The organism is Sphaerisporangium flaviroseum (genome assembly GCF_039537005.1).
Classification (GTDB): Bacteria; Actinomycetota; Actinomycetes; order Streptosporangiales; family Streptosporangiaceae; genus Sphaerisporangium; species Sphaerisporangium flaviroseum.
Genome location: NZ_BAAAZR010000007.1, coordinates 1 through 56,784, shown reverse-complemented (window position 1 = coordinate 56,784; position 56,784 = coordinate 1). Strand labels below are relative to the sequence as shown.

Below are 56,784 nucleotides of genomic sequence, written 5' to 3'. Positions count from 1 at the left end.
CAGCTTGATCAGGTCCTCGACGATGACGACGAGCTCGTCAGGCTTCTTGCGCTTGCCCTTGGGCTTCACCGTCTTGGCGAGCGTCGGCGGCTGCTCCAGCACGCGGACCGAAAGCGCCTGCTGGCCACGGCGGCCCTCGGCCACGCCGAACTCGAGCTTCTGACCCGGCTTGAGCGCTTCGACGCCCTTGGGGAGCGCTGAGGAATGCACGAATACCTCACCGCCGTCGTCGCGGGTGAGGAAACCGAAGCCCTTGTCAGCGTCGTACCACTTGACCTTGCCAGTAGGCACAGGGGTGACCTCGTTCAGACTGTCATGAATGGTAATGGATGTAGGTTATGCCCACACGGGGCATTACATGACCGTCGAAACGGTCCCGATTTCCGAGATCCGCCAGGCGTCGAACCACCCCGCGAACGCCGTGAGATCCGGCAGGACGACGTCGGCTCCGTGATCGCGGAGGGCTTCCGCGGTGTACGGGCCCGTCGCCACGCCGACGCTCATCGCGCGCCCCGCTCTGGCCGCCTCGATGTCGCCTACATGATCTCCGACATAGACGGCCGCGCCGAAGTCGGAGATGGCCGTCCCCTTCGCCGCCCCGAACACCAAGCCCACCACCTCGTCGACCTCCAGACCGAGGAACTCGACGATCAGCCGTGCCGTGATGGTGTGCTTGGCCGTCACGACGATCACCCGGCCGCCGTGGCGGCGCACCTCGGCCACGGCCTCGGCGGCGCCCGCCATCGGCGTGGTCATCGGGACGGCGATCTCGGGATACAGGGAGCGGTAGAGGTCGGCGACGGCCGGGATCTCTTCGGGCGGCAGCCAGTGGGTCAGCTCCTGTTCCAGCGGCGGGCCGAGCCTGCTGATCACGGCGGTGCTGTCTATGGGCACGCCGATACGGCGCGCCACCTCGTCGAACACCGCCGCGATTCCCGCACGTGTGTCCGCAAGCGTCAAATCAAGATCAAAACCCACTGAATGCACCCTTGAAGGATGCCAAACCCCGGGGCACCGCGCGTACCCCTACCGGTTATGGGACCCTTGGCTGGAAGAAAGGGCTTACTTATCGACGGGGCTTGGGTACTCATGACCAGATCGACACGCGAGCGGATCATCGACGAGTCCCTGAGGCTGTTCGCCGAACGGGGCTATTCGGCCACGTCGGTCGCCGAGATCGAGGCCGCCGCAGGGCTGTCCCCCGGGGCAGGCGGGCTGTACCGGCACTTCAAGTCGAAGTACGAGGTCCTCGCCGCCGCGATGAACGAGCACGCCACGCGCACGCGGTCGCAGATCGCCGAAGCGCTCGCCGAGGTGGGCGCCATCGGCACGTCGGTCCCGATCGAGGAGCGGCTCGCCCACCTGTGCAAGGCCGGCCTGGCGAAGGTCCGTGAGGAGAGCGAGCTGACGCGGGTCTTCTTCCGCGACCTCAGCCAGTTCCCCGAGTTGGTGGCCACCGTCCGTGAAGGGCTGCTCCAGCCCATGTTCGACGCGATCACGACGTGGTTCCGCGCCCAGCCGGAGTACGCCGACGCCGACCTCGACTGGCCCGCGATCGGCGCGGTGCTGGGCGGCGCGGTGGTGCACTACCGGTTGTTCCAGGACACCGTCGGAGAGCCGCCCGGCCGGGTGGAACGCGACCGGTTCGTGGCCTCGTGGGTGCGCCTGTCGATGGGCCTGCTCAGCGCACCGTCCCCAGCGGCTGCCGCCGGGGTGGCGGAGGTGGCGGGTTGAACAGGCGGTAGGCCAGCCATGCCACCCCTCCTGCCGCTCCCAGCATGAACATCAGCCCGCTGACGTGCCAGAACGAGGCGATGAACGCCTGCAGCCCCTCACCGGGCTCCTCTTGGGCGCGCAGGGCGCCGAGCACCACGCCTCCGATGACGTAGGCGGCGACCGGCGACGCGAGCCCGGTCAGCCGGTCCTTGAAGACCCAGCCTTCGCAGGCCAGCACCGTCAGCGCGGCGACCGCCCACACCAGCACGGGCACCGGGAAGATCGCGATGTACGGCAGGGGGAACGGGATCAGCAACCCGGCGGCGAAGAGCAGGGCCATCGCCAGCACCTCGCGCCGATCGTTGAGCAGGATCGTTCGCGCGTCGCGCCCGTCGGTGGCCATCGGATTGGCGCCGGCCATCGCGGCCTGCCGCAGACGGGCCACCAGCGGCGCGGGCCGCCCGGGCGAGGCTCCCCGGGGCGCTCCGGCCGTGCCACGCGGCAGGGGCGGCCGTACCACCCTCGACGGCCGGTCGCCGGGGGAGTCGTCGACAACAGCGGGGAAGACCTCGGTCGCGGACTCGCCGAAGTCGTCGCTCACCTGAGGCGGGCGGGCAGGCGGCGAGGTCACGCCGAAACGGCCTCGCGGCGAGGGGGATCCCCGGAACGTCGGGGAGGACGAGCGGGACGAGCGAGAGACACCGCGCGTAGGAGTGGCGCCGGACGCGGGAGCCGGACCGGCGGCTCGGCGTGCGGCCTCCTGCTCGACGGCGGCCAGCCGCTGAAGCTCTCGCTGGAGCAGGGCGCTCGGGTCGCCGAACCTGGCGATCACCTTGCGGACGGTCGCGAGATCTTCGCTGCCGCGTCGCTCCTCCTCGATGCGGGCACGCAGCCGCCCCACGAAATCGAGGCGCTGGTCGGTGCGGAGCACGCCGTGGGCGGCGTCCGCCACCTTGCTGACGTACTCCAGGACGAGCTGGTCGGCGCGCTCGATCACCCTCGCCATACTGCCCCAGCCCATCGCCTGCTGCACCCTTTCGAAGAAATGACTATCCCCGCCGACCAGGAGAGGTGACGCTCGCATGTCGTGACAGTGAGGTGACGCTCTGTCTTGCCGGCTCCAGGTCGTTCGTACGAAAAGTGCCGGTGATCAGCCAACTGGCGTGCGATGGCCTGTGGGCTCCTACGATGGAGGGACGGCGCCGCGGCATACGACGGGCGTGCGGTGACGGTGGACAGGGGGTTCGGTGGAGCGTGATGAACACCGACTTCACTAAGTGGCTGCGCGGCCTGCCCGACGATCGGCTGCGCGCCCTGGTGGCGGCCCGTCCTGAGCTCATCACCCCCGTTCCCGCGCACCTCGAAGGCCTCGTGCTGCGGGCGACCAGCCCTTCGGCGACCGGCAGGGCACTCGACCGTCTCAACCGCTTCGCCCTCGCCGTCGTCGAAACGCTTCTCGTCATGACCGTGGACGACCAGGCCGGCCTGACCTACGCCGGCCTCCACGAGGCCGTCGCCAGGTCCATGCCCCCCGGGGACGCCTCGGAGCTCGACGGACCGCTGAGGGAGGCCGTCGACCGGCTCCGCATGCTCGCCCTGGTGTACGGCTCCGACAAGGCGCTGCGCCTGGCGCCGGGCGTTCGCGACGTGTCCGAGGCCCCGGCCGGGCTCGGGCCGCCGGCCGCCGAGGTGTTCCGGCACCACCCGCCTGAGCGCGTCGAGGAGCTGATCCAGGCCATCCGCCGCGGCCGGGCCGGTCGCGAGGAGGCGGTGGCCGAGCGCCTCGCCGGCCTGCTGGCCGAGGGCAGCGTCGTCGAACGCCTGCTCGGCGACATCGGCCCGCAGGCACGGGCCGCCCTCGACGAGCTCGCGTGGGGGCCACCCACCGGCCGCCTGCCCAACGCCCGGCGCGAGGTCAGCGTGGCCACCGCCCAGTCGCCCATCGAGCAGCTCCTCGCCCGCGGGCTGCTCGCCGCCACGGGCGAGGAGAGCGTGGTGCTGCCACGCGAGGTGGCGCTGGTGCTGCGAGGCGGCCGCGTCCATCGTGACCTGCGTCCCTGGGCTCCGCCGCTCGACGGGGCCGAGCGTGACCAGGACCTCGCCGACCGTACGGCCGCGAGCCAGGCGTTCTCGTTCGTGCGCACCGTCGAGGAGCTCTGCGAGCACTGGAGCGTCGACCCGCCGGGCACGCTACGCACGGGCGGGCTGGCCGTGCGCGACCTGAAGAAGACCACGCAGGTGCTCGACGTGCCCGAGTGGATCACCGCCCTGGTGATCGAGGTGGCCCAGGCGGCGGGCCTGATCGCCTCGACCGCGCCCGTGGACGGCGAATGGCTGCCCACGACGGCCTACGACGGCTGGCGCGTGAAGGCGACCGAAGACCGGTGGGAGGTGCTCGCGACGGCCTGGCTCGCCAGCGATCGCGTTCCCGGCCTCGTGGGCGAGCGCGACGACCGCGACCGCCTGCTGAACGTCCTGCATCCCGAGCTGCGCAGGCCGGCCGCGGCCGAGGTACGCCTGCGGACGCTCCGCGTGCTCGTCTCGGCGGAGCCCGGCCTCGCGCCCTCACCCGAGTCGGTGCGCGAGCGGCTGGCGTTCGAGCAGCCGCGCCGCCGGAGCGGCTACCGCGACCAGCTCGTCGAATTCACCCTGCGGGAGGCCGAGCAGCTCGGACTCACCGGGCTCGGGGTGATGTCGGTGTTCGGCCGCAGGCTGCTGCCCGGCTCCGTGCGGGCGGCCGAGAGGCCGTCCCCGGCCCGGGGCAGGGTGATCCCGCCGAGCACACCCGCCGAGCTTCTGGCGCCGCTGCTGCCGGAGCCCGTCGATCATGTGGTGCTCCAGGCCGACCTGACCGCGGTCGCCCCCGGCCCGCTGACCAGCGAGCTGGGACGGTGGCTGGCGCTGGCCGCCGACATCGAGTCCAAGGGCGGTGCCACCGTCTACCGGTTCGGCGAGAGCTCGATCCGCCGCGCCCTGGACGCTGGGTCCAGCGCGGACGACCTGGTGGCGATGCTGGAGCGGCATTCCACCACGCCGGTCCCCCAGCCGCTGCACTACCTGGTCACCGATGTGGCCCGCCGGCACGGGCGTATCCGGGTGGGCAGCGCCGGCGCCTACGTGCGCTGCGACGATCCGTCGGTGCTCGACGAGATGATGGCCGACAAGCGCGCCACGCCCCTGCGCCTGCGCCGGCTGGCGCCCACCGTCATCGCCTCTCGAAGCTCCCGGGTGGTGGTGGTCGACTCGCTGCGCGCGATCGGCTACTCCCCCGTCGCCGAGTCGTCGGAGGGAGACGTGCTGGTGACCCGCACCGACTCCAAGCGCACGGAGCGGCCGTCGGCCACCCGCCCTGGCCTCGGCGTCTCCGGCCCGGACGCCGACCTGGTGGCCGCGGCCGTACGGGCCATCCGGGCCGGCGACGAGGCGCACCTGGCACGCAGGCACCCGGTGCCGGCACCCGACGGGCAGGTGCCGCGGACGCCCTCGACGGGCACGATCGTGGCCCTGCAGGAGGCGATCCGGCAGGGGTCGCGCGTCTGGATCGGGTACCTCGACTCCCAGGGCCATGCGACCAGCCGCATCCTGGAGCCCGCTCGCATGGAGGGCGGCTATCTCACCGCGTACGACGAGACCCGGGCGGCCGTCCACCGCTTCGCGCTTCACCGCATCACCGGCATCGCCGACGTCAACTGAACGCCGGGGTGACCGCGATCCGCATGCACAAGGGTTGACGACCCTCACCGACCCCGTCAGGTTGGCGTGCAGTGAATCCCCTGGAAGAAGGTAGGCGTGATGGGCTCGGAGCGGACACTCGGCCGGTTGGCGGAACAATCGTGGGACAGGCTCGGTGACTTCGACGCGCTCTACTACGAGGGGTTCTGGCATCGTGGCCTTCACCTGGCGGAACGCACCAGGCACGTGACGGGCGGGCTGAAGGGGTTCGGGGTGGAGCCCGGCGACCGCGTCGTCGTGATGTTGGTGAACTGCCCGGAAGCGCAGATCGCCTACCAGGCGCTGTGGGCGGCCGGCGCGGTCGTGACCCCCGTGGTGTTCCTCGTGGCGGCCGAGGAGCTCCGGCACATCGTCATCGACAGCGAGCCCCGTGCTTTGATCGTCTCCGCCGAGCTGATGCCGACCGTGCTGGCCGCCACGGAGGGCCTGGACATCCCGGTGATCGTGGTCGGCGAGGTCCGGGCGGCCGACGCGGAGGGCGCCGGGCCGCGGATCAGCGGCTTCGCCGACCTTGAGGAGGCGGCCGAGGCGGGAGCGGTGAGCCGTGACGAGGACGACCTCGCGGCCCTGATGTACACCGGGGGCACGACGGGCCGCGCCAAAGGCGTCATGCTGAGCCACGCGGGCCTGTGGCACGTCTCCAGGGCCGCGCACGACCTCACCTACCAGCCCGAGGTCAACCGGGCCATCGTGCCGGTGCCGCTCACGCACTCGTACGGCCTGATCATCTCCATCACCGGGATGCACGCTCTGGAGCCCCTGCACACGGTGCTCATGCGGTGGTTCACGCCCAAGGCGTTCCTGCAGCTCGCCACCGAGCACCGCACACAGTACGGCGCGGTCGTGCCCACCATGCTGCGGGAACTGCTGGCCGAGCCGCTGGAGACCACTCCGCTGCCGGATCTGCTCTACCTGACGTGCGGCGCGGCGCCGCTCGCGCGCGAGGTGCTCGTGGAGTTCGAGCGGCGCATGTCCGGGGTGCGGATCGTCGAGGGGTACGGCCTGACGGAGACGAGCGCGGTGACGACGGTCAACCCGCTGGACCGCAGGAAGGTCGGCAGTGCCGGGCTGCCGCTCCCGGGTTACACCCTCACGATCAGGGACGACGACGGCGAGCCCGTGGAGCCCGGCGACATCGGAGAGATCTGCGTGCGGGGAGAGTCGATCATGCGGGGCTACTGGCGCTCGCCCAACACCAGCGACCACGCCGTGGTGAACGGCGAACTGCGCACCGGGGACATCGGATGCATGGACGACGACGGCTACCTCTACGTCGTCGACCGCAAGAAGGATCTGATCATCAGGGGCGGCTTCAACGTCTTCCCGCGTGATGTCGAGGACGCTCTGAACAAGCATCCTGACGTGGCGCTATCCGCCGTGGTGGGCCGCCAGGACCCGCGGCTCGGGGAGGAGGTCGTCGCCTTCGTCCAGTTGGAGCCTGGTGGCACGGTGTCGGCCGAGCGCCTGATCGAGTGGGCCAGAGAGCGCCTCGGCAGGGTGAGGTACCCGCGCGAGGTGCGGTTCGTGGAGTCCATTCCGGTGACCAGTGTCATGAAAATCGACAGGAAAGTCCTGCGTTCCGAGTTGACCTGATAGGCACGGCAGCCGGGCTTAACGTGGTAAATGTTTGATCTGCCTGGAAAACCAGAGAATTGAGACAAACGTGAGCAGCGGCACTCCCGGGCCCTCCGACCAGAGCCCGAGGGACTGGCAAAGTCCCTACGGATCGCAAGGCGGGCAGGACGCCCACGGCGGCCCGTCATCGCACGACCCGTACGACAACCCCGCCCAGTCACCGTACGACCAGCAAGGCCGGCAGTACGGGCAGGGAGCGTACGGCCAGCCGGGCCCGCAGCAGTACGACCAGGGCTACGGCACGGCCGCCCAGAGCCCTTACAACCAGCAGGAGTACGGCCAGCCCGGGTACGGCCAGCCCACGTACGGCCAGCCGGAGTACGGCCAGCCCACGTACGGCCAGCCCGGGTACGGCCAGCCGGGATATGGCTACAACCCCTACCAGCAGAACCCTTACGGATACCCGCAGAAGGCGGCGAGCGACGGCACGCGCACGCATGCGATCGTCGCCCTGGTCATCAGCATCGTGTTGGCCATGAGCTGCTACGTCACGCTGGGCGGCATCGCCGGGGCCATCCTGTCCGGCATCGCGCTGGGCAAGGTCGAGACCCAGCCGCAGCAGGCGCGATCGCTGCTGAAGTGGTGCTGGATCAGCATCGGGATCAACTTCGTCCTGCTCATCGTCGGCATCGGCATCGCCATCGTCGTCGCCGCCAATTCCTGACGCATGACACGGGGCCGCGCGTCAAGCTGCGGGAAAGCGGGACTGATCCGGCTCGCTCTCTTGTTGGATAAGCGGACGGGACCGCCGGCACGGTGGCCGTTACGCAAAACGGGGAGAAAAGATCGTGTCTGATGGCCCGCTGATCGTCCAGTCGGACAAGACGCTGCTGCTCGAGGTCGAGCACGAGAGAGCCGACGAGTGCCGCAAAGTGATCGCGCCTTTCGCGGAGCTGGAGCGGGCTCCCGAGCATGTCCACACCTACCGCGTGACCCCGCTGGCCCTGTGGAACGCCCGGGCCGCCGGCCACGACGCCGAGCAGGTGGTCGACGCGCTGATCGGCTTCAGCCGGTACCCGGTGCCGCATGCCCTGCTCGTCGACATCGCCGAGACGATGTCCAGGTACGGCAGGCTCCGGCTGGAGAAGAGCGACCAACACGGCCTGACGCTGACCAGCACGGACAAGGCCGTGCTCGAAGAGGTGCTGCGCGCCAGGAAGATCCAGCCCATGCTGGGGGAGCGCATCGGCGAGGACGCCGTGGCCGTGCACCCGAGCGAGCGGGGCAACATCAAGCAGGCGCTGCTGAAGCTGGGCTGGCCGGCGGAGGACCTCGCGGGGTACGTCGACGGCGAGCACCATCCGATCACGCTGGCCGAGGACGGCTGGACTCTGCGGCCGTACCAGCGGGACGCGGCGGATGCGTTCTGGCACGGCGGGTCGGGCGTGGTCGTGCTGCCGTGTGGCGCCGGCAAGACGATCGTGGGCGCGGCGGCGATGGCCCACGCCGAGGCGACGACGCTCATTCTGGTCACCAACACGGTCTCCGCCCACCAGTGGAAGCAGGAGCTGCTCAAGCGCACCTCGCTGACCGAGGACGAGATCGGCGAGTACACCGGCACCAAGAAGGAGATCCGCCCGGTCACCATCGCCACGTACCAGGTGATGACCACCCGGCGGCAGGGTGTCTACCGGCATCTCGAGCTCTTCGACGCCCGCGACTGGGGGCTCGTGATCTACGACGAGGTCCACCTGCTGCCCGCGCCGATCTTCCGGATGACCGCCGACCTGCAGGCCCGGCGGCGGGTCGGGCTCACCGCGACGCTGGTCCGCGAGGACGGCCGTGAGGGTGACGTCTTCTCCCTCATCGGCCCGAAGCGGTACGACGCGCCGTGGAAGGAGATGGAGAACCAGGGCTGGATCGCACCCGCCGACTGTGTCGAGGTCCGGGTGACGCTCACCGACCAGGAGCGGCTGGCCTACGCGATGGCCGAGTCCGAGGAGCGCTACCGCTTCTGCGCGACGACGCCTTCCAAGACCCGGGTCACCGAGACCCTCGTCCGACGGCACGCGGGCGAGCAGGTGCTGGTCATCGGGCAGTACATCGACCAGCTCGACGAGCTCGCCGAGCATCTCAACGCCCCGGTCATCAAGGGCGAGACACGGGTGAAGGAGCGCGAGCGACTTTTCCAGGCCTTCCGCGACAAGGAGGTCCAGGTGCTGGTGGTCTCCAAGGTGGCGAACTTCTCGATCGACCTGCCGGAGGCCTCGGTCGCGATCCAGGTTTCCGGGACCTTCGGGTCACGTCAGGAAGAGGCGCAGCGGCTCGGGCGGGTGCTGCGTCCGAAGGCGGACGGCGGCGGAGCGCGATTCTATTCGGTGGTGAGCAGGGACACCGTCGACCAGGATTTCGCGGCGCACCGGCAACGCTTTCTCGCCGAACAGGGCTATGCGTACCAGATCATCGACGCGGACGACGTGCTCGCCAGCGAGTGACTTCGCTGTGCGGCACGCCGTCCCCCCCAAACCTTCTTTCCAGGCAAGCCTTCGCCGGTAGAACGACGATTCAGATCCACGAAATACCCTTAGCGCTGTTCAACCACGTCACCCCCCTCGCCCATTGCCTCCCATGGCGCCAACAGCGGCATACCCCTAAGATCTAGCTAAATCACAAGGATTGTCCCGGTTTTTCGGGATTTTGGTATACGTTAACGCAACGTGTTGGCGAGATCACCGACCGACTAACCCGCCGACGTAAAGCACGCCCAGCGCGATTAGCCAGGAAGCGGTCGCGATCCCCACAAGGACCAAAGACTTTTCCGGGAATCTCCGCATTACGGGTGGTAGCAGACCGGCGGCCGTACAGGTCGCGGCGACGAACGCGAACAGTCCCGACAGGGTGGACACCATGGTCAGCCGGTCCATGCAGGACTCGGGCGACTCCCCGTTTCCGCAGAACGCGGCCAGCCCCCACCCCGCGAAGACCGAGAACGTCCACAGCCCGCCGAGGAGCAGATTCGCCACGGCAGGAATAACTGGAGAGACCGCCACCTGGGCACGCGTCGTCACCCTCACGGCGTACCCAAAGGTCAAGAGTCGGCAAACTCCGGACAAGCAATACATCGTGCCATGGTCCAGCGACTCCTATCCCACGGGTACCTGGCGGACGCCGCGTGAGCATATAAGCTTGTTGGTTCGCTGCCTTTGTCCGCCGTCCCCGTCCCCCGAGGAGTCCTTCAGCATGCCCGGACACCAATTGGCCCCTGACATATCGGACGACAGCTCCAACAGCCCGGACGACGACCCATCTCACGCCCGCGGAACCCTCACGACGGACGCCTCCTCGGTCCTCCAGGCCGAGCGCGCCCATTTGGCCACATCACGCGCCGCGCTGCGGGCCATGCGCGAGCACGCCCAGTCGCTCTCCGCGGACGCCGCGGGTGACTGGGTTTCCCAGCAGGTCCTCCAAGGGCTGCTCGACCAGCGCGTGGCCGCGCTCGCCGACCACCCCGACACCCCGCTGTTCTTCGGCCGTCTCGACCGGGACGACGTCGACGATCTTCCCCTCACCATCCACGTCGGTCGCCGCCATGTGCACGACGAGAACAGCCGCGCCCTGGTGATCGACTGGCGTGCGCCGGTGTCCCGGGCGTTCTACCAGGCCCGTCCCTCCGACCCGATGAGCGTGCGCCGCCGCAGACGCTTCGGGTTCCACGGCGGCGACCTGACGGCGTACGAGGACGAACCGCTCGACCAGGGCGCGCCGCTCCAGGAGTCGAGAATCCTCACGGAGGAGATCGAACGCCCCCGTACGGGCCCGATGCGCGACATCGTGGCCACGATCCAGCCCGACCAGGACGAGATCGTCCGCGCGGACCTCGGACAGACCGTGTGCGTCCAGGGCGCCCCCGGCACGGGGAAGACCGCCGTCGGCCTGCATCGTGCCGCCTACCTGCTCTTCACGCACCGCGAGAAGCTGTCGCGGTCCGGCGTGATGATCGTCGGGCCGAACCGCGCCTTCCTGTCCTACATCTCCTCCGTCCTGCCCGCTCTCGGCGAGGTGAAGGTCGACCAGACCACCGTCGCCGGCATCCTGGGCGACCACTCCGCCCGCGAGGACACGGCCGTGGCCGCGATCAAGGGCGACGCCCGCATGGCCCCCGTCCTGCACCGGGCGCTCTGGATGCACATCAGCAAGCCCGAAGAGGGCCTGCTGATCACCCGGGGGGTCAACCGCTTCAGGGTGCCCGACCACGAGGTCCGCGAGATGGTCGCGTCCCTGCGCGGCACCACCCGCTACGGCCCGGGCCGCGCGGCCCTCGCCCAGCGGCTCGCCCACGCCGTGCTCGTACGGATGGAGCAGCGCGGCGAGTCGCCCGACGACCGGGTGCAGGACGCGGTGGCCCGCTCGAAGCCCGTGAAGCAGCTCGTCGACCAGGTCTGGCCCCGCGTCTCGCCGCAGCAGGTCCTGTTCCGCCTGCTCTCCGACGGCGAATTCCTCGCGCGCGCCGCCAAGGGCGATCTGGCGCCCGAGGAGCGGGAGACCCTGCTGTGGCCCAAGCCTCCACGGTCGTGGAAGTCCGCCAAATGGTCCGCGGCGGACGCGGCACTGCTCGACGAACTGGCCGACCTGATCGAGCGCACGCCCATAATCGGTCACGTGGTCGTCGACGAGGCGCAGGACCTCTCCGCCATGCAGCTCCGGGCACTCGGCCGTCGTTGCCGCACCAACTCGGCCACCGTCCTCGGTGACCTCGCGCAGGGGACGACCCCGTGGTCGGCGCGGTCGTGGGAGGAGGTGCTGCGGCATCTCGGCTTCACCGAGGGCGCAGTCACCGAGCTGACCCTGGGTTTCCGCGTCCCCCGGGAAGTACTCGACTTCGCCGCCCGCCTGCTCTCCTCGGTGGCTCCCACCCTGGCCGCTCCCCGCTCACTGCGACCGGGCGCCGGCTCGCTGTCCGTACGGCGGACGGCCGACCTGCCGCAAGCCCTGCTGACGGCCGTGAGGCAGGCCGTCGGGCACGAGGGTTCCATCGGCGTGATAGCGGCGGACGGCTCCGCCACCACCGTGGTGAACACGCTGACGGCGGAAGGCGTCGCCCACGATCTGCTCGGGCCGGACTCCTCCCCCGAGCAGCGCATCTCGGTCGTTCCCGCCTCGCTCGCCAAGGGCATGGAGTACGACCACGTGGTCGTCGTCGAACCGGCGGACATCGTCGAGGCCGAGGCCCGCGGCCTCGCCAGGCTCTACGTCGTCCTCACCCGGGCCGTCACCTCTCTCACGGTCGTGCACACCCGCGATCTCCCGGCCCAGCTGGCCTGAGCCTCTGTTAGTTTCGCTTCTTATGGCAAAGCTGAGCATGGTCATACGCAACGGCGTGCAGGGTGAGGCCGAGGCCGTACTGGCCTTCTGGCGCGAGGCGGCGGAAGGAACAGACCGGCGCGAATCAGCCGATAGCGTTCGCCGCCTGATCGAGCGCGATCCCGAGGCGCTCCTGATCGCCGAGGTCGACGGCCGGATGGCCGGCACTCTGATCGCCGGGTGGGACGGATGGCGCTGCCATCTCTACCGTCTGGCCGTCGATCCCGCGCACCGCCGCAAGGGCATCGCCCGCGCGCTGCTCGACGCCGCCGAGGAGCGGTTCGTCCGGTACGGCGGGATGCGCGCCGACGCCATGGTGCTGGACGACAACGTGTTGGCCCATCCCGCCTGGACCTCCGCCGGGTACGCACGGCAACCCCAGTGGGGACGCTGGGTCAAGCACCTGCCATCGGCCGGATCGTAGGCAGGCCATGACACGGGTCGCCTCCGTCTCCGTTGATACAGCTTTCAACTATTTCAGGGGAAAGAGGACCTTTCCCCCGACCGTGTGGACGTCGTCGAAGATGTGCCCGGCCAGGTGACCCGGGATGACGGCCGGGCGAGGCGACCGTCACCGTGGTGCCACGGCCCTGTGCTACGCCCCCACGAGGAGGGATTCGCGTGAAGTACATGCTGCTCCTGTTCGATCCCGAGAACTACTGGGATTCGGTGTCCCAGGAGGACATGCAGGACGCCCTCGCCGAGCACCTGGCGTTCGCGCGGTTGCTGAAGGAGCGCGGTGTCGCGTTCTCCGGAGAGGCGGTGCATCCGGCGCAGAACGCCGTGACGCTACGCCCCGCCGGCGACGGCGTCGTGACCGTGGAGGCTCCGTTCGTCGAACGGCGACAGGACTTCGCGGGTTTCTACCTCATCGACTGCGCCGACCTCACCGAGGCCCTGGACATCGCCAGGCACTGCCCGATCGGCGCGGGCATCGAGGTCAGACCGGTCTGGGAAGCCTCTTCCTGACCCCGTTCGCCCCGCCCCCGCCCCCCGCGGTGACGGAGACGGGGGCGAAGGGTGGAGGCGGAGTGGGTCACGGTCTCTTGAAACCCAGGGTGTAGGCGCCGGAGCCGGCCCACGAGGTCACCCTGTAGCGGTAGTAGCCGACGGTACCGGTGTAGGTGATCTTCTCGTCCGGCCCCGCGCTGTCGGAGGTGGCGACGGTCTGCCAGGCGTTGCCACTCCACTTTTGCAGGTACAGGTCGAAGTCGGCGCCGTCAGGACCGTCCAGGCAGCCGGTGTGGACCCCGCCGACGGTGGAGTAGTAGTACAGGTTCTTCGGCTGGTAGACGGACTGGCCGTTGGTCAGGCTACCGGTGAAGGTGTTGGGGTAACCGGTGCAGGTGCCCGTGGCCGGTGGCGGGGGATTGCCGGCGGTGGTCCTCAGCGACAGCCCGTAGGCGGTGAGGATCTCACCGATCGGCTGGAAGTAGGTGGTGCCGCCGGTGCTGCAGTCGCCCGAGCCGCCCGATGTGACCCCCTGGGCTTGGTCGATGGAGATGAAGGAGCCGCCGGAGTCACCGGGTTCGGCGCAGACGTTGGTGCGGGTCAGTCCGAAGACGGTTCCCTGGGGGTAGGTGACGCTGGCGTCGCGCTGCTGGATGACGCCGCAGTGCCAGTCGGTGGTGGAGCCGGACCGGCAGACCGAGGCGCCTTCGATGGCGACCCTGGCGCCGGCGACGGGCACGGTGCCGTTCTCGCCGTTGTCCACCGTCGGCGTGGGCGTCCAGTTGGCATTGACGGCGACCCAGGAGTAGTCGTTGTTCGGGAAGCTCGACCCCTGGAAGACGCCCTGGGCGACGCGGTTGAAGCCGGTGGTGGTGGCGCCGGTCGTGCCGCAGTGGCCGGCGCTGACGAATCCATTCTGGGCGCCCTTGACCACGGGAAACCCGATGGAACAGCGACTGGTGGTGCCGATGAAGTAGGCGTTGCCGCCCACCAGGTCGTACAGGGGATGGGGGGCCTCCGTGGAGGGCAGCACGAGCACCGCGCCGGTGTCCACGCCGGCGCTCAGGACGGCGCCCACGGCGTCGTCGACTTTCGGCGACAGGACGACCACCTTGTTGCGCTTGACGTCGACGTAGCGAGCGCCCGACACCAGTGGCTTGCCGATCATTGCCTGGTCGATCTTCTCCTTGACCTTGGCGAGTTCCGTCAGCGACCTGGTGACGATCTCGGCCTGGGCACCCGCGCCGATGATCTCGGGGATGTCGGCGGCGCTGGTGGTGGCCACCACCAGGGTGTGCGCACTATTTCCCCGCAGCCAGACGCCACCGAAGCGGCTGCCGAGCTTCTTGCTCAGCTGCCCCGCGATCGGGGTCAGTCGGGCCTCATTCAACAGGCGGGCCTGGGCTTGTGAACTGCTGAGATGGAGGTCGCGCTGGAGTGCCTCCAGCATACCCGGCGGGGGTTTACGCGCGGACGGCCTGGTCATGGCGGTGCCTGCCGCCCGGCTTTCGGCATCGGCCGGTACGGCCGCCAGGGTGAGTGCGACGATCGTCAGGGTGCATCCCGTCACAAGGGCAGGTCTGTGCGACATAGATTCTCTCCTCGACCTCGGCTAGGCATGAGGGGGGAGATCGCCCATAACGCAAAATGATCATGCGCGACGGGCAACGTCACCCTAGCTCAGCGGTCAGCCGCGAAGACGCACGCCACGCGGACGAAAACGCCGGTGAACACGTCGACCGATGTCGAGTGGACAGGTGGGGGATCGGCGACCGCACAGTGAAGCGAGGTCCGCTCACCAAGAATGCGATACGGCGGATGTCCAAGGATCGATGGCGATCTCAACGAGTGACCGAGTCGCCACGCACATGCCAAAGGGCCACCCCCGGAGTACCGGAGGTGGCCCTTTCGGTGACGCTTGTGAGCCGGGGCTCAGAAGTCCATGTCGCCGCCGCCGGGCATGGCGGGAGCGGCAGGGGTCTTCTCGGGCTTCTCGGCGATGACGGCCTCGGTGGTGAGGAACAGCGCCGCGATGGAGGCGGCGTTCTGCAGCGCCGAGCGGGTGACCTTGGCGGGGTCGATGATGCCCGCTTCGAGCATGTTGACATACTCACCGGTCGCGGCGTTGAGGCCGACGCCCAGCTCGAGGTTGCGGACACGCTCGACCACGACGCCGCCTTCGAGGCCGGCGTTGACGGCGATCTGCTTCAGCGGCTCCTCGAGCGCCTTGCGGACGATCGCGGCACCGGTGGCCTCGTCGTTGAACAGCTCCAGCTTGTCGAACGCCTTGGCGCCGGCCTGCAGCAGAGCCACGCCACCGCCGGGGACGATGCCCTCCTCGACGGCCGCCTTCGCGTTGCGAACGGCGTCCTCGATGCGGTGCTTGCGCTCCTTGAGCTCGACCTCGGTGGCCGCGCCGGCCTTGATGACGGCGACGCCACCGGCCAGCTTGGCGAGGCGCTCCTGGAGCTTCTCGCGGTCGTAGTCGGAGTCGGTGTTCTCGATCTCGTTGCGGATCTGGTTGACCCGGCCGGAGATCTGCTCGGGGTCACCGGCGCCGTCGACGATGGTGGTCTCGTCCTTGGTGACGATGACCTGGCGCGCGCGGCCCAGCAGGTCGAGCGTGGCGCTCTCGAGCTTGAGGCCCACGTCCTCGCTGATGACCTGGCCACCGGTGAGGGTGGCGATGTCGCCCAGCATCGCCTTGCGGCGGTCGCCGAAGCCGGGGGCCTTGACGGCCACGGACTTGAACAGGCCGCGGATCTTGTTGACCACCAGGGTCGCCAGGGCCTCGCCCTCGACGTCCTCGGCGATGATCATCAGCGGCTTGCCGGCCTGCACGACCTTGTCGAGCAGGGGAAGCAGGTCCTTGTTGGCCGAGACCTTGGAGTTGACGATCAGGATGTAGGGGTCGTCGAGGACGGCCTCCATCCGCTCCGGGTCGGTCACGAAGTAACCGGAGATGTAGCCCTTGTCGAAGCGCATACCCTCGGTGAGCTCGAGCTCCAGCCCGAAGGCGTTGCTCTCCTCGACCGTGATGACGCCTTCCTTGCCGACCTTGTCCATCGCCTCGGCGATCATCTCGCCGATCTGCGTGTCGCCGGCGGAGATGGAGGCGGTGGAGGCGATCTGCTCCTTGGTCTCCACATCCTTGGCGATCTTCGAGAGCTCCTCGCTGACGCGCTCGACGGCGGCCTCGATGCCCTTCTTCAAGGACATCGGGTTGGCGCCGGCGGCCACGTTGCGCAGGCCCTCGCGTACCAGCGCCTGAGCGAGCACGGTGGCGGTGGTGGTGCCGTCACCCGCGACGTCGTCGGTCTTCTTCGCGACCTCCTTGACCAGCTCGGCCCCGATCTTCTCCCACGGGTCCTCGAGCTCGATCTCCTTGGCGATCGAGACACCGTCGTTGGTGATCGTGGGAGCGCCCCACTTCTTCTCCAGCACGACGTTGCGCCCCTTGGGACCAAGGGTCACCTTGACGGCGTCGGCGAGCTGGTTCATACCCCGCTCGAGACCGCGCCGGGCGTCCTCGTTAAACGCGATCATCTTGGCTGCCATACGGCTAGACCTCCCAGACACAGGGTGGCTTGCAGCGGATCGAGCCGACGCCCGCGACGGCATGTAGACCCGCGCTCTCACGACACCTGTCGCCGTGGACCGCGAAGCCCCATCGCCTCGATCCAGATTTGTCACTCTCGACAGGAGAGTGCCAACGAACTGTTTAGCACTCTACCCCGTCGAGTGCAAGCCACAACCCCTATGACCTGGGCGGCACAAGGATTTCTCTGACCGTATGCCCAATATTGGGCATGTCTCCGCAACCAGGGAAGCACGGACATGACGGAAGGCTCGGCCTGTCTTGGTGCATGACAGACCGAACCTTCCAGCTACTGACTAAGAGAGACCAGTGGATCTCCGTCGACGACCGGACAGCGCCGGCCGCGTCACACAGTCCGGACGGACTCCGCCTGTGGACCCTTCTGGCCCTGTGTGATCTCGAACTCCACCCGCTGACCTTGCTCAAGGGACCGATATCCCTCGGACATGATCGCTGAGTAGTGGACAAACACGTCCTTACCACCGTCTACCGCGATGAAGCCGTAGCCCTTGTCCGCGTTAAACCATTTGACGGTGCCCTGCGCCACTTTCCGACTCCTCTTGCTGGGCTCCGGACCCCGCCCACTCCTCCGCGAGGTCCGTGACCTTCCGAGCCGAGACGCATGCGAACTCCTCGGCTTCGTCGATCGTTCTCGACCATACCTGTGGCAAGGCTTGGCGCAACAGAGTCAATCACGAAACTACTTCTTGACGTTCGCTCTAAGCGGTACGTGACTATTTTTCGCTCGCGTTTAGTTAGTTGATAATTACACTACACAGCGGGCCCAGTAAGAACTTCTATAAGGGCAGCCAGCTCTGCCGTCCCCAGACAGGCCAACGCCCACGCATCCTTCGGACGCGTGGGCGTTGCGGGGACCGAGGCTCAGCCTCCTGCGACCGCCGGGATCACGGAGATCTGCGCGCCTTCCGGCGTGACGGTGTCAAGGCCGTCCACGAAACGGACATCCTCTTCTCCGACATAGACGTTGACAAAACGACGAATCTTGCCCGTTTCGTCCAGAATGCGGGCGCCGATTCCAGGGAAGTCGGTGTCGAGCTTCTGCAACACCTCGCGAAGCGTCGCCCCTTCCCCGTTCACCTCCGACACACCATCGGTGTACGTACGGAGAATCGTCGGAATCCGCACAGAAACGCTCATTTATCGCGACCTTTCAGGAGTTATCGGCGACAGCCGTACGGAATGCGTCGAGTGAGGGCCTTATGACGGCGGTGGGCCGCGCCTCGGCCGAGACCGCGTCGAGGGTCTTCAGGCCGTCCCCGGTGTTGAGCACCACCGTCTCGGCCTCCGGGTCCACAAGTCCGTTCTCGACCAGCTTGCGAAGCACTCCGACGGTGACGCCCCCCGCGGTCTCGGCGAAGATGCCCTCGGTGCGGGCCAGCAACTGGATGGCCTTCACCACCTCCGCGTCGGTGACGTCCTCGACCGCTCCCCCCGTGCGGCGGGCGATGTCGAGCACGTACGGCCCGTCGGCCGGGTTGCCGATGGCCAGCGACTTGGCGATGGTGTCCGGCTTGACGGGCTGCACGATGTCGAGACCGGCCTTGTAGGCCGCGGAGACCGGCGAGCATCCCTCGGCCTGCGCGCCGAAGATCTTGTACGGCTTGTCGTCGACGAGCCCTAGCTTGATCAGCTCCTTGAAGCCCTTGTCGATCTTCGTGAGCTGCGAGCCGGACGCCACCGGCACGATGATCTGGTCGGGGATCCGCCAGCCCAGTTGCTCGGCGATCTCGTAGGCGAGGGTCTTGGAGCCCTCCCCGTAGTACGGCCGGAGATTGACGTTGACGAACCCCCACTTGTCGCCCAGGGGGTCCCCTATGAGCTCCGAGCAGAAGCGGTTCACCTCGTCGTAGGTGCCCTCGATGCCGACCAGCCGGCCGCCGTACACCGACGCCATCGTGATCTTGGCTTCTTCGAGGTTGGACGGGATGAACACGCAGGAGTCCAGCCCGGCGCGCGCCGCGGCGGCGCCGACGGCCCCCGCGAGGTTGCCCGTGGACGAGCACGAAAGGGTGTGGAAGCCGAAGTTGCGCGCCGCCTCGAGGGCGATCGCGACGACCCTGTCCTTGAAGGAATGGGTCGGGTTTCCGGAGTCGTCCTTGACGTGCAGGCTACGGATTCCCAGCTCACGGGCCAGATTGTCGGCCTTGACGAGCTTGGTCCAGCCGGGGGCGAGGTTGGGCTTGGAGGCGACGTCCACGGGCACCGGGAGAAGCCCTCGGTATCGCCAGATGTTGGTGGGGCCGGACGCGATCTGTTCCCGGGTCACCGGCGAGGTGCGGCCGGCGTCGGGGCCGTCCCAGGTGTAGGCCACTTCGAGTGGCCCGAAACACTCGATACAGGCGAAGGTCGGTCCGAGGTCGTAGCGAGTGCCGCATTCGCGGCACGAGAGTGCGACGGCGGGGCCGAAGTCGAGTGTGGTCGTAGTCTCAGCTGTTGCGAGCGCCATGAAGCGAGGCCTTTCCCCTCATCTTCGCCCGGACCACCTTGGTCACGGGCCGGAATTGGCACCTGTCCCGGCCGGTCTCACTGGTCTTGTTGCCACGCCGTTCGGAGACGCGTATGACCACAGCCGGGAGGGTTGCCGGGGCTTCGCAGGGCCGGTCCCTCCACCCCTCTGGATGAGCAATATGAAGTTGTGATCCCGCCGACATTACAAGCAGGTCTAAAGAACTGTACCCCGCCCATCAGGAGCCTTGGCCGCCCGTCTCACGATATGAGACGGTGCGGGCCGCCGTGTAGCGATGAAAGCGCCTTTGCCAAGGCCGGAGGCGGGAGGGTCGCATACTTGCCGGGCAGGGTCAGGATTTCCAGCCGTAGGCGTCACCCAGGGCCGCCTGGACGAACTTACGGGCCTGGTGGATGCGCGACTTCGCCGTGCCGAGCGGGATGCCGAGCTGGTCGGCGACCTCGTTGTAGTCGAGCTGGCAGATGTCGCGCAGCACGAGCGCCTGGGCGAGGTCGGGCTTGTCGGCCTCCAGGGCCTCCATCGCGTCGAGCAGATCGAGGCGAGATCCGGCGATCACGCTCACCCTTCGCGGGTCGGCCCGCATGTCGGGTAATTCTTCGGAGGACTGCTCGGCGCCCCGGCGCTTCAAGGTGCGGTAGGTGGTGCGGGCACAGTTGGCGGTGACGATGTGCAACCAGGTGGAAAAACGTGCCCTTCCCTCGAAGCGCCCGATGTTGCGGGCGACGGCCAGCAACGTATCCTGGCAAGCCTCCTCCGCGTCCTGGTGGTAGGGCAGGAGCCTCGCGCAGTGGCGGAGCACGTCAGGCTCGATGCGACGGAGTAGCTCTCCGAGGGAGCGGTGATCACCTTGGGCGGCGGCGACGGCCAGCTCTTCGGTCGTCTCATCAAGCGCCATGAAGGAGCTCCCCTCGACCTCGCGCACATTGCCTCGACCTCACCACCAGCCCATCTTATTGGGAGCGTTAAATTTATTTAATCTGCGGCCAAGTGCGCATCACAGCGGAGAAGAACGGCGAGGGACGACCGCCGTGTGGCGGACGAGGAGTGGTGATGGGCAGATGAACACTATTCTGCTGGCCTCCAACCGGGGCCCCGTGTCGTTCACGCTTGCCGACGACGGCACGCTGTCGATGCGCCGAGGCGGTGGCGGCATGGTCTCCGGCCTGTCGGAGGTGGTCAAGGACTCCGACGTGCTGTGGGTGTGCGCCGCGCTCTCCGACGGCGACCGCCGCGCCATACGGCTGGCGCCGAGCGGGCGCCTCGACCAGGCGGGATACGAAACCGGCCCGGTCCGCATGCTGGACATCCCGCCCGCGACCTTTCACCGCGCCTACAACGCCGTGGCGAACTCCACGCTGTGGTTCGTCAACCACCTGCTCTACGACATCCCCAACTCACCGCAGTTCGACATGCGGTTCCGCAGGGAGTGGGAGTCGTACCAGGACTACAACGCGGCGTTCGCGCTCGCGCTGGCCGAGGAGGCCGCGCACGGGGCCCGCGTGATGATCCAGGACTACCACCTGACCCTGGCCCCCGCGATGCTCCGGGTGGAGCGCCCCGACCTGCGCATCTCCCACTTCTCCCACACGCCGTGGGCTCCGCCGGAGTACTTCTCGCTGCTGCCCGACGACATCTCCGCCGAGCTGCTGTCGGGCATCCTCGGCGCCGACCACGCCGGCTTCCTCACCACGCGCTGGGCCTCGGCCTTCATGGACTGCTGCGAGACGCTGCTCGGCGCCAAGACCGACCGCGCCGAACGCACGGTCACCTACGAGGACAGGACGACGCGCATCGGCGTGCACGCCCTGGGCGTCGACGGTGACGCCCTCTGGACCCGCGCCCTGGAGCCCGACGTCGAGTCGCACATGACCGCCCTCCGCGAGCGCGTGGGCGACCGCAAGCTGATCGTGCGCATCGACAGGACCGAGCTGTCGAAGAACATCGTCCGGGGACTGTCGGCCTACAAGCAGTTCCTGACCGACCATCCCGAGTGGCACGGCAAGGTGGTGCACCTTGCCTTCGCCTATCCCTCGCGCCACGACCTGCCCGAGTACCGCGAGTACACCGCGGCCGTCCAGCGCTGCGCGGCGGAGATCGAGGACGAGTTCGGCGGCGAGGACTGGGACCCTCTGATACTCAACGTGGACGACGACTACGCCCGGTCGCTCGCCGCCTATCGCATGGCCGACGTGCTGCTGGTGAACCCGATCCGCGACGGCATGAACCTCGTGGCCAAGGAGGGCCCGATCCTCGCGCCGCACTGCGCGCTCGTGCTGTCCAGGGAGGCGGGGGCCGCGGCCGAGCTCGGCCAGGACTCCCTCCTGGTCAATCCGTACGACGTCTCCGGTACGGCGAACGCCCTGTATGAGGCGCTGATGCTTCCGGAGGAGGAGCGCGCCAAGCGGGGCATCCGGCTGCGCGCCGCCGCCACGGCCCTCCCCCCGAGCCGGTGGTTCGCCGACCAGCTCACCGCCCTCGAGCGCTGATCTTTTATACAGCGGTGATACCTTTCTGACCGTTGGAGCGCTCCGAGGCACGGGGGATCAGTGAGCTCGACCACGACCGTCCGATCGCGCGCCCGGCTCACACGAGACCGCCCGACCTGGCTTATCTACCTGCAGCTCGCGATCTTCGCCACCTACCTCTACGGGCTGTCCGCCGCGCTTCCGCTGCTCCGTATCGAGCAAGGGGTCTCCCAGGCCGTCGCGGGGCTGCACGGCACCGCCATGGCCGTGGGCGGGGTCCTCAGCGGCATCGCGATGGCGCGGGTCACGGCCAAGATCGGCAGGCGCCGCGCGACCTGGCTGGGCCTGATCACGGTGTCGCTCGGCGTCGTGCTGGTCACGGTGACCACGACGCTGCCCGTCACCCTGCTCGGTTTCGGGCTGGCCAGCGCGGGCGGGTCGTTCACGCTGTACATGGGCATGTCCACCCTGAGCGACCACCACGGAGCGGCCGGGCCCGCGGCCATCAACGAGGCCAACGCCGTCGGCGTCACGGTCGGCATCGGGGTGTCCTACCTCATCAGCGTGCTCGCCGACACGCCGCTCGGATGGCGGACCGGCATCCTGCTCACGCCGGTCACGACGTTCCTCCTGCTCGTGCTCATGGGGCGCGTGTGGGTGCCGGCCGTCCCGCCGGTGACCGATCACCCCGAGCCCGGCCCCGCCACCGCGGCCAGGGTGCCGTACGGCTGGCGCTTCCACGTCGCCTGCGTGGTGCTGTTCTGCCTGGTGGCCATGGAGTTCCTCTTCAACCTCTGGGCCGCCAAGCTGCTGGCGGACCAGACGGACATGAGCCCGGCGGCGGCCGCCACCGGGCTCACGGCGTTCACCGCCGGCATCGCGGTGGGCAGGTTCACCGGAGGGCGGCTGGCCCTGCGGATGGACCCGGCTCCCCTTCTGACCGGCGCCCTTGCGGTGACCCTGGCCGGCTGGGCGGTCTTCTGGCTCAGCACCCAGCCGGTGGTCTCCTACGCGGGCCTGGCCCTGTGCGGGCTGGGCGTCGCCGTGCAGTTCCCGCTCGGGCTATCGAGGGTCATCGCCATGGCGGGCGGACGGCCGGACCAGGCGGGGGCGACGGCTGCCGTCTGGGCGAGCCTCGCCGTCGGCATCGGGCCGTTCACGCTCGGCGCCCTCGCCGACGGCTTCGGCACCCGCACGGCCTTCCTGATGGTCCCGCTGCTGATCGTCTGCGCGTTCACGGGTATAGCGCTCACGGCCCGCTTAGAGCGCCGGCCAGGGCCGACAGCAGCGCCGCCACTCCGGCCGGACCGTCGACGATGAGGTCGGCGCGCTGAGCGAGCGCCGCGACCTCCAGGGAGGCGCTGCAGACCGTCACACCCGGCAGCCCAGACAGGCGCACCGCCTCGAAGGCCGCGAGGTCTCCCAGGTCGTCCCCGGCGAACAGCACGGACCTCGCGCCGCGTTCGGCGAGGAACGCGCTGAGCGCGTGGCCCTTGTCCATCCCGGCGGGGCGCAACTCCAGCACCAGCCGTCCCGGCTCGACCTGCATGCCGCTTTCGGCGGCCAGCTTCGCCAGCGGCTCGCGCAGGGCCCGCAGGGCCGCCTCCGGGTCCGCGGCCCTGCGGGTGTGGACGGCGAGGGCCCTCCCCTTGTCCTCAATGGTCACTCCCGGTTCCTCGCCGCCGGTGAGGGTGAGGCCGAGGGCCGCCAGCAGGCCGGGCAGCTCGGCGCGCACGCGGTCGACGCCCGGTGGCGGCGGCGGGGACGTCACCTGGCCGGCCTCCCAGCGCTCCAGGCCGTACTGGCCGAGCACCACCAGGCCGGGCACGTCCGCGAGACCGGGCCCGCCCGGCACCGCACCGTAGGCGATGGCCGTGGCGGCCGGGCGGCCGGTGACGAGCACCACGGCGCCCACCAGGCCGCCGAGGCGCACCAGGGCCGACGCGGCGTGCGGGTCGACGCGGGCGTCGGCGGGGTCGGGGACGATCGGCGCCAGCGTTCCGTCGAAGTCGAGGCCGATCACCGCGCCCGCGGGATCGGCCTTGATGGCCGCCAAACCGGCTATATCCGGCAATACATCATGAGTCACGCGTTGACCAGTACCCCAGGGATCAGGGGCGCATGCCCAGACGGCGCGCCGCGCGCTCCCGCTGGCGTGCGGCCCGCAGCCGCCGCAGCCGCTTCACCGTCATGGGGTCGTGGGCCATGGCCTCGGCGCGGTCGATGAGCTGGCCGAGGAGCTGGTAGTAACGGGTCGCCGAGATGTCGAAGGTCTCGCGGATCGCCTGCTCCTTCGCACCGGCGTAACGCCACCACTGGCGCTCGAAGGCGAGCAGCTCACGCTCCCGGACGGTGAGCTCGCCGGGAGTGTGGGGGGTGGATGGTTCCTCCGGATCGCTGTCACCGTGATCGGGTGCGGTGTCCATGCTGTCCTCCTCGGTGGGGCATGCGGGGAGACGTCGACGGCCATCGGGGCAGGGGAGAGCAGGAGACGAGCGAACGAGCGCCCGGGCGAGCGCGACCCTGAGCCACGACGCGCGCATGCGGCCCGTGGCAATCGTAGTCGGGAATTCGCGGCTGTTCATGACAGTTCGGGAGACGTAAAGTCTCACGAAGCGCCCGAGGGACTTCCGAGGGACATGCAGGTCAAGGAACCGAGCCGGGCTCATATGGGGCGCCACATCGGCCTCGTGATACCGCGCTGATACTTCCGATCCGTGGAGCAGGGTGTTTCAGGTCTCCGCGACCAGGGCGGCAAACTTCTCCGCAGCGGTGCGCTGGTTGCCGGGCATGACGTCTGCGTAGTAGGTGAGGGTGACGGTCACGCTCGCATGCCCTAGGCGCTCGCTGACCACCTTGATCGGCTCACCCCGGGCGAGCAGGAGTGTGGGGTGCGTATGCCGAAGGTCATGCAGCCGAATCTTGGGCAGGTCTACGCCGCTGGCCTCGAGGTGCCGCCGGCACTCCACGAGCGCCTCGCGGAACAACCGCGAGAACCAATCGGGGTCCTTCCACTTCCCCTCGAGCGTCGCGAAGACCAGGGCGTCATCGCGCGCCAGCTTCAGCGCCAGACTCCCCCGCTCCCGCTTGTACGCCTTCAGCAACGCCACGGTCGTCTCGTCGACGTCGACCACGTGCGGCTTGGCGTTCTTGATGTCCCCCTCCCTCAGGCACGACTTCCGCGAGCTCGCCGAGGAAATGAGCTACATCAGCCGTCGCCGGTAGAGACGCCGGGATGGGGTTCGTCAGCTGCGAGTACTGAGCGACCGAGAAGTCACTCCGGCTAGATGTGCGCTGAAGACCTTCGCGGCGTCGGGATTGCGTGACCGCAGTGCGACCATGGCAGTGAGGATGACGTCGCACAGCTCGGCGTCAACGTCCTCCCAGGTGTGAGTGAATCCCTTACGCGGGTTCTGGCCGAAAGCGCCGACCACGGCTTCGGCTACCTCGCCGGCCTCCTCGGAAACCTTGAGGATCCGCAGCAACAGCTCGATATCCGTCGCCTGCTTGCTCTCGCCGTCGAGCCAGGTCACGACCTGGTCGACGTTCTGCCAGATGTCGACGTCCATGACCGGTGAGATTATCGGGCCCCGCTGTGACGTGGGGGGCGGATCAGAACAGCGTGTCGGGCCCGGACTGTGACTGCGCCATAGGGTCGCTGACGGCCAGCCGCCCCGGAGCCGGGTGTGCGAGCTGGAGCGCCATACCGGAGTGGTCGGTGAAAGCCTCTGGCCCTGTCCGGCACGCGTGCACGTACACGCAGCTGGTGACGTGACGGGCCAGCGCAGTGCATACCAGTGCGTGATCGTAGCGGTAGCCATCGCCAGTCTTCCCGACCCATGAGTACTCGTCGACGCTCGGGTGGAGGTGCCGGAACGCGTCAACCAGACCGCCGTCGACCAGGCCCCGGTAGGCGTCGTACTCGAACGGCCGGAAGAACCCATACCGGGGCCGGTGGTCGGGCTCGAGGATGTTGAGGTCTCCGAGGAGTACCAGCGGCATCTCGGCGGCGGCCTTGCCCGCGGCGACAACGAAGGTGTCCAGGAAGCGCTGCTTGCGCTCGATCTTGCCCGGGCTGGCGTCGCGCGAGGGCACGTAGACTCCGGCGATACGCAGTGGTCCCGCCGGGGTGGACACGATGATGGACGCCACCCGTTCCGGCAGGTAGGTGATCGCATCCGTCAAGGTGTCAACCTCGACAGGCAGCCGAGACAAGATCATCGCGCCGTAGCCACCGCCCACGGGGACCGCGCCGGTCACGTGGTAGCCAGCGCGGGTGAACGCCTCACGCAGCAACTCGCACCCGGCGCTGGCCTTGGTTTCGGTGAGCACCAGCACATCGACGTCCTGGCGCGCCAGCCAGACCAATTGCCGGCGGGCCCGCGCGACGGAGGGGTTGCCGATGTTGACGGTCAGCGCTCGGATCCCCACGGACTCTCCCTCAGCGTTCGGGTCACCGGCGCTGCCACAGCGCGGTGATTTGCACCGCGAGCTCGGCCGTCAGTTCCGCCGGAGACACGGTGGAAGTATCGACGTGCAGGAGATATACACCGTCCTCACGCAGCAGGCGCGCCGTTTCGGCGTACAGCTCATGCTCACGGCGACAGGAACTCAGATCGCGCTCATACCGCGAATGCGTCCCCCGCTCGTCGAGTCGCTGGCGCAGAAGCCCGGGGTCAGCGGTGAGGATGATCTGCATGTCCGGAGGGGGGACATGTGCTGCCAGATGCCGCAGGAACTCCAGCGGCACGCCGTCGAGGCGCTGCAGGACCAGGCTGGAGGCGATGTACCGGTCGCACAACACCAGCCGACCCGCCTGCAGTGCGGGGGTGATCTCGCTGTCCAAGTGGTGGTAGCGGTCAGCGGCGATCAGACATGCGTACGCCAATCCGCGGTAGGTGTCGGTGCCATGGCGGGCCAATTCGCCTAGCTCGGTACGAGAGGGCTCGGTGGTCGCCAGCACGGGCAGACCGGCGCCGGTCAGCGCGTCGAACAACTGCCGGGTCATGGAGGACTTGCCGGCGCCGCCAGGCCCGTCCAGCGCGACCAGGACGCCGCTCATGGCACCACCGGCAGCAGCCGCCCCGCTGGCACCCGCCCGGCGGTGACAGGGCACTGCTCGGCGTCGAGGTCACCGATTCGTCCACCGACCGCGACGACCGCCGCAGGACAACCCTTGCCGCACCTCTGCTCCATGGAGCAGGCCGAGCAGGTCGAGTTTGCGCCGACCCGGTAACGGTCGTGCAAGTTGTAGGCGTCGAGCCGCTGGCCGATGTCGGGATCGGTGTAGATGTTGCCGACGATGAACTCACCAGGGTCGTGCCGTGAGACGGCGGTGCGAGCCGCAAACACCAGGTAAGGGCAGGCGGTGACCTCGCCCGAGGTGAACACGTAGATGATCCGCCCGGCCTCGCAGCCCGCGAGCGGCAGCCCGGCCTCGTTGGGGAAGCGGATGTTCACCAGTTCGAGCTGCCCGGCGAACGGGGCGGTGCGGGCGGCGATGTCGCTCATCACCGCGTCGGCAGTCGCGAGCGCCTTCTTGGCCTTGGCACCGCGCCCCATCGACGACAGCGGGTTCATCAGCACGTATTGCGCGCCGCACTCGACGGCGAACGCGCACAACTGCTCGTACTCGGTGACCTCGGCCAGCCGGTTCGGCGTGCACAGCAGGCCCTGCAAAAGTCCGGCGGCGGCGAAACGGCGCACCGTATCCACCGTGATGGCGAAACTCGCGCGGTCGCCGCGGAACTTGCCGTGGGAGTCGGCGGCGAACCCGTCGAGGGACACGTTTACGTGCACTCCAGGCATCGCGGCCAGGGCCTCGATGTGCTTGTCGCTGGTGAGAGTGGCGTTGGTACAGACGCCAACGCTCATACCCGCGGTCTGGAAGAGCTGGATGACGCCGAGCGGGTCGGGATGGGCGAACGGCTCGCCGCCAGTGAGAGTGACTCGGGTGACACCAGCCACGGCGAGCCGCGGGACGACCTTGTCCTCCAGGTCGTTCATGGTCATCGTGTCGCCGTATTGAGTGGCGGAGACGAAACAGTGTGCGCACCGCAGGTTGCACTTCTCGGTGATCTGCACGAGTGCTTTGCGCTGCCCATCGGGAACCGTCGTCCGGAAGTAGCACGAGGATGCGTGGCTGGCGCCGGCGATCGGACGGGACGTAATGGCGTCCCCTTGGGTCTGCCGCGTTCTGCTGGTGCGCATGGCTGCCTCCCTGTGTCGGGGGTTCATCGTCATGCTGAGCCGACCGCGGGCCGATGCCAAGGGGAGCGTTTTGGCCAATGCGATTGGCCAAACTGGCCAATCGCAGAAAGCAGCGGGGATCAGCCGCCGAGCTTGAGCACCATCACATCAGCGACATCGGCATCCGGCGCCGGCTGATTGGTCCCCGCGACGTGCCACCCCAGATGCTCGTACATGTCGTGCGCCGGGGCCGCTGGCAGACTCAGCAGCATGGCCCACGGCTCCGGCCGGGCGCCGAGAAGCTCCTCCAGCAACCGCCGCCCGTACCCCTTGCCCCGCTCCTTGAGGATCACGTTGAGCTCGATGACAGCGAACTTCTCCGCCTGCAACACCTCGTCCGGTGCGGGCGTGTTGTCCCCGCCCCACCACCGGCCAGCGGCGAACGGAAGTCCGAACGTCCACCCGATCAGCCGCCCGCCCTCGTCGCCGGCTGACACCAGGTGAAACCCGGGGTTGTCGACCTGACGGCGGGTCCGCTCCAGGTACCGTTCCCGGGACGCGTTCGGGTTGGAGTTGTACGGCGGCTCCGCCTGAATCTCCAGGTAGGGGACCACGTACTCGTCGGCCAGGACCTCAGCGGCGTCACCGCCGTACTTGTGCTCGAACACGATGCCCATCAAGTTCCTCCGGCCGGTAGCGCAAGCTGTTCGCGGTATTCGATCACGGACGCCCGCGCCCGCTCTACCGCCGGCACTACGTCGGCTACCCCGACCGCCAAGTGGTGAACGAACTTGGTGACGTTGTCCCGGCCGAGCCCAGCTAGGACCTGCCGGGCGTGGTCGAGCCCTCCCTCGATGTGGCCGCGCTTGACCTCGGAGTAAGCGCGGTGCAGCTCCACCTGGCCACGCTGCCGAGGCCGCCCGGCCGGGTAGGACGCGAGCGCCTCCCGTTGCGCGCTGTCAGCGCCCGGGTGCCCAGCCAGGGTGTACACCAAGGACCGGCTGTAGAGCAGCCGGAACGCCGGCCATCCCTCGGTCGACAGCAGATCCGAGGTCACCTCGTCGGAAAGCTGCTCGAACACCTGCGCCTGCTCATCCAGGGCGGCGTAGGCCTGACCGACGTCGCCCAGCAGGATCAGCGCGTGTGATCGGGCGCCGAGGGCCTCCACCGTCGCCACGCAGGGCTGCCTCTGAGTGAGCTCCAACGCCTTGTCCGCGCGCGCCAACACCAGCGCCACCGGCCGGTCCTCGTGCAGCGCCTGCACCGCCTCTGAGGCGTACGCAAACCCCTGCACGAACGGGTCGCCGGTCTGTTCGGCAGCTCGCCGGGCCACGCTCCACCAGTGCAGCGACTCGCGGGCGAACCCGGTCGACCCCAGCGTGTGGGCGAGCAGGTTGCTCATGCGCGCGTTGACGCGTAACCAACGGGCGGCCTCCCTGGCAGGGACCGATGTCATGGCCCGTTGGAGAGCGAGCACATCAGCCGCCAGGTTACCGAGCACCTCCCGTTGCGGGCGCGACACGATCGCGTGGGAGTACTCCCACGCCAGTTCCTCGTAATCCTCGATGCCCGGGGTACCAACGTTGCGATCAACGACGAAGCGCAGCCGCTCCAGCCCGTCCTGGAACGGAGCGGAAGCGGCGGTTCCCGCCGCAGCGATACCGCCGAGTAGGAGTTGGCGGCGCAGTGGGTCCATGGCGTCAGCATCCCACCGCTCCGCGGCCTGGGGTGATGGCTGCGGCGTCTCGTTGGCCAACGCGAAACCGTGCATCGTTACCAGAATGCCACCGGCACCTAGCGCCCGATCGAGTCGCTCCACAGCGTCCTCGGGCGGCCGGCGAGTTCCTCGCTCCCACTTGGCCAGCACGGACAGGTCGATCGGAACCATCGGCGCCAGCTCTTGAAGCGTCAGGCCACGCATTTCCCGCCACTGCCGCAGGGCAGCGCCGAGTAAGTGCCAAGGCGAGCGGGTCCCATCGACTGCGTCAGGGCCACGTGGCATGCCGGCTCCTCATTTTGGACACCGTTGGCCAAACCAAATTGGCCAAATCGCTGCCCTTGGAATCGCGCCTGATCGCTACCAGCATGGCACAGGGGAACACACGCCGCGCTGCGTTGATAGCGCAGAGTCACCTCAAAGGCGGAGCCCGCCAAGGGTGAGGCATCACCGGCGGGCCCCTTGATCGGACGTGGAGGTCCGACCCATGCACGAGCCTAAAGCCACTTTCACCTGCCAGGCGGTCCCAACCGGATGGCGGGTTTTCCGCAGCACCGAAGACCGGCTGTGGGCAACGCGTGAACGCCCCTACGACGAAGCCGAAGAGCAGGCCGGCGCCTGGCGCACCGTTGACGGTGATAACGAGCTCGAGCTGTGCCGTGCGATCGCCGAGCAAGAGAGCCGCGCCGAGCTGGCGTCCTCCTCGTGACCCGGTCCGATGCCGCGTCGAAACGCGTGGTGCCCCTGCTCCGGAGCCGCGGATGACCCGCCTGGACGACGCAGCGCTTGCGAGGTGGCCTGCTCGCGATCCGGGAGGAGCGTTTCGGCGTTCCAGCCAGAGACGCGGGAGCCATGCGGGTCGTCCTCGGCAGTGACCTCCTCGCGGTGTGCAAGGCGATCGCCATCGAGGAGAGCATCGCCGATCTGTGCGCGGGGCCGTCGTGAGCAGTCCTGACGAGCGGATCGCCGCACTGAGCCAGGACTACCCGGCGTGGCAGATCCGGCATGTCGTTGTGCCCGGCCCTCAGTGGTGGGCCACGCGGCGCCGTCCATTGACCCGGGGGCAACGCGCGGCCGGCCTGGTGCCGAGCATCGCCCGCTGGAACCTGGTAGCCCTGGCGATGGAGCTCGCTGTGCAGGACGAGATCGCCCACCATCGCGGGTACGCGACCGGCGAGCCGGCGCCGGGCGCCGTACGCGTTGCAGACCCAACCCCTCGAGCTGGCGGGTGATCCCCGCCGACCGGCCCGGGTCGCTGCGTCCCGGGCCGGTCACCAGATGTCCGGCCGGGGCACCGCTCACCTCAAATCCTGATGAGGCAGAGCGCCCGGCCGGGCAGCCGACCATGAGGAGATCGCATGTCACTGACCACGGCGCAGGTGACCCTGTTCGTCACCGTCTGGGTTGTCGTAGGGATCGCCTGGCTCCTGCAACCGGGCCGATTCCCGGGCTGCCTCCCCAAGCGGCTCCGGAGCCGGGTCCAGGACTGGCTCAGCGACCGCCAGGCCCGAGCAATCGTCGATCGAGCGAGATGCGACCACGACGTTCCTCCCGCCCGGGCGCGCGTAGGAGCGTCCCGAAAGTCCTGAACTTACTGACCTGCGCCGCCTGGGTGACCTCGGGGGGCACCGGCTCCTGCCACACGGCGAAGTAGGCCAGTCCTCCGTCTCGGTTACCTGGTCACGATCTGGTCTCTACCTCGATGCTGTAGTAACCCGTCAGGGCGCGTCATCCGTCCACGGAGACGACACAGTCAATCACCCACCGGAGTCGACGATGGCGTACCAGCAAGGCCCAGGCGGACCTCACCCTCAGCAGCTCCCTCATTTCCAACAGCTGCAGCGGCCGCTGAAGAAGGGTTTTAGCGGCTTAATTGTCGCTCTTGCCATGGTGGGCGGGCTTGCGGTGGGCTGCGTCGGCGGTGTCGGTATCGGCTTGGCCGGATCCGCTGGTAAGCCCAGCCCGACCACGGCCAACGCGCCTGCTGCCGGGACCGAGCCTGCTGCCGAAGAGACGAGCGCGGAGCCTGCGGCGGATTACACACCGAAGCCAAGCGACTTCAGCATCAAAATCAAGACCATCAAGCAGGAGTGCTTCGGCAGTGCCGGATGCAACGTCACTTTCCGGATCGACCCCACCTACAACGGTCCGGAATTCGCCTCAGATAAGAGCTTCACCGTCTCGTACAGGGTAACTGGCGGCGAAGATCCCAAGATCAGTTCATTCACGGTCGACGGCGATCAGGTGCACTATGAGTCCGAGGAAATGATCTCCACGTCATCCTCTAGCACGGTACTGAAGGCCAAGGTCACTCAGGTTCTCTGAGAAGACACCCCTAAGTTCGCGTTTGGGCCATCGCCGAAGCACTCGACGCGCCCCCCGCCGTGCCCAGGGACGAAGCTGTGCGCCGCTACTGGCCCGGGCATGGTGTCCTGGCAGCGGTGGCACGCGGAGAACCCGGCGCCTGCGAATGCACCGCCGGCACGCCGAGTTGGTTGCGCCTTCCCAAGAGAGCCAACCAACCCAGCACGAGGAGGATCCTGGCCGCCGGGCCGCGCGAGGCGATGTCAACCATCACTTCGACAATCTCCTCACCCTGCGGCGAGGTCACGTAGTAGTGGGTCTCATCCACCACGGTCGGCTCCACGTCCACCCCGAAGCGGCGGCATAGCTCCGGTGTGAGCTTCGTCGACCCGCCCCCCTCATCGAGCAGGTCGAAGACGTGTTCCATCTGCGCCTGCATCCGCTTCAGGTGGGGGAGCAGCCCGGGCGCGTTACGCTTCTGCGCGGTGTGGGCGATCTTCCGCCACGGCCGGTGGTCCCCGGCGCCCTTGCCGTCCCACAGGTGGATCTTCGAGGTCACCGCGAGGGCAGCCGCGCCGATGATGCCGTCACCGCAGCCGACTTCCCGGCCCGGGGTTCGCCAGCCACCAGGAGGGAAGCGTCGACCAGGCGCAGCGTCTCCGGCCGGCCGCGCCCGTTGACCCCGCCGGGACACCCGCCCAGAAGTCGAGCGGCGTGCCAGCTGATTCTTGGCGTGATACTGCCGCGCATGAATCCTGATGTATCCCTGTTTGATCGAACAGGCCTAAAGGGCAGATCGACACGGTTGCCGATGTCTCCGGATGCGCCCCTATGAGACCGCGTTCCTACGACGTACAGTCACCAGGTGTGACCTCAGTCATCACGCTTCTCACTGACTACGGTTTGGAAGATGGGTTCGTGGCGACGTGCCACGGGGTGATCATCAGTATCGCCCCCGAGGCACGGATCATCGACGTCTGTCATCTTGTTCCTGCCGGGGACATCAGGCGCGGCGCCGCGATACTCGCCCAGACCCTGCCATATCTACCGGCCGGTGTGCACATCGCCGCCGTCGACCCGGCCGCCGCGAGCGCCCGGCGCTCCGTGGCCGTCGAGGCCGGGAACCGGGTGTTCATCGGCCCGGACAACGGCCTGCTCTCCTGGGCCTTACTGGCCGCGGGGGGCGCGCGGGTCGCCTACGAGATCACCAACGCCGACCTGTTCCGCACTCCGGTGTCACCGACGTTCCACGGGCGTGACGTCTACGCGCCGGTCGCGGCGCACCTGTGCGCGGGGCGCAAACCAGCAGATCTCGGTCCGGAGATCCCGCTGGAGCGCCTGCTCTCGCTTCCCGCGCCCACCGCGCGGCTGGCGGAGGGGGCGGCCGAGGGCGAGGTGCTGTCGGTCGACCGCTACGGGAACGTGCAACTCTCCGTGACCGCCGACGACCTTGCCACGCTCGGCATCCACGTCGGGGACACCCTGGCGGTCTCCATGGGGCGACGGCAGATCACGGTGCCGTTCCGCGACACCTACGCCGCCGTGCCGCCGGGGAACCTTGTCGCGTTCACCGACTCGGCCGCGCTGGTCGCGTTCGCGGTCAACTCCGGGGACGCGTCCCAGCGCCTCGGCCTGCCACCGGGCGCCCATGTGCGGCTGGCGCGGGTGGGCATGGCGTGACACGGACGCCGCGGGCGGCGACCGCGGCTCCAACGCGAGACGGTCCTCCGAGCACGGGTGAGGAGAGGCCCGCGGGCGGAACGACGCCCCGCGGGCCCCCTCGTATTTGAGCAAGCGCTTGTGTCATATTGAGCTCATGGCTCCGCTCGCGATCGACGGCTGGTTCACCATCGAGGACGGTGTCACGCACCTGCTCGGCACTCGCTGCGCCGGCTGCGGCACCGTCGCCTTTCCACCCCGGGCCGGGTTCTGCGGCAACCCGCGCTGCGAGGGCGGCTCCCCCGCCCCCGTACGGCTCTCGCGCAAGGGCAGGGTCTGGTCCTACACCAACGCCTGCTACCCGCCACCCGCGCCCTACGTGGCCGCCGAGCCGTACACGCCGGTGACCCTCGCGGCCGTGGAGCTGGCCGACGAGGGGCTCGTGGTGCTCGGCCAGGTCACCGCAGGGCTCACCGTGGACGACCTGAGCGTCGGGATGGAACTGGAGCTGACCAGCGGCCCGCTGGCCGACGGCCCGATCGTGTGGATGTGGGGGCGCCCCGATGAGTGACCGCTCCCCGGCCCGCCGTGGCCGCGCGACCGGGACGGTCGCGCCATGACGCTCGTGGCCGGCGCGGGGATGCACCCGTGGGGCAAGTGGGGCAGGCCCTTCGTCGAGTACGGCGTCGCCGCCGCCCGCGAGGCGCTGCGTGACGCGGGCCTGCACTGGACCGACGTGCAGTTCCTGGTCGGCGCCGACACCATCAGGAACGGCTACCCCGGCTTCGTCTCGGGATCGGCGTTCGCCCAGGCCCTCGGCTGGACGGGCGCGCGCATCGCGTCCTGCTACGCCGCCTGCGCCTCGGGCGCGCACGCGCTGGAGATCGCCCGTACGCGGATCCTCGCCGGCCTGTGCGACGTCGCCCTGGTGATCGGAGCGGACTCCACACCGAAGGGCTTCTTCAAGCCGGTAGGCGGTGATCGCCCCGACGATCCTGACTGGCTGAGATTCCGCCTGCTCGGCGCCACCAATCCCGCCTACTTCGCCCTGTACGCGCGCCGACGGATGGCACTCTACGGTTCCACGATCGAGGACTTCGCGGCAGTAAAGGTGAAGAACGCCCGGGCCGGCTCCCTCAACCCCAACGCGCGCTATCGCAAGACCGTGTCGGCGCAGGAGGTCCTGAACTCGCCGATGGTCGCCGACCCGTTGCGCCTCATGGACATCTGCGCGACCTCGGACGGCGGCGCCGCGCTGGTGCTCGTCTCGGAGTCCTTCGCCCGTCGCCGCGGGCTCTCCGGCGTCCGGATCGCTGCCGTGTCCACCGTGACCCCGGCCTTCCCCAACACCGTGCTGGAGATGCCGAACTTCGCCACCGACTCCTCGGCCGGCACCGCTCCACCGGAACGGCCCTTCCGCTCGTCCATCGCCCACGCCGCCTACGAGGAGGCCGGAGTCGAACCCGGTGACCTCTCCCTGGCCGAGGTGTACGACCTCTCCACGGCGCTGGAGCTCGACTGGTACGAAGACATCGGGCTGTGCGCGCCCGGCGAGGCCGAGAAGCTCGTCCGCGCCGGCGAGACCTCGCTCGGCGGCCGGATCCCGGTCAACCCCTCCGGCGGGCTGGCGTCGTTCGGCGAGGCGATCCCGGCCCAGGCCATCGCCCAGGTGTGCGAACTGATCTGGCAGCTGAGGGGAACGGCCGGGGACCGCCAGGTCGAGGGGGCCTTGGTCGGACTTGCCGTCAACCAAGGACTGTTTGGTCACGGCTCCGCGATCATTGCCACACGTTGACCAAGGGCAGCCCATAATCGCGTTCCGCCATTGGGTATTGTCTTGACCAGTCACACAGAGTGACGATCATCACACGAGAAGTCACGGCTCACTCTGCCGCGACCGCGTTCACAGGGGGAAAACTACATGTTTCGCCGAATTCTGGTCATGACGGCGTTTGCCGCTATGGCAGTCGCCGTGCCCGCGAGCATGGCGTCCGCCGAAGCCGCCAAGCCAGCGGGCGCGGCCAAGGCCTCGTCGTACTGCTGCCCCACGGTCGTCGCGAGCTGCCCGGTGGTCGTGGACTGCCCCACCGTGGTCCAGAGCTGCCCGGTCGTCACGAGCTGTCCGACCACCGTGGTCGCCTCCGGCTGCCCCACCTACTCGAGCTACTCGACCGGTTACGGAACCACCATCCGGACCTCCGCCAGGCGCTTCCACCCCCGTGGCGGCGGCTGGGGCGACGAGTGGAACAACTCGGGTAACGTCGCCTACGGACACCACATCGGACAGGGCATCGGCGGCCTCGTCGGGGTCGGGATCGGAGGGATCGACATCCTCTAACCCCGCCTGCCGGGTAGCAGAGTACGGCGGCGCTTCCATGACGCGTTCTGAGGAAGCGCCGCCTTACTTGCGTCGGCTCCAGGCCCCGGTTCAGGCGTGGATGACGTCGTGCTCCTCCGCGAAGTGGCAGGCGCTCCGGTGCCCGCCCACGCGGATCTCCAGCAGCGGCTCCTGCTCGGCGCAGATGTCCTGCGCCTTCCAGCACCGCGTACGGAACCGGCAGCCCGATGGCGGGTCGGCCGGGGAGGGCGGGTCGCCCTGCAAGATGATCCGCTCGCGGTTCTCGCGGCCCTCGGGGTCCGGCACGGGCACCGCGGACAGCAGAGCCTGCGTGTAGGGGTGGGTCGGCCGCTCGTAGATCGCCTCGTCCTTGCCCAGCTCCACGATCTTGCCCAGGTACATCACCGCGACACGGTCGGAGATGTGCCGGACCACCGACAGGTCGTGGGCGATGAAGATGTACGCGAGGTCGAACTCCTCCTGCAGCCGCTCCAGCAGGTTCATCACCTGGGCCTGGATCGACACGTCGAGCGCGGAGACGGGCTCGTCGCAGATGATGACCTCGGGCTGCAGCGCCAGGCCACGGGCGATGCCGATGCGCTGCCGCTGGCCACCGGAGAACTGGTGCGGGTAGCGGTTGATGTGCTCGGGGTTGAGGCCGACCACCTCCAGCAGTTCCTGCACCTTCCTGCGGCGGTCGCCCTTGGGCGCCACGTCGGAGTGGATCTCGTACGGCTCGCCGACGATGTCGCCGACCGTCATGCGGGGGTTCAGCGAGGTGTACGGGTCCTGCATGACCATCTGGATGTTGCGGCGCATGTGCTTGAGCTCGGCGCCGCGCGCCTTGGCCATGTCGACGCCCTTGATCTTCACCTCCCCCGAGGTGGGTCGTTCGAGCGCCATCAGGAGCTTGGCGAGCGTGGACTTACCACAGCCCGACTCGCCCACGACGCCGAGCGTCTCGCCACGGTGCAGGTCGAAGGAGACCCCGTCCACCGCCTTGATCGCGCCGATCTGGCGCTTCAGGACGATGCCCTGGCTCAGCGGGAAGTGCTTGACCAGGTCACGAACCTCGAGAATCCGCTCACCCGAGGGTGCCATCAAGGACCTCCTGGTAGTAGTGGCAGGCGCTCCCGCGTGTCCCGCTGATCTCGTACAGCGGAGGTACATCGGTCACGCAGTTGTCCCGACGGTACGGGCAGCGGGGGTGGAAGGCACAGCCCGAAGGCATGTTGAGCAGGTTGGGCGGCAATCCCTTGATGGCGTAGAGCTCCTGGCCCTTCTGGTCGACCCGGGGGATCGATTCCAGCAGACCCTTGGAGTAGGGGTGCGCGGGATTGCGGTAGACGTCGTGGACCGGCGCGTTCTCCACGATCCGCCCGGCGTACATGACGGCGATCTTGTCGGCCACGTCGGCCACCACGCCGAGGTCGTGGGTGATCAGGATCAGCCCCATGTTGCTCTCTCGCTGCAGTTCGGCGAGGAGGTCCATGATCTGCGCCTGTACGGTCACGTCGAGCGCGGTGGTCGGCTCGTCGGCGATCAGGACCTCGGGGTCCAGCGCGATCGCCATCGCGATCATGATGCGCTGGCGCATGCCGCCGGAGAACTGGTGCGGGTAGTCGTTCACGCGCTGCTTGGCCGCCGGGATGCGCACCTTGTCCATGAGCTCGATGGCCTTCTTGACGGCCTCGCGCTTGGGCATGCCGCGGTGCACGCGGAACATCTCGCTGATCTGCCAGCCCACGGTGAACACCGGGTTCAGCGCGGACAACGCGTCCTGGAAGATCATCGCGATCCGCTGCCCGCGGATGTTGCCGCGCTCGTGGTCCGAGAGCTTGAGCATGTCGGTGCCGCGGAAGCGGATCTGGCCCTTGGGGATCCGGGCGGGCGGCATGTCGAGAATGCCCATGATCGCCTGTGCGGTCACCGACTTGCCCGAGCCGGACTCACCCAGGACCGCCAGGGACTCGCCGGCGTGCACCGTGTAGCTGACGCCGTTCACGGCCCTGACGAGGCCCTGCCGGGTCACGAACTCCACGTGCAGGTTGTCCACCGCGAGAAGGGGCTCGTGCCCGACTTCGTCCGACAGCGGGTGCGTGTCGATTGACGGGTTCATCACCATCGGTGCCCTCTCCTACCGCAGCTTCGGGTCAAGCGCGTCACGAACCGCGTCACCCAGCATGACGACGCTGAGGATGGTGAGGCTCAGGAACAGCGCGGGGAACAGCAGCGGCAGCGGCGCCTCCAGGAAGCGGTTGCGCGCGTCCGCGATCATCAGACCCCAGGAGATCTGCGGCGACTGGATGCCGACGCCCAGGAAGGACAGGGCCGCCTCCGAGGCGATGAAGGCGCCGAGGTTGATCGTGGAGACCACGATCACCGGCGCGATCGCGTTGGGGAGGATGTGCTTGAGCATGATCCGCCAGGGGCCGGCGCCGAGCGCTCGGGCGGCCATCACGTAGTCCTGGTGCTTGGTCGTGATCACCGCGGCCCTCATGATGCGCAGGATCAGCGGCCAGGCCAGCAGGGACAGGGCCATGACGACGCTGCCGATACCGGCGTTGTCGCGCCCGATCACCGCGAGGATGAGCAGCGCGCCGAGGATCGAGGGGATCGCGAAGAAGATCTCCGCGACCCGCGAGAGGATCACGTCGACCCAGCGTCCGTAGAACCCGGCGAGCAGGCCGAGGACGCCGCCCACGAAACCGGTGACCAGGGCGCTGACGAAGCCCACGACGATCGAGACACGTGCGCCGTGGATGACCCGGCTGTACACGTCACAGCCCAGGTTGTCGGAGGCGAACCAGCGATCGGGGGTAATGCCCTTCCGGGCCTGGGCCAGCGAGCAGGTCGAGGGGTCCACGCCCACGGTGTCGAACAGCCCCGGGAACGCCGAGATGGCGATCAGCAGCGAGATCATGACCCCGCCGATGATGAAGACCGGGTTGCGCCGCAGGTCGTACCACGCGTCGGACCACAGGCTGGCGGGCGGCCTTTCCTTGGCCGGCTTCGCCGGCTGCTCGGGAGCCGGGGCCGGAAGGGTGTCGTTACTCATAGCGGATCCTGGGGTCGAGGACGGCGTACAGCAGGTCGACGACGAGGTTGGCGACGATGTAGACCAACACCAGAACCGTCACGATACCGACCACGACGGGGTTCTCCCGCAGGTACACCGACTGGAAGAGCTGCTGGCCGATACCGGGCAGGTTGAAGATGGTCTCGGTGATGACCGCGCCCCCCATGAAGGTGCCCAGGTCCGTGCCCAGATAGGTCACCATGGGGATCAGCGAGTTCCGTAACGCGTGCCGTCCGAGGACGCGCCGTCTCGGCATGCCCTTGGCGACGGCCGTGCGCACATAGTCCGCGCGGAGCGTCTCCATCAGGCTCGTCCGCGTGAGGCGGGTCATGTAAGCGATCGAGACCGTGGCGAGGACGAAGCCCGGCAGCAGATAGCTGCGCACCCCGTCTTGTACGCCGGCGACCGGGAAGATGTCGAGTCCGGTGATCTGCTTGAGCTTGACGCCCAGCACCAACTGCAGGACGAAGCCGCTGACCAGTGTCGGGACCGACACGAGCAGCAGCGTGAACGCGAGGATGGCCTTGTCCGCCGACTTGCCGCGGCGGAGCGCGGCGAAGAAGCCGAGGCCCACGCCGATGACGGCCTCGAAGAGAAGCGCCATCATGGTCAGCTTGAAGGTGACCTGGAACTTGCCCTCGAAGATGGTGGAAACGGGAAGCCCTCGGAACGTGGTGCCGAAGTTGCCGGACACGATGTCACGAAGGTAGTAGCCGTACCGCACGATCAGCGGTTCGTTGAGGTGGAACTGCTCTCTCATCGCCGCCGCGAACACCGGGTCGACACGCTTCTCACCGGCCAGCGCCTGGAGAGGGTCGCCTGGGAGGGCGTAGACGATGGCGAAGATGAGAAAGGTGGTGCCCAGCAACACAGGGATCGCCTGGAGCAGGCGCCTTAGGACGTAGCGGCCCATTCAGTCTCCCGATCATTACAAAGGGCAGCCCGCCGCAACCACAGGGCTGCCCTCATGGGTGGTCACCCACCCCGGGGGGTTCGAATGTATCGAACCACCCGGAGTGGTTGACGTCAGGCCTTCTCTACGTTGAACAGGTCGATCCGCTCGAACGGGTCAATCTTGACGTTCTTGACATGCTGCGAGTAGGCGCCGTTCGTCTGGTAGAAGTACACCGGGACGTACGGCAGTTCCTTGATCAGAAGATCGTCGGCCTGCTGGTAGAACTTGACGCCCTCTTCGATCGACTTGGCCGCGTCACCCTGGGTGAGCAGGTCGTCGAAGTCCTTGCTCTTGTAGCCCGAGTAGTTCGAGCTGCCGCCGGATCCGAAGATCGGGCGGAGGTAGTTCTCGGGGGACGGGTAGTCCATGATCCAGGCCATGCGGAACGAGCCCGGCCACTTCTTGGCGCCCAGGTCGTCCAGGATGGTGGCGAACTTCTCGACCGGCTTGGGGGTCACCTCGGCACCGAGGTTGGTGCGCAGGTTGTTGGCGACGGCCTCGATCCACTCCTTGTGGCCGCCGTCACCGTTGTAGCCGATCTCGATGGCGCCCATCTTCGGGCCACCGGCCTGCTCGAACAGCGCCTTGGCCTTGGCGGGGTCGTAGGTGCACGCCTCGCCACAGGCGCCCTGGCGGTAACCGGAGACGACCGGGCTGATGAAGTCGTCGGCCGGCACGCGGGTGCCGGAGAAGACCGTCTCGGTGATCGTCTTGCGGTCGATCGCCATGGAGATCGCCTTGCGGACGTCCGCGTTCTTGGCGTAGTCGGCACCGCTCTTGATCGGGAACCCGATGTAGCCGATACCGGAGGACGGCTGCTCGATGTAGCGGTCACCGAACTCGGACTTGGCCGTCGAGATGGCCTCGGCGGGCAGCTGGTCCATGATGTCCAGGTTGCCGGCGCGCAGGTCGTTGAACGCGGTGTTCAGGTCCGTGTAGATCTTGAAGTCGACCGCGTCGATCTTGGCCTTGCCCTCCTTGAACTCCTCGTTGCGGACCGTGGAGATGGTCTGGTCCGTGCCGCGCTTCCACGGCTTGGAGATCTTGAAGGGGCCGTTGCCGATCGGGTTGCCACCGAAGTCGGCCTTCAGCTTGCCCTCGGACTCGAAGGCGGCCTTCGGCAACGGGTAGAACGCCGTGTAGCCCAGCATCGTCGGGAAGCCGGAGAACGGGTTCTTGAGCTCGACCGTGAAGGTCTTGTCGTCGACGACCTTGAGTCCCTCGAGAGTGGTCGCCGTCGGCGTCTTGCCCTCGCCGGGGTTCAGCGCGTCGTATCCGACGATGCTGCCGAAGAAGTAGTTGCCCTCCTGGGCGTTGGCGCCATTGGCCGTGAAGTTCCAGGAGTCGATGAAGTTCTGGGCGACAACGGGCTCACCGTTGTGCCACTTGTAGCCATCCTTGAGCTTGATCGTCCACGTCGTGGAATCGGGCGACTCAATGGACTCGGCAACGCGGTTGAAGGGTTTCTTGTCCGCGTCGTAGTCGACGAGACCGACGAAGAGTGCGTTCAGCACCTCGGCGCCACTGGTCTCGGTGGTGTTGCCCGGAATGAGGTCGTGCTGCGGTTCAGCGATCTCAACCCTGACCGCCCCGGCGTTCCCGGCAGCGGTGGAGCCTGAGCCGGCCGTGTCGCCGCTGCCACCGCACGCCGCAACCGCCAGCGCGAGCAGCGCGGTCCCGGCGACGATCTGTACGCCCTTGGTCACACGCATCGTGGATTAATCCTCCCTCTAAGGTGGGCGTTCACACTGAGCCAGCTCATGTCGTGCGCGCCTCCCAGGGGATCCGACCCTGGAATTCGCGGACACGGTCAAGTCAGCCGACGCCCTGCCAGTCGACCGTGAGCATCCCTCACTACGTCTCACCAGCGAGTCTCTGGCGCATTGCAGTTCGGTCACACGTGTCTCTCTCGGACGTCACACGCATACCAACTAGGCTGTCAATAATGCCCTGTTAAGGCACAAACGCGTCACCAAGGTACACATGCCTCGGGACTGATCGCATCATGAGACGGCCGTGACCCGACCGCCCACTCCGCTGCCGACCTGCGATGACACTTTGAGACGGGCTTGACCGGCCGCTTTGCTCTCAGGAAGAACGATGATCAAGCGATGCGGCAGGCATCCCATTCACCGGTATCCAATAGAGTCCATGCCATGAGTCAGCCGGAATCCGCTGTCGCGGACTCCCGGGCGGGCGACCGGGCGGGCGGCTCCTCCCCCGATGGGAAGGAATCGCTGTCCGCGCTCGCCGAGCGCCACGGGTTGCGACGCGCCATCGCGCGTCCCAGTCTGCCGGTTTACATGCGCCAACTGTGGGACAGGCGACACTTCGTCCTCACGTACGCCACCTCGCGTAACGTCTCCAGGTACTCGGACTCGGCGCTGGGCCAGCTATGGCAGGTGCTGACGCCGCTCCTGAACGCCGCGGTCTACTACCTCATGTTCGGTCTGATCATGGGGCAGAAGAAGGACCTGACGAACTACACGGCCTTTCTCATCACGGGCGTGTTCGTCTACTCCTACACCCAGCGATCGGTGACCGGCGGCGCCAAGTCGATCTCCGGGAACCTGTCGCTGATCCGGGCCCTTCACTTCCCCCGGGCCGCGCTCCCGCTGGCGTACGTCATCCAGGAGTTCCAGCAGCTCGCCATCTCGATGGGCGTCCTGTTCGTCATCGTGCTGGTCACCGGTGAGCCGCTCACCTGGCTGTGGCTGCTCATCCCGTTCGCGCTGCTCCTGCAAACGATCTTCAATATCGGGATCAGCCTGCTCCTGGCCCGTGTCGGGGCGTTCGTCCGCGACATGAACCAGTTGCTGCCGTTCATCCTGCGCACCTGGCTCTACACCTCCGGCGTCTTCTTCAGCATCCCGGCTCGCATGAAGGACGCCCCCGACTGGGCGCGCTTCCTCCTGGAGTTCAACCCGCCCTCGGTCTTCATCGACCTGATGCGCCACCTGCTCCTGAAGAGCTACGCGGCCGACCTCGACAAGCACCACTTCCCCCACAGCAGCCTCCCTCAGCTGTGGCTATACGCTTGCTTCTGGGCCGCGGTCGCGCTGGTCGCCGGCTTCTGGTACTTCTGGCGGGCCGAGGAGAGGTACGGCCGTGGCTGAGCTGACCAAGGAGCTGTCCCAGATGGCCCACCCCAACGAGCAGGCGCCCGAACCGGAGGCATCCGGCGCGGCGGCTGCCGGCGCGCCCGAGACCGCCGCGCCGACGGTGATCGTCGACGACCTCCACATCGTCTACCGCGTGTACGGCGCGGCCAGCGCCGCCCAGAAGGGCAACGCCGCCAACGCCCTCATGCGCATCATCAAGCGCCAGGGCCGGCCGCAGATGAAGGAGGTGCACGCCGTCAAGGGCGTCTCCTTCATCGCCCGCCACGGCGACGCCATCGGCATCATCGGGCGCAACGGCTCCGGGAAGTCCACCCTGCTGCGGGCCATCGCCGGCCTGCTGCCCCCGCACAAGGGATCCGTCTACACCGACGGCCAGCCGTCGCTGCTCGGCGTCAATGCCGCGCTGATGAAGGAGCTGACGGGCGAGCGCAACATCGTGCTGGGCTGCTACGCCATGGGCATGAGCCCTACCCAGGTCAGGGAGCGATACGAGGAGATCGTCGAGTTCTCCGGCATCGGCGAGTTCGTGCAGTTCCCGATGTCGACCTACTCCTCCGGCATGGGCGCCCGGCTGCGCTTCGCCATCGCCTCGGCCAAGGCCCACAACGTGCTGCTCATCGACGAGGCACTGGCCACCGGCGACCGCGACTTCAAGCGCAAGAGCCAGGAGCGCATCCACCAGATGCGCAAGGAGGCCGGCACGGTCTTCCTGGTCGCCCACAACCTCGACGTCATCGAGGAGACCTGCAACCGGGTCATCTGGCTCCACAAGGGCCAGATCAAGATGGACGGCGACCCCGCCACGGTGCTCGCCGCCTACAACTCCTGATCATCCGGGCGGTGCGCGCCGCGGCCTGGCGCGCACCTCCACCCGATCGTCTGAGCACGGGCGCACGGGGCAAGATGGGGACGACCGAACCCGTCCTTCCATCGGAGGTCCACCGTGGCCCAGCAGCCGCCGATTCCCTATGATTTCCTGCCCGAGGTCCCCTCGCTGACCGTCGAGAGCGACGACGTCGCAGACGGCGAGCGGATGTCCGACGACCACGTGTTCGACGACTGGGGCATGCAGGGACGCAATATCTCGCCCCACCTGCGCTGGTCCGGAGCGCCCGACGGCACCAAGAGCTACGCCGTGACCTGCTTCGACCCGGACGCGCCCACCGGCAGCGGCTTCTGGCACTGGATCCTGTTCGACATCCCCACCGACGTGACCGAGCTTCCGACCGGCGCCGGCGCGGGCGAGAAGAAGGGGCTCCCCGAGGGCGCGGTCCTCGGGCGCACCGACTACGGCACGCGCGAGTACGGCGGGGCGGCGCCGCCCCCCGGCCACCCCCACCGCTACCTGTTCGCCGTTCACGCGCTGGGGGTCGAGAAGCTCGGCCTCGACAGCGAAACGCCGTCGGCCGTCGTGGGCTTCAACATCACCGCCAACACGCTCGCCCGCGGCTACATCGCCCCGGTCTACAGCACCTGAGATCCGCCCCCGGACGGGCGGTGCGCGGGTGAGTGCGGTGGCGGAAGTTCATGACGGCGCTCGGCGGGCTAGACCGTACAGAAGTCCGAACACGCGGGGCGAATCTGCTGACACTCCATACGGGATTCCACTATGATTCGAACGAAGATTCGATCTGAGGGAAACCGTGATGGAGTGGGGGTGCGGGGTGCGAGAGCTGGCGAACGCGATCGATCACCTGTCCGCCGAAGACCCGTCGGACATTCCACGTGGCCTGCTCGCCGAGCAGCTCATCGAGCTGCACTGGCAGATGGCCCGCCTGCAGGCACAGATCGCCCGCCGCACCTACGTGCGTAGTCCGGGCGCCTGACGACCACCGGGCACCGAGTTCATCGCCGACCCGATATTCGCCCATCTCTTCGCACATCATTCGAACACCGGACCGGCCGGCGCCCCGCCTGGGGCGCCGGCCGGTCTCGTTCCAACCGCCGTCAGCCGGCCACGAGATCGCCCTGGCCCACGATCGCCGGATCGAACGGGAAACGGTCGGCGAAGGCCGGTTTCAGATCGCTGATCCAGACCGCGTCCGGGTCGTAGTGGGCGAAGAACGGCCGGCCGACCAGGCTGGGGTCCCGCGCCTGGATGAGGTGCAGCACGAACACCCGCCGGCCCGCCACCTCGGTCACGCCGTCGACGCACACCTTCCCCGGCGTCGAGGACATCGAAGGGCCCCGCACCGTGCGGCAGAGCCCCGAGACCCGCGCGTAGGCGTCGCGGAAGATCTCGTACGCCCGCGCCAGCGGCACCGCGAAGTAGTCCTGCGGCCCGGTGTCCCGCTCGACGAACATGTAGTACGGCACCATGCCGAGCGCGTGCTGGACCCGCCACATCTCCACCCACGTGTCCGGGTGGTCGTTGATCGAGCGGATCAGCGGCGCCTGGGTGCGGATGACCGCGCCGGTGTCCCTGATCGCCCGTACGGCGGTCTGGACGACCTGCGAGTCCATCTCGCGCGGGTGGGAGAAGTGGGCCATGAAGGCGAGGTTCTTCCCCGACTCGACCACGGCGGAGAACAGGCGCAGCGTCTCCGCCGCGTCCGGGTCGGTCACGAAGCGCCCCGGCCAGTACGCGAGCGACTTGGTGCCGATGCGGATCGACTCCAGTTGCTCCAGCTCGAGCAGCGGCTCCACGTACCGCCGGAGCACCGGGCCACTCATGATCATGGGATCGCCGCCGGTGAACAGCAGGCTCGTGACCTGGGGATGCTCGCGCAGGTAGCGGACCAGGCCTTCGACGTCGTCGGACGCCATCTTCAGGTCCGGCTCGCCGACGAACTGCGCCCATCGGAAGCAGTAGGTGCAGTAGGCATGGCAGGTCTGCCCCTGCTTGGGGAAGAACAGCACGGTCTCGGGGTACTTGTGCTGCATGCCGGGCATCGGTTCGCTCCCGGCCCGGGGAATGTTGAGCTCCATCTGGCCCGCCGGATGCGGGTTGAGCCTGGCCCGGACCGCGTTCGCCGCGGCCTGGATCTCACGGGAGGACGCCTCGGCGCGGAGCAGTCCGGCGATCCGCGACACATCGGCCTCGGGCAGCATGTCCTCCTGGGGGAACACCAACCGGTATATCGGGTCATCGGGAATGTCCGACCAGTCGATCAGCTCGTCGACGACGTACGCGTTGGTGCGGAAGGGCAGTACCGACGCCACCGCTCGGATGCGCAGCCGCGTGTCGGAGTCGAACCCGGCCCGTTTGAGTAGATCGTCCAGATGCTTGGCCGTATAGGCCCTGAACCCTCGCGTACCGGTCTGTGTAAGGGTCACTCGAGATTTTTCCTCTCTTGTGGGCACTCCGGTAAACCTGACGCACCTGTCATGCGTCTACTGCCTTCCTAAACGGACGCGCCAGTGCGTTGGGTCGGTTCCGTACGACTGAAAAGCCTCGGTAAAGTCTTCCGGATATCGCGACATATCTTAAGTTCGGCTACGCTGACCGATGTGAGCTCCCTTACGCCTTTCGAGTCGGGTGACACCGCCCAGCGGGCCTCCGACGCCGACCGCGACCACGTCGCCGCCGTTCTCGGCGAGGCCCTCGCCACCGGTCGGCTCACCAGCGTCGAACACGCCGACCGGCTGGAGGCGGCCTACACGGCCGTGACCGTCGGCGACCTGATCCCCCTGACCCGCGACCTGCCCGGCACCACCCGGCCCTCCGCCTCCGCGTTCAGCGCCGAGCAGCAGGAGGTCACGGCGTTGTTCAGCAAGGTCATCCGGGGCGGGCGATGGGTGGCCGGGCGGCACACCGTCCTTCGCGCGTCCTTCGGGGCCCTGATCGTCGACCTGTCCGACGCCGTGCTCCCCGGCCGTGAGGTCACCCTGGAGCTCAACTCGTTCTGCGGCAAGCTCATCGTGCGCGTCCCGGACAACGCCAGGGTGATCGACGAGGGCAGCGCGCTGTTCTCCAAGCGCCACGTCTCCGGCGGCGACCAAGGCGGGGATCCCAACGGGCCCCTGATCCGCGTCACCGGCCAGGCCAGGTTCGGCAAGGTCGTGGTCTCCCGCGGAGCCGCCGACTGGCACTGGCCCTGGCGCGCGCACTGACCGGTACCGGCCCACGCACACAGCAGTCCACCCGGCCACCTACGATGCGGGACACACATACATTCCCTACGAGGTGACCGCTTGGACGGCATTCCGCCGATAGCCCTTGACGCCATGGGTGGCGACAACGCCCCTGGGGAGATCGTGGCGGGAGCCGTACAGGCCGTGCGGGAGCACGGCGTGGCCGTCGTCCTCGTCGGCGCCCCGCGAACCGTCGCGGAAGCTCTCGCCGAGCACGACGCGACGGGAGAGATCCCCATCGTGCGCGCGGAGGAGACCATCTCCATGGACGAGGGCGCGCTCGCGAGCCTGCGCCGCCCGCGTTCCAGCATCGCCGTGGCCTGCCATCTCGTACGCCGGGGCGACGCCTCGGCGGTCGTGTCCGCCGGTTCCACGGCCGGGGTGGTGGCGACCGCCAAACTCAGGCTGCGGGCCCAGCAGGGCGTGCTCCGGCCGGCGATCGCCGTCCTGCTGCCGACCCGGCCCCATCCCACCGTGCTGCTGGACGCGGGCGCGACCGCCGACGTCAAGCCGGAGATCCTCGTGCAGTTCGCCCACCTTGGCGTGGCGTACGCCGAGACGGCCCTCGCCATCGAGCGGCCACGTGTGGGATTGCTCACCATCGGCGGAGAGGCCGAGAAGGGCAACAAACTCACCAAACGCGCCCACGAGCTGTTCGCCGCGGTACCCGAGCTGAACTTCACGGGCAACGTCGAGGGCCATGATCTGCTCAACGGCGTCGTCGACGTCATCGTCACCGACGGCTTCACCGGCAACGTGGCGCTCAAGACCATGGAGGGCGCCGTCCGCTACGCCTTCACCGAGCTCCGCGAGACGCTGGCGGCGGGCCGGGCGGCGCGGCTGGGCGCCATGCTCCAGCGGAACCGGCTACGCGATCTGCGCAAGCGGCTCGACCCGGAGGCGTACGGCGGCGCGGTGCTGCTCGGCCTGAACGGCACCGTGGTCATCGCCCACGGGTCGTCCACGGCCAAGGGGATCGCGGCGGCATGCGTCCTCGCCTCCACGCTGGCCCGCAAGGGCACCGTCAGCCACATCGGCGAGCGCATCGCCGGTGCTCACAAACCCCACCGCCGCCGCTGACGCACCGACGGCTCATGGGAACCTTCGGGCGCTTGATCCTGGACCGATGTCGCAAACGGGCACATCGTGCCATGGGGCCGCGTGCGCCGATGGGCCGGATAATCCACGCTGGGTGCTGATGATCACAGATATCCTTGGAGCATGACCGACCCGCAGCTCGTGCTCACCGAGCGGGTCCAGCAGGCGCTGGGCACCGCTTTCGGTTCGGAGTACGCAGGCGCCGACCCGCTGATCCGGCCCTCTCAGTTCGCCGACTTCCAGGCGAACGTCGCACTGAGCCTGGCCAAGCGGCTGCGACGAGCCCCGCGGGAGGTCGCCCAGGCCATCGCCGACGCACTGGAGGCCGGCGACACCGGCGACGTCTTCGCCGGCGTGGAGATCAGCGGCCCCGGCTTCCTCAACATCACCCTGCAGGATGGCTGGATCGCCGCCCAGGCCCTGCAGACGCTCGAAGACCCGCGCAGCGGCGTCGGGACGACCACGCCCCCGCAGACCGTCGTCGTCGACTACTCCGCGCCCAACGCCGCCAAGGAGATGCACGTCGGGCACCTGCGCACCACCATCGTCGGCGACTCCCTGGTGCGCATCCTCGACTACCTCGGCAACCGCGCGGTCCGGCAGAACCACCTGGGCGACTGGGGCACGCCGTTCGGCATGCTCATCGAGCACCTGCTCGACATCGGCGAGGGCGCCGCCCTGGCCCGGCTGGAGGCCGGAGAGGGCAGCGAGTACTACCAGGAGGCGCGGCGCAAGTTCGACTCCGAACCGGAGTTCAAGGAGCGCTCGCGCCGGCGTGTGGCGACCCTCCAGGCCGAGGACCCGGAGACGATGCGGCTCTGGCACCTGTTCATGGACGCCACCGTCCGCTACTTCAACAAGATCTACTCCACGCTGGGCGTCACGCTCACCGACGACGACATCGCCGGCGAGAGCATGTACAACCGGATGCTGGCGGAGACCTGCGCCGACCTGGAGGCCTCCGGGGTCGCGGTGATGAGCGAGGGCGCGCTCTGCGTCTTCCCGCCCGGCTTCAAGGGCAGCGACGACAGGCCCCTGCCTCTGATCATCAGGAAGAGCGACGGCGGGTACGGCTACGCCACCACCGACCTGGCCGCCATCCGCTACCGCGTGCGCGACCTGAAGGTCGACCGCATCATGTACGTCGTGGGGGCCGATCAGGCGCTGCACTTCCAGATGATCTTCGCTGCCGCGCGGCAGGCGGGCTGGCTGGCCGACCACGTGTCCGCCGAGCACATCCAGATCGGCATGATGCTGGGCGCCGACGGCCGCCGGTTCCGCACCCGCAGCGGCGAGTCCGTCAAGCTGAGCGACCTTCTCGACGAGGCCATCGACCGCGCCTCGGCCGCCATCGCCGAGCGGGGCTACGACGAGGTCACCCGCCGCGAGATCGCCCGCACGGTCGGCATCGGCGCCGTGAAGTACGCCGACCTGTCGGTCAGCCACGACAGCGAGTACATCTTCGACTTCGACCGCATGCTGGCGTTCACCGGCAACACCGGCCCCTACATGCAGTACGCCACGGCCAGGATCCGCTCGATCTTCCGCAAGGGAGGCGTCGACCCCTCCGAGGTCTCCGGGCCGATCATCCTGGGCGAGGCGGCCGAGCGTGACCTGGCGCTGCAACTGCTGGGCTTCGGCACGGTGGTCGAGCACGCCGGGGCCACCGCGGAACCGCACCGCGTCTGCTCCTACCTGTTCGAGACCGCGAGCACGTTCACCACCTTCTACGAGAAGTGCCCGGTGCTGAGGGACGACGTCGACCCCGAGACCCGGGCCTCACGCCTGGCCCTGTGCGCGCTGACCCTGCGCGTGCTGCAGACCGGGCTCAACCTCCTCGGCGTCCCCGTACCCGACCGCATGTGACCACGCCTGGCCCGGCCGGTCCCACCCGGCCAGGCCACCGTCGTGATCATGCCTGTTCGGCCGGGGCCCTCCGCGCGCCCGTACCCGACGAATGTGATCATGCCTGGTTCGGCCGGATCCACCCTGCCAGGCCAAGGTTGGTCCGACCGGGCCAAGGTTCCCGCCCTGCGTCGGCGTGCCGTCGTACACGGCCGTACCCAAAGAACTAACCTTGGCGCGGTCATGGAAGTGCCCGCCGAACCCTCGCCTCCGGGGGCCTTCCTCACGCCTTCGGGGAGTTGCCCGCCTTGAGCATGGATCTGACCGCGGACCCCGGCCTTCCCGGGGCCGCGGACTCTACGAAGCCACAACGTCACAACGGAGAACCACCGGCCCCCTCCACGGAACCCACAGACCTCGACGCAGACCTGCCGGCCCCTACGCACCACAGCGGAGAACCACCGGCGCACTCCACGGAACCCACAGACCCCGACGCGGACCTGCGGGCCCACTCTGAGTCCCACGACGTGGACCTGCCGGCGCGGGCCGGGAGCGATGTGGGCCATGACGGGGACTTCTCGGAGCTCCGGCGGTACGCCGAGGCGCTGTTCACCCACCTCGCGGCCGACGGCACGGTGCCGCAGCCGCCCCCGAACACCCTCGACGTGCCCGGACACTGGCTCGCCCCGGCCACCGAGGCACTCCTGCTGATCCTTTCGGGAGAGGACGCCCTCGAGCCGCTCGCCCGCGCGGCCCAGCTCGGCGAGGTCGACACCGCCCTGTTCCTCTGCCTGTCGCTCGCCGTCAGCGGGCACGGGGACCGGGTCCACGCCTCATGGCTCGGCACCGCGTTCGGCGACCTGTCGACCGAACGGCCGGTGACACCCGGCCAGCGTGCCCTCTGGACCGCCGCGGCCCGGGGCGCGTACGGACCGGCGGGCAAGATCTTCGTCCTTCGCAAGCTCGACGCCGCGGCCGTACCCTCCACGGCCGAGCCCGATCGCTGGCTGCGCGCCCTCGTGCCGGGCGAGCCGTCTCCTCCGGCGTCCCCGGCCCTCACCACTCTGCCGGCACTGGCCGAGGTGCCGGAGCTGGTTCAGCCCGTCCAGGCGGCGGCCCAGCTGTCCCGCCTGCTCGAACGGTGCACGGAGATCACCTCCACCCGCCCGTCGCCGATTCCCCGATCAGAGACCCCTGGCCCGTGGCCGGACGCCGAGCCGCTGACCGTGCTGCGGTCGCTCATCGGATCGGAAGAGCCCGGCCCGCTGGGCTCCCTGACCGGCCACCTTCTTGACGACGTGCAGGCGGGGTCCGATCCGCACCTCTCCGCCATCGCCTTCCACGTCGCCGCCCCCGTCGTACGATCGGCCGCCGAGGAGCTCGCCCAGGCGACCCAGGTCGCGCCGCCTGCCGAGATCACCGTGCCGATCCTCGGGCACGACATCACCCTGCGGCCGGAAGGTCCCGACGCGGACTCGCTCGCGGCCGCGGAGGCACGCATCAGGGCCGAGGGGGCGCCGCGCGGCGCCGGGCGCTGGCTCGCGTACGGGCCGGCGCTGCTGCCCATCGTGGCGCTGGTGCTGGCCTTCACCATCTCGGAGCTGTTCGCCATCGCCGCACTGGTCCTCGGCGGCATCGTGGGCTACCTTCTGTGGCGCCTCAACGCCCGTGAGCAGGCGGAGGCGCGCCGCGTCGAGGCGGACATCACCCGGCTACGCGAGGAGGCGGACTCGGCGGTGTGGGTCCTGCACGACTACGCCCGAGAGGCCGCCCAGCGGTCGGAGACCGCCGCCGAGAGCCTCGCGGCACTCACCCGCCTGCTCCGCCGAGGCCCCGCGGTCGCCGAACAGCGGCCGTGACCATTCGCTCGAACGCCGCCCCCGGCCGGTCCTGGTCGCCGCGCCGGGCGTCGAGGGTGCGGGCGGCGAAGAGCAGGGCCAGCACGACGTACATCCAGAAGAGGGTGAACGCGCGCGTCTGTGAGGTGGTGAGGCCCGGTACCTCCACTCCGGGGAACTGCGGTGCCAGGGCGATCCAGAACCACGGGGAGCGCACCACCGACCGGCGGTCGGCCGCGGTGGCGGCGAGCGGGAGCAGGATCACCAGCGAGTAGTGCCCGAACGCCGGGGTGAAGACCAGGAAGACCGTCAGCATGATCATGCACGCGGTCTCGACGAGCCTGAGCGGCTCGTCCAGGACCGTAGGCGTGCTCGGAAGGCGCCAGCGCGCCCACGCGAGCATCACGCCCGTGGCCGCCACCGTGCCCCTGACCGCGACCGTGACCTCCTCCCCCACCCCGAGCCTGGGGAGAATCGACGCCAGCGACGCGTCGTACGGCTTCGCGTACTCGTCCTGCCCGTGGAGCAGGAACGGCAACGTGTCGAACAGGAACCGCCCCGGCTCCGCGACCAGAGGCAGCGACAGGAGCACGAGGACCATCGGCACCGCGACGAACGTGACGAGCGCCCGGCGCTGCCTCGCGAACAGGAAGAGCAGCGCGAGCGGCACCAGCATGGGCTTGAGGGCGATGGACACCCCGGCGACCACCGCGGCGGCCCTCCACCGGTCCCGTGCGCACAGCAGCAGGACGACCGGTAGCGCGACGACCGCGATCACACTCCAGTTCCCCACAGCGAGCACGCTGCGGTAGCCGAAGAGCCAGGCGATCCCCACCATCCCGAACAGTCCCAGGCGGCTGCCCAGCCGTACCCCGCAGAGAGCGAGAGCCGCTCCCCAGGCCGACAGCGTCAGCGCCGCCAGGACGAAGGGGAGAATCAGCCGGATCGTGTGGTCGTCCATCCACGCCTCGGCGAGCGCGGCCACCGCGCTGCTGGGAAGGTAGAGGAAGCGCTCGTCGGCATACGGAGAGCGGCCGCTCAGCACGGCCCGGGCGGCCCTGACGACGTATCCGTTGTCCTGCATCGCACTGCCCTTGCGGATGACCGCGGCAGCGGGAAGCGTGAGCACCACGGCCGCGGCGATCCGCGCCGGCAGGGACGCCTGGGCCATCAACCACGTCGAGAACCCGTGGTCCGGGCTGTGGCCCCGGCTGTCGTCCGAGCCTCCGGCGGGGCCGGGGCCGTGGTGGCTAAGTGGTCGAGATCTCGACGTCGGCAGGGGCCAGCAGGAAGACCTTGTCGGCGATCCGCTCAATGCGCCCCTCGCAGCCATACGTCAGACCGGCAGCGAAATCGACCATTCGCGTCGCCTCGGCCATGGACATCCCCGCGACGTCCATGATGACGGCCTGGCCCTCCCTGAAGTGCTGCCCCACGGTAAGCGCGTCGGAATACTTCCGCGGGCGGATCATTACGATCCGTGCGGGATCCCCACCCGACCCCCAGCGCCTGGCGGCCCGTTCCGACGCGGGCATCCACTCATCCTCGTACTCGTCGTGGTCGTAGGGCTCGTCGTACTGATCCCCATCGCCCAGGCCAAGGTAGCTCACCACCCTGCGCACTGCCCCCATCGGCTGTCCTTTCCGCGAGAACCGGCTGCATTCGCCGTGCCCCGACATAAATGACCGTAACGGACGAGTCGCCAGGGGCCGCGCGACACGCCCATGTACTTTTGATTTTGCACTGTTTTCGCTGTGGTTTCGACCGGTTATCTGGGGGTGGATAGGATCGGCGGCATGCGTATCTACACCGTCGATTCGTTCACCGATCAGGCCTTCAAGGGTAACCCGGCGGGCGTCTGCCTGCTGGACTCTCCGAGATCGGACGAGTGGATGCAAGCGCTGGCCAGCGAGATGCGCCACTCCGAAACCGCCTACGTCCTGAGCCAGGGCGAGGGTCTGCCGTACACCCTGAGGTGGTTCACTCCGGCGGTCGAGGTGGCTTTATGCGGTCACGCCACCCTGGCGACGGCACACGTGTTGTATTCGATCGGCGCCGCCTCCGGCTCGATCGAGTTTTCTACAAAGAGTGGAATACTGACGACGAAACAGCTTGATCACGGCCGTATTTCGATGGATTTCCCGTCGTACCTGCCGACCGAGATTTCCCCTCCGGCGGCGCTCCTCAAGGCGCTCGGAGTGGTCCCCACGTGGGTCGGGATGGGCCGCATGGACCTGCTGGCCGAGCTGGAGTCCGAGCAGGCCGTCCGCGACCTGACCCCCGACATCGACGCCCTGACGGCCCTAGAGGCCCGCGCCGTATGCGTCACCGCCCGAGCCACCTCTCCCTCGGGACTCGACTCCTCCCGCGGGCTCGGCTCCTCCTCTGAGGTCGGATCTTCCCGTGGGGTCGACTATGTCTCGCGGTTCTTCGCGCCTAACGCCGGCGTCGCGGAGGACCCGGTGACCGGCTCCGCCCACTGCATGCTCGGGCCCTACTGGACGGCGAAACTGGGCCGGGACGCTCTTGTAGGCGAGCAACTGTCCAAGCGCGGAGGCATCGTGCACACGACGGCCCGAGGCGACCGCACCGAAATCAGCGGAAACGCCGTCACCGTCTGGTCCGGCACCGTCCACATCATCTAACCCAGCACCCTGCCTACCCTCCGGGACAGGCAACGCTGCGCCACCGCGCGAGAGGGGCACCGCTGTGCGATAGGACGGGCACGCCCACACCGCCGTGCGAGAGAACGGGCAAGTCGGCACCAGCATGCGAGAGAACGGGCCAGTCGGTGAGGGAGGACGCCAAGAATCGCTGGGAAAGCCGGCCGGCCAGAATGACCCCGGCTCGCCCACCCACCCCAGGCTTCCCGCCGTAGCACGGCGCCGGATTCACCGCCCCGTCTCCCGCCACGCCGGCGCCGCAACACACCACCGGGGCACCGGAGGCGATCGGCGCCCCCATCCACCGTGAGTCGACCATCGGCGAGCATGGACCTGCGAATTGGTTCGGCGAGAAGCGGATTGGTTCGGCGAGCATGGGCCCCCGGAATGGTTGGCGAGAATGGGCCCCGGCTCGCCCACCCGCCCCAGGTTGCCCGCCGTAGAACGGCGCCGGATTCACCGCCCCGCTTCCCACCGCGCCGGCGCCGCAATTCATGATCCGGGCACCGGATGTTGCCACCGACGGCCCCGTCGCCGATGGGACTTCTCAATCGGCGCCAGGTGGAACTTCTCAACCGGCGCTGATGCGGCGGGAGGCGGGGCGGCGAGTCCGGCGTCCTTGTACGGCGGCAACGGGGGGTGGGTGGGTGAGTCGGGGCCAATTCTCGCCGACCATTCCACGTTCATGCCGCCACGAGTTCATGCTGAGCTGCGGGCTCTGACTGTTGTCCGTCCCCTCGTCTGTTCGGTTGTCTTGCGGAGTCAAAGCGGTGACGGGGTCAGGGCGGTGACGGGGTTAGGGCGGTGACGGGGTTAGGGACAAGCCTGGATTGGCGTGAGGTCATTGGTAGGGATGACAGCAAGACTCGAGGGCCAAGGACGGCCAGAATGGGCCCCGACTCGCCCACCCACCCCCCGGTCCCCACCGCGCATCGGCACAACCTTCACCGCGTGCCGCCTCCCGTCGCGTCGACGCCGCAACGCAACACCCGAGCACCCAAGGTGATCTGCGCCTGTCCCCTCGACTCCACCACCAAGACCTCACCTCAATCCAGCCCTGTGGCCACCCAGCTCTGTGGCCCTCTTCAGGTTCCGTGCTCGCGATCGTGTCTAGTCACGAAAGGCTCGCCGCCGGCGGCCCCGTCACCGATGGGACTTCCCAAACAGCGCCCGGTGGGACTTCTCAACCGGCGCCCGGTGGGACTTCTCAACCGGCGCCCGGTGGGACTTCTCAACCGGCGCCCGGTGGGACTTCTCAACCGGCGCCCGGTGGGACTTCTCAACCGGCGCCTGGTGGGCCTTTAGTCGGCGCCGATGCGGCGGGAAGCGGGGCGGCGAATCCGGCGCCGCGCTACGGCGGGAAACCCGGGGTGGGCGGGTGAGCCGGGGCCACTTCTCGCCGAACCATTCCATGGGTTCCTCACCGAACCATTCCACGGTTCATGCCCGCTGAGGCTCGGTCGACGGACCCAGGGCGCAGATCACCTCCGGTGCCCGGGATCGTGTGCTGCGGCGGGAAACGGGGGTGGGTGGGTGAGTCGGGGCCCATTCTCCCGGGGCCATTCCACGGGTTTCTCACCAAGCCATTCCACGGGTTCATGCTCGCTGAGGCTCTGGTCGGCGGGCCGCGGGCGCGGATCACCTCCGGTGCCCGGGTGGTGTGGTGCGGCGCCGACGCGACGGGAAGCGGAGCAGCGAATCCGGCGCCGTGGTACGGCGGGAAGCCTGGGGTGGGTGGGCGAGCCGGGGCCCATTCTCGCCGGACCCCCTGTTGATCGATTGCTCACCACTGCCGGCGGGAGCCCGCCGGCTCCCGGGTGGGGTGGTTGGACGCCAGCCATTGAGGCCGTGTCAAAGGATGACGACGAACCGTGGCAAGCCGCGGCCAACGACGAGGTGCTGGGGGAAGGGCTGCGGGGGACCTGGATGGTGAAGAAGAGGTCCGGGAACGCGGAAAAGGGTCTGGAACGCAGGAAAGCCATCCACGTGTGTGGATGGCTTTCCTGGGTGCACCCCC

General features: G+C 68.5%; 55 protein-coding genes and 1 riboswitch (1 of these 56 only partly in view). Of the genes, 27 read left to right on the top strand and 28 right to left on the bottom strand.

Translation table 11 applies throughout. From position 1 onward, the window contains the following. Together ABD810_RS15630 and ABD810_RS15625 are read right to left on the bottom strand one after the other, a co-directional pair. Nucleotides 1-291, bottom strand: the 5' portion of a protein-coding gene (locus ABD810_RS15630) for a cold-shock protein (protein ID WP_344939630.1). 108 nt of this gene lie to the left of the window's left edge; 291 of the gene's 399 nt are visible here — the first part of the coding sequence; it begins with the start codon at nt 289-291; the stop codon falls past the left edge of the window. Between the two features lie 63 nt (nt 292-354). Then, complete coding sequence (locus tag ABD810_RS15625) at nt 355-978, bottom strand: HAD family hydrolase (RefSeq protein WP_344939628.1); 624 nt, start codon at nt 976-978, stop codon at nt 355-357. A gap of 111 nt (nt 979-1,089) precedes the next feature. Between ABD810_RS15625 and ABD810_RS15620 the strand changes: the two genes are divergently transcribed. Next, entirely contained in the window at nt 1,090-1,734 is a 645-nt protein-coding gene (locus ABD810_RS15620) for a TetR/AcrR family transcriptional regulator (protein WP_344939626.1), read from the top strand. On the opposite strand, the gene ABD810_RS15615 is transcribed toward ABD810_RS15620, so the two are convergent. Continuing rightward, nucleotides 1,682-2,737 (bottom strand): hypothetical protein, encoded by a 1,056-nt coding sequence (locus ABD810_RS15615; protein WP_344939624.1) that lies wholly within the window; start codon nt 2,735-2,737, stop codon nt 1,682-1,684. The genes ABD810_RS15620 and ABD810_RS15615 overlap by 53 nt on opposite strands. Before the next feature lie 236 nt (nt 2,738-2,973). On the opposite strand from ABD810_RS15615, the gene ABD810_RS15610 reads away from it, so the two are divergent. From ABD810_RS15610 to ABD810_RS15595, 4 genes are all read left to right on the top strand, one after another. After that, a complete protein-coding gene (locus tag ABD810_RS15610) occupies nt 2,974-5,409 on the top strand; it encodes a helicase-associated domain-containing protein (protein WP_344939622.1) in 2,436 nt (811 codons plus the stop codon). A gap of 99 nt (nt 5,410-5,508) precedes the next feature. Beyond that, a complete protein-coding gene (locus ABD810_RS15605; RefSeq protein ID WP_344940030.1) occupies nt 5,509-7,041 on the top strand; it encodes a class I adenylate-forming enzyme family protein in 1,533 nt (510 codons plus the stop codon). 70 nt (nt 7,042-7,111) lie between these two features. Further along, complete coding sequence (locus ABD810_RS15600) at nt 7,112-7,747, top strand: MgtC/SapB family protein (RefSeq protein WP_344939619.1); 636 nt, start codon at nt 7,112-7,114, stop codon at nt 7,745-7,747. Nucleotides 7,748-7,871: 124 nt separating this feature from the next. Continuing rightward, complete coding sequence (locus ABD810_RS15595; protein WP_344939617.1) at nt 7,872-9,518, top strand: DNA repair helicase XPB; 1,647 nt, start codon at nt 7,872-7,874, stop codon at nt 9,516-9,518. 234 nt (nt 9,519-9,752) lie between these two features. Here the strand turns inward: ABD810_RS15595 and ABD810_RS15590 are convergent, their stop codons facing one another. Beyond that, nucleotides 9,753-10,046: a hypothetical protein gene (locus ABD810_RS15590; protein WP_344939615.1), complete on the bottom strand. Its 294-nt coding sequence runs from the start codon at nt 10,044-10,046 to the stop codon at nt 9,753-9,755. A gap of 217 nt (nt 10,047-10,263) precedes the next feature. On the opposite strand from ABD810_RS15590, the gene ABD810_RS15585 reads away from it, so the two are divergent. The 3 genes from ABD810_RS15585 (at nt 10,264) to ABD810_RS15575 (ending at nt 13,353) form a co-directional block, all read left to right on the top strand. Then, complete coding sequence (locus ABD810_RS15585; RefSeq protein WP_344939613.1) at nt 10,264-12,345, top strand: HelD family protein; 2,082 nt, start codon at nt 10,264-10,266, stop codon at nt 12,343-12,345. A gap of 37 nt (nt 12,346-12,382) precedes the next feature. Continuing rightward, nucleotides 12,383-12,808: a GNAT family N-acetyltransferase gene (locus ABD810_RS15580; RefSeq protein ID WP_344939610.1), complete on the top strand. Its 426-nt coding sequence runs from the start codon at nt 12,383-12,385 to the stop codon at nt 12,806-12,808. 206 nt (nt 12,809-13,014) lie between these two features. After that, nucleotides 13,015-13,353, top strand: coding sequence for a YciI family protein (locus ABD810_RS15575; protein ID WP_344940027.1), 339 nt, complete (start codon nt 13,015-13,017; stop codon nt 13,351-13,353). A 67-nt stretch (nt 13,354-13,420) separates the two neighbouring features. Here ABD810_RS15575 and ABD810_RS15570 read toward each other — a convergent pair whose 3' ends face one another. The 6 genes from ABD810_RS15570 to ABD810_RS15545 all read right to left on the bottom strand — a co-directional run bounded on the left by ABD810_RS15570 (nt 13,421) and on the right by ABD810_RS15545 (nt 20,316). Next, nucleotides 13,421-14,926 (bottom strand): S1 family peptidase, encoded by a 1,506-nt coding sequence (locus tag ABD810_RS15570; RefSeq protein WP_344939608.1) that lies wholly within the window; start codon nt 14,924-14,926, stop codon nt 13,421-13,423. 341 nt (nt 14,927-15,267) lie between these two features. After that, complete coding sequence (gene groL, locus ABD810_RS15565) at nt 15,268-16,893, bottom strand: chaperonin GroEL (RefSeq protein ID WP_344939606.1); 1,626 nt, start codon at nt 16,891-16,893, stop codon at nt 15,268-15,270. A 386-nt stretch (nt 16,894-17,279) separates the two neighbouring features. Continuing rightward, nucleotides 17,280-17,480 (bottom strand): cold-shock protein, encoded by a 201-nt coding sequence (locus tag ABD810_RS15560; RefSeq protein ID WP_248960783.1) that lies wholly within the window; start codon nt 17,478-17,480, stop codon nt 17,280-17,282. A gap of 335 nt (nt 17,481-17,815) precedes the next feature. Continuing rightward, the gene (locus ABD810_RS15555; protein WP_344939603.1) at nt 17,816-18,091 is read right to left on the bottom strand and encodes a MoaD/ThiS family protein; all 276 of its coding nucleotides are present in this window, start codon (nt 18,089-18,091) and stop codon (nt 17,816-17,818) included. Between the two features lie 13 nt (nt 18,092-18,104). After that, nucleotides 18,105-19,400 carry a threonine synthase gene (thrC, locus tag ABD810_RS15550; RefSeq protein WP_344939601.1) on the bottom strand — a complete coding sequence of 432 codons (1,296 nt, stop codon included), beginning with the start codon at nt 19,398-19,400 and terminating at the stop codon, nt 18,105-18,107. A gap of 15 nt (nt 19,401-19,415) precedes the next feature. After that, nucleotides 19,416-19,579, bottom strand: a riboswitch (SAM riboswitch). 173 nt (nt 19,580-19,752) lie between these two features. Next, nucleotides 19,753-20,316, bottom strand: coding sequence for an RNA polymerase sigma factor (locus ABD810_RS15545; protein WP_344939599.1), 564 nt, complete (start codon nt 20,314-20,316; stop codon nt 19,753-19,755). 163 nt (nt 20,317-20,479) lie between these two features. On the opposite strand from ABD810_RS15545, the gene ABD810_RS15540 reads away from it, so the two are divergent. Both ABD810_RS15540 and ABD810_RS15535 read left to right on the top strand, forming a co-directional pair. Further along, entirely contained in the window at nt 20,480-21,907 is a 1,428-nt protein-coding gene (locus tag ABD810_RS15540; protein WP_344939597.1) for an alpha,alpha-trehalose-phosphate synthase (UDP-forming), read from the top strand. 60 nt (nt 21,908-21,967) lie between these two features. Then, the gene (locus ABD810_RS15535) at nt 21,968-23,206 is read left to right on the top strand and encodes an MFS transporter (protein ID WP_344939594.1); all 1,239 of its coding nucleotides are present in this window, start codon (nt 21,968-21,970) and stop codon (nt 23,204-23,206) included. On the opposite strand, the gene otsB is transcribed toward ABD810_RS15535, so the two are convergent. The 9 genes from otsB to ABD810_RS15490 form a co-directional block, all read right to left on the bottom strand. After that, nucleotides 23,136-23,951, bottom strand: a complete 816-nt coding sequence (gene otsB / locus ABD810_RS15530; protein ID WP_344940024.1) for a trehalose-phosphatase — start codon at nt 23,949-23,951, stop codon at nt 23,136-23,138. The genes ABD810_RS15535 and otsB overlap by 71 nt on opposite strands. 46 nt (nt 23,952-23,997) lie before the next feature. Next, nucleotides 23,998-24,312, bottom strand: coding sequence for a DUF3263 domain-containing protein (locus ABD810_RS15525; RefSeq protein ID WP_344939592.1), 315 nt, complete (start codon nt 24,310-24,312; stop codon nt 23,998-24,000). 306 nt (nt 24,313-24,618) lie between these two features. Next, nucleotides 24,619-25,041: a tyrosine-type recombinase/integrase gene (locus ABD810_RS15520; protein WP_344940021.1), complete on the bottom strand. Its 423-nt coding sequence runs from the start codon at nt 25,039-25,041 to the stop codon at nt 24,619-24,621. A gap of 90 nt (nt 25,042-25,131) precedes the next feature. Continuing rightward, nucleotides 25,132-25,455 carry a MazG-like family protein gene (locus ABD810_RS15515; protein WP_344939590.1) on the bottom strand — a complete coding sequence of 108 codons (324 nt, stop codon included), beginning with the start codon at nt 25,453-25,455 and terminating at the stop codon, nt 25,132-25,134. Between the two features lie 43 nt (nt 25,456-25,498). Beyond that, nucleotides 25,499-26,317 carry an exodeoxyribonuclease III gene (locus tag ABD810_RS15510; RefSeq protein WP_344939588.1) on the bottom strand — a complete coding sequence of 273 codons (819 nt, stop codon included), beginning with the start codon at nt 26,315-26,317 and terminating at the stop codon, nt 25,499-25,501. Between the two features lie 22 nt (nt 26,318-26,339). Then, the gene (gene tmk / locus ABD810_RS15505; RefSeq protein WP_344939586.1) at nt 26,340-26,948 is read right to left on the bottom strand and encodes a dTMP kinase; all 609 of its coding nucleotides are present in this window, start codon (nt 26,946-26,948) and stop codon (nt 26,340-26,342) included. Beyond that, nucleotides 26,945-28,096, bottom strand: coding sequence for a radical SAM protein (locus tag ABD810_RS15500; protein ID WP_344939584.1), 1,152 nt, complete (start codon nt 28,094-28,096; stop codon nt 26,945-26,947). The genes tmk and ABD810_RS15500 overlap by 4 nt, the downstream gene beginning before the upstream one ends. Before the next feature lie 119 nt (nt 28,097-28,215). Next, nucleotides 28,216-28,752, bottom strand: a complete 537-nt coding sequence (locus ABD810_RS15495) for a GNAT family N-acetyltransferase (RefSeq protein WP_344939581.1) — start codon at nt 28,750-28,752, stop codon at nt 28,216-28,218. Continuing rightward, nucleotides 28,752-30,077 (bottom strand): helix-turn-helix domain-containing protein, encoded by a 1,326-nt coding sequence (locus ABD810_RS15490; protein ID WP_344939579.1) that lies wholly within the window; start codon nt 30,075-30,077, stop codon nt 28,752-28,754. Before ABD810_RS15490 ends, ABD810_RS15495 begins: the two co-directional genes overlap by 1 nt. Before the next feature lie 202 nt (nt 30,078-30,279). Here ABD810_RS15490 and ABD810_RS15485 point away from each other — a divergent pair, with 202 nt between their 5' ends. From ABD810_RS15485 to ABD810_RS15470, 4 genes are all read left to right on the top strand, one after another. After that, complete coding sequence (locus tag ABD810_RS15485; RefSeq protein ID WP_344939577.1) at nt 30,280-30,501, top strand: hypothetical protein; 222 nt, start codon at nt 30,280-30,282, stop codon at nt 30,499-30,501. A gap of 77 nt (nt 30,502-30,578) precedes the next feature. Next, nucleotides 30,579-30,737 (top strand): hypothetical protein, encoded by a 159-nt coding sequence (locus ABD810_RS15480; RefSeq protein WP_344939575.1) that lies wholly within the window; start codon nt 30,579-30,581, stop codon nt 30,735-30,737. Then, the gene (locus ABD810_RS15475) at nt 30,734-31,024 is read left to right on the top strand and encodes a hypothetical protein (RefSeq protein WP_344939573.1); all 291 of its coding nucleotides are present in this window, start codon (nt 30,734-30,736) and stop codon (nt 31,022-31,024) included. Before ABD810_RS15480 ends, ABD810_RS15475 begins: the two co-directional genes overlap by 4 nt. Nucleotides 31,025-31,568: 544 nt before the next feature. Then, complete coding sequence (locus ABD810_RS15470; protein ID WP_344939571.1) at nt 31,569-32,117, top strand: hypothetical protein; 549 nt, start codon at nt 31,569-31,571, stop codon at nt 32,115-32,117. Between the two features lie 85 nt (nt 32,118-32,202). Here the strand turns inward: ABD810_RS15470 and ABD810_RS15465 are convergent, their stop codons facing one another. After that, nucleotides 32,203-32,655 (bottom strand): hypothetical protein, encoded by a 453-nt coding sequence (locus tag ABD810_RS15465; protein WP_344939569.1) that lies wholly within the window; start codon nt 32,653-32,655, stop codon nt 32,203-32,205. A gap of 272 nt (nt 32,656-32,927) precedes the next feature. Between ABD810_RS15465 and ABD810_RS15460 the strand changes: the two genes are divergently transcribed. The 4 genes from ABD810_RS15460 to ABD810_RS15445 all read left to right on the top strand — a co-directional run bounded on the left by ABD810_RS15460 (nt 32,928) and on the right by ABD810_RS15445 (nt 36,093). After that, nucleotides 32,928-33,776: an SAM hydrolase/SAM-dependent halogenase family protein gene (locus ABD810_RS15460; protein ID WP_344939567.1), complete on the top strand. Its 849-nt coding sequence runs from the start codon at nt 32,928-32,930 to the stop codon at nt 33,774-33,776. Nucleotides 33,777-33,912: 136 nt separating this feature from the next. Next, nucleotides 33,913-34,326: a Zn-ribbon domain-containing OB-fold protein gene (locus ABD810_RS15455; protein WP_344939565.1), complete on the top strand. Its 414-nt coding sequence runs from the start codon at nt 33,913-33,915 to the stop codon at nt 34,324-34,326. 45 nt (nt 34,327-34,371) lie between these two features. Then, entirely contained in the window at nt 34,372-35,550 is a 1,179-nt protein-coding gene (locus ABD810_RS15450; protein ID WP_344939563.1) for a lipid-transfer protein, read from the top strand. A gap of 165 nt (nt 35,551-35,715) precedes the next feature. Beyond that, the gene (locus ABD810_RS15445; protein WP_344939561.1) at nt 35,716-36,093 is read left to right on the top strand and encodes a hypothetical protein; all 378 of its coding nucleotides are present in this window, start codon (nt 35,716-35,718) and stop codon (nt 36,091-36,093) included. A gap of 90 nt (nt 36,094-36,183) precedes the next feature. Here the strand turns inward: ABD810_RS15445 and ABD810_RS15440 are convergent, their stop codons facing one another. From ABD810_RS15440 to ABD810_RS15420, 5 genes are all read right to left on the bottom strand, one after another. Next, nucleotides 36,184-37,194, bottom strand: coding sequence for an ABC transporter ATP-binding protein (locus ABD810_RS15440; RefSeq protein WP_344939559.1), 1,011 nt, complete (start codon nt 37,192-37,194; stop codon nt 36,184-36,186). Then, nucleotides 37,178-38,212, bottom strand: a complete 1,035-nt coding sequence (locus ABD810_RS15435) for an ABC transporter ATP-binding protein (RefSeq protein WP_344939557.1) — start codon at nt 38,210-38,212, stop codon at nt 37,178-37,180. Before ABD810_RS15435 ends, ABD810_RS15440 begins: the two co-directional genes overlap by 17 nt. A gap of 18 nt (nt 38,213-38,230) precedes the next feature. Continuing rightward, nucleotides 38,231-39,151 (bottom strand): ABC transporter permease, encoded by a 921-nt coding sequence (locus ABD810_RS15430; RefSeq protein ID WP_344939555.1) that lies wholly within the window; start codon nt 39,149-39,151, stop codon nt 38,231-38,233. Continuing rightward, on the bottom strand, nt 39,144-40,085 hold the full coding sequence (locus ABD810_RS15425) for an ABC transporter permease (protein ID WP_344939553.1): 942 nt from the start codon (nt 40,083-40,085) through the stop codon (nt 39,144-39,146). Before ABD810_RS15425 ends, ABD810_RS15430 begins: the two co-directional genes overlap by 8 nt. Before the next feature lie 113 nt (nt 40,086-40,198). After that, the gene (locus ABD810_RS15420; protein ID WP_344939550.1) at nt 40,199-41,839 is read right to left on the bottom strand and encodes a peptide ABC transporter substrate-binding protein; all 1,641 of its coding nucleotides are present in this window, start codon (nt 41,837-41,839) and stop codon (nt 40,199-40,201) included. A gap of 444 nt (nt 41,840-42,283) precedes the next feature. On the opposite strand from ABD810_RS15420, the gene ABD810_RS15415 reads away from it, so the two are divergent. From ABD810_RS15415 to ABD810_RS15400, 4 genes are all read left to right on the top strand, one after another. Next, on the top strand, nt 42,284-43,243 hold the full coding sequence (locus tag ABD810_RS15415; RefSeq protein WP_344939548.1) for an ABC transporter permease: 960 nt from the start codon (nt 42,284-42,286) through the stop codon (nt 43,241-43,243). Beyond that, nucleotides 43,236-44,078 carry an ABC transporter ATP-binding protein gene (locus ABD810_RS15410; protein ID WP_344939546.1) on the top strand — a complete coding sequence of 281 codons (843 nt, stop codon included), beginning with the start codon at nt 43,236-43,238 and terminating at the stop codon, nt 44,076-44,078. The genes ABD810_RS15415 and ABD810_RS15410 overlap by 8 nt, the downstream gene beginning before the upstream one ends. 114 nt (nt 44,079-44,192) lie before the next feature. Continuing rightward, nucleotides 44,193-44,726 (top strand): YbhB/YbcL family Raf kinase inhibitor-like protein, encoded by a 534-nt coding sequence (locus ABD810_RS15405; protein ID WP_344939544.1) that lies wholly within the window; start codon nt 44,193-44,195, stop codon nt 44,724-44,726. 187 nt (nt 44,727-44,913) lie between these two features. Next, nucleotides 44,914-45,075: a hypothetical protein gene (locus ABD810_RS15400; RefSeq protein WP_344939541.1), complete on the top strand. Its 162-nt coding sequence runs from the start codon at nt 44,914-44,916 to the stop codon at nt 45,073-45,075. 121 nt (nt 45,076-45,196) lie between these two features. Here ABD810_RS15400 and ABD810_RS15395 read toward each other — a convergent pair whose 3' ends face one another. Continuing rightward, a complete protein-coding gene (locus ABD810_RS15395) occupies nt 45,197-46,525 on the bottom strand; it encodes a KamA family radical SAM protein (RefSeq protein WP_344939539.1) in 1,329 nt (442 codons plus the stop codon). A 174-nt stretch (nt 46,526-46,699) separates the two neighbouring features. Between ABD810_RS15395 and ABD810_RS15390 the strand changes: the two genes are divergently transcribed. From ABD810_RS15390 to ABD810_RS15375, 4 genes are all read left to right on the top strand, one after another. After that, a complete protein-coding gene (locus ABD810_RS15390) occupies nt 46,700-47,302 on the top strand; it encodes a DUF1707 SHOCT-like domain-containing protein (protein ID WP_344939537.1) in 603 nt (200 codons plus the stop codon). 81 nt (nt 47,303-47,383) lie between these two features. Further along, nucleotides 47,384-48,403, top strand: coding sequence for a phosphate acyltransferase PlsX (gene plsX, locus ABD810_RS15385; RefSeq protein ID WP_344939535.1), 1,020 nt, complete (start codon nt 47,384-47,386; stop codon nt 48,401-48,403). Nucleotides 48,404-48,544: 141 nt separating this feature from the next. Beyond that, nucleotides 48,545-50,287 (top strand): arginine--tRNA ligase, encoded by a 1,743-nt coding sequence (argS, locus tag ABD810_RS15380; RefSeq protein ID WP_344939533.1) that lies wholly within the window; start codon nt 48,545-48,547, stop codon nt 50,285-50,287. 506 nt (nt 50,288-50,793) lie between these two features. After that, on the top strand, nt 50,794-52,125 hold the full coding sequence (locus ABD810_RS15375; protein ID WP_344939531.1) for a hypothetical protein: 1,332 nt from the start codon (nt 50,794-50,796) through the stop codon (nt 52,123-52,125). Here ABD810_RS15375 and ABD810_RS15370 read toward each other — a convergent pair. Further along, nucleotides 52,076-53,275, bottom strand: coding sequence for a glycosyltransferase family 87 protein (locus ABD810_RS15370; protein WP_344939529.1), 1,200 nt, complete (start codon nt 53,273-53,275; stop codon nt 52,076-52,078). The two genes, ABD810_RS15375 and ABD810_RS15370, sit on opposite strands and share 50 nt — an antisense overlap. 79 nt (nt 53,276-53,354) lie before the next feature. Next, on the bottom strand, nt 53,355-53,735 hold the full coding sequence (locus ABD810_RS15365; protein WP_344939526.1) for a cell division protein SepF: 381 nt from the start codon (nt 53,733-53,735) through the stop codon (nt 53,355-53,357). 165 nt (nt 53,736-53,900) lie between these two features. Between ABD810_RS15365 and ABD810_RS15360 the strand changes: the two genes are divergently transcribed. Further along, nucleotides 53,901-54,749, top strand: a complete 849-nt coding sequence (locus tag ABD810_RS15360; RefSeq protein ID WP_344939524.1) for a PhzF family phenazine biosynthesis protein — start codon at nt 53,901-53,903, stop codon at nt 54,747-54,749. Nucleotides 54,750-56,784: the final 2,035 nt, after the last annotated feature.

Bases quoted from the DNA above. Each gene is read 5' to 3' on its own strand.
- ABD810_RS15620 (WP_344939626.1), top strand. From the start codon at position 1,090: ATGACCAGATCGACACGCGAGCGGATCATCGACGAGTCCCTGAGGCTG.
- ABD810_RS15615 (WP_344939624.1), bottom strand. From the start codon at position 2,737: ATGGGCTGGGGCAGTATGGCGAGGGTGATCGAGCGCGCCGACCAGCTC.
- ABD810_RS15610 (WP_344939622.1), top strand. From the start codon at position 2,974: ATGAACACCGACTTCACTAAGTGGCTGCGCGGCCTGCCCGACGATCGG.
- ABD810_RS15605 (WP_344940030.1), top strand. From the start codon at position 5,509: ATGGGCTCGGAGCGGACACTCGGCCGGTTGGCGGAACAATCGTGGGAC.
- ABD810_RS15585 (WP_344939613.1), top strand. From the start codon at position 10,264: ATGCCCGGACACCAATTGGCCCCTGACATATCGGACGACAGCTCCAAC.
- ABD810_RS15580 (WP_344939610.1), top strand. From the start codon at position 12,383: ATGGTCATACGCAACGGCGTGCAGGGTGAGGCCGAGGCCGTACTGGCC.
- ABD810_RS15575 (WP_344940027.1), top strand. From the start codon at position 13,015: ATGCTGCTCCTGTTCGATCCCGAGAACTACTGGGATTCGGTGTCCCAG.
- ABD810_RS15570 (WP_344939608.1), bottom strand. From the start codon at position 14,926: ATGTCGCACAGACCTGCCCTTGTGACGGGATGCACCCTGACGATCGTC.
- groL (WP_344939606.1), bottom strand. From the start codon at position 16,893: ATGGCAGCCAAGATGATCGCGTTTAACGAGGACGCCCGGCGCGGTCTC.
- ABD810_RS15555 (WP_344939603.1), bottom strand. From the start codon at position 18,091: ATGAGCGTTTCTGTGCGGATTCCGACGATTCTCCGTACGTACACCGAT.
- thrC (WP_344939601.1), bottom strand. From the start codon at position 19,400: ATGGCGCTCGCAACAGCTGAGACTACGACCACACTCGACTTCGGCCCC.
- ABD810_RS15545 (WP_344939599.1), bottom strand. From the start codon at position 20,316: ATGGCGCTTGATGAGACGACCGAAGAGCTGGCCGTCGCCGCCGCCCAA.
- ABD810_RS15540 (WP_344939597.1), top strand. From the start codon at position 20,480: ATGAACACTATTCTGCTGGCCTCCAACCGGGGCCCCGTGTCGTTCACG.
- ABD810_RS15525 (WP_344939592.1), bottom strand. From the start codon at position 24,312: ATGGACACCGCACCCGATCACGGTGACAGCGATCCGGAGGAACCATCC.
- ABD810_RS15515 (WP_344939590.1), bottom strand. From the start codon at position 25,455: ATGGACGTCGACATCTGGCAGAACGTCGACCAGGTCGTGACCTGGCTC.
- tmk (WP_344939586.1), bottom strand. From the start codon at position 26,948: ATGAGCGGCGTCCTGGTCGCGCTGGACGGGCCTGGCGGCGCCGGCAAG.
- ABD810_RS15500 (WP_344939584.1), bottom strand. From the start codon at position 28,096: ATGCGCACCAGCAGAACGCGGCAGACCCAAGGGGACGCCATTACGTCC.
- ABD810_RS15495 (WP_344939581.1), bottom strand. From the start codon at position 28,752: ATGGGCATCGTGTTCGAGCACAAGTACGGCGGTGACGCCGCTGAGGTC.
- ABD810_RS15490 (WP_344939579.1), bottom strand. From the start codon at position 30,077: ATGCCACGTGGCCCTGACGCAGTCGATGGGACCCGCTCGCCTTGGCAC.
- ABD810_RS15485 (WP_344939577.1), top strand. From the start codon at position 30,280: ATGCACGAGCCTAAAGCCACTTTCACCTGCCAGGCGGTCCCAACCGGA.
- ABD810_RS15470 (WP_344939571.1), top strand. From the start codon at position 31,569: ATGGCGTACCAGCAAGGCCCAGGCGGACCTCACCCTCAGCAGCTCCCT.
- ABD810_RS15460 (WP_344939567.1), top strand. From the start codon at position 32,928: ATGAGACCGCGTTCCTACGACGTACAGTCACCAGGTGTGACCTCAGTC.
- ABD810_RS15455 (WP_344939565.1), top strand. From the start codon at position 33,913: ATGGCTCCGCTCGCGATCGACGGCTGGTTCACCATCGAGGACGGTGTC.
- ABD810_RS15450 (WP_344939563.1), top strand. From the start codon at position 34,372: ATGACGCTCGTGGCCGGCGCGGGGATGCACCCGTGGGGCAAGTGGGGC.
- ABD810_RS15445 (WP_344939561.1), top strand. From the start codon at position 35,716: ATGGCAGTCGCCGTGCCCGCGAGCATGGCGTCCGCCGAAGCCGCCAAG.
- ABD810_RS15440 (WP_344939559.1), bottom strand. From the start codon at position 37,194: ATGGCACCCTCGGGTGAGCGGATTCTCGAGGTTCGTGACCTGGTCAAG.
- ABD810_RS15435 (WP_344939557.1), bottom strand. From the start codon at position 38,212: ATGAACCCGTCAATCGACACGCACCCGCTGTCGGACGAAGTCGGGCAC.
- ABD810_RS15430 (WP_344939555.1), bottom strand. From the start codon at position 39,151: ATGAGTAACGACACCCTTCCGGCCCCGGCTCCCGAGCAGCCGGCGAAG.
- ABD810_RS15425 (WP_344939553.1), bottom strand. From the start codon at position 40,085: ATGGGCCGCTACGTCCTAAGGCGCCTGCTCCAGGCGATCCCTGTGTTG.
- ABD810_RS15420 (WP_344939550.1), bottom strand. From the start codon at position 41,839: ATGCGTGTGACCAAGGGCGTACAGATCGTCGCCGGGACCGCGCTGCTC.
- ABD810_RS15415 (WP_344939548.1), top strand. From the start codon at position 42,284: ATGAGTCAGCCGGAATCCGCTGTCGCGGACTCCCGGGCGGGCGACCGG.
- argS (WP_344939533.1), top strand. From the start codon at position 48,545: ATGACCGACCCGCAGCTCGTGCTCACCGAGCGGGTCCAGCAGGCGCTG.
- ABD810_RS15370 (WP_344939529.1), bottom strand. From the start codon at position 53,275: ATGGCCCAGGCGTCCCTGCCGGCGCGGATCGCCGCGGCCGTGGTGCTC.
- ABD810_RS15365 (WP_344939526.1), bottom strand. From the start codon at position 53,735: ATGGGGGCAGTGCGCAGGGTGGTGAGCTACCTTGGCCTGGGCGATGGG.
- ABD810_RS15360 (WP_344939524.1), top strand. From the start codon at position 53,901: ATGCGTATCTACACCGTCGATTCGTTCACCGATCAGGCCTTCAAGGGT.